Raw genomic sequence first — 56563 nt, forward strand, 5'->3', positions numbered from 1 at the left:
GGGCGCGGGCTGCGCGGTCGCGTTCACCTCTCTCTGGCGCATCGAACACCGCGATACGGAGCCCAAGTCCCGTACGGCGAACGGCGACCGCGTCCCGGTGGGCGGCATCCTGCGCGCCCGGGGCGTCCCCGCCGGCATCTTCGTCAGCCTCGCCGTCCTCTCCGCGACCGACATCCTCACCGCCTACCTCCCGGTGGTCGGCGAACACCGAGACATCGCGCCCACGGTGATCGGTGTCCTGCTCAGCGTCCGCGCGGCGGCCACCATCGCCTGCCGCCTGGTCCTCACACCGCTGCTCCGGCTGCTCGGCCGGACACTGCTGCTCGCCGTGACCTGTCTGCTGGCGGCCGTGCTGTGCGCGGGGATCGCGCTGCCGGTGCCGGTCTGGGCGCTGGGCGTGATGCTCGCCCTCCTGGGGTTCTGTCTCGGGGTCGGACAGCCGCTGTCCATGACGACGGTCGTGCAGGCCGCGCCCGACGGCGCCCGTTCCACGGCCCTCGCGCTGCGGCTGACCGGCAACCGTCTCGGCCAGGTCGCGGCGCCCGCGGCGGCGGGCCTGGTCGCCGGGGTGGCGGGCGTGGCCGCACCCTTCGTGATGCTGGGCGTGCTGTTGCTCCTGTCGTCGGGGGTGGCGCTGCGCTCGCCGGCGAAGCCCGCCCGGGGGCCGGGGGAGCCGGCCGCCGACCCCCGTCGCCCCGGGTCGGCCGTGGGCCGGAAGAGGGACAACTGACAGACCCCGGGGCGAGGCTCCCACCATTGCGTGCGGATGTGTGACAAAGAGTCAGATACCAAGTGATTTGTATGAAAATCATCTGATTCGGAGGAATCGCGCATGCACGCCACGCCCCGTCCACGCCGCGCCGGCGCCCGCACCGCCGCCCTCGCGGCCCTCGTCGTCGCGGGGAGCGCCCTGACGGCGCCGGCCGCGGTCGCCGCGCCCATGGCGCCCGGAGACAACGGCACCGTCAAGATCCACCGCAGCCTTCAGGGGCCGGACGGGACGAAGGTCGGCGACCCGCGCGACGATCCCAGGGTCTGCTCGTTCTACCTCGACGCCGCCAACTTCGACACCGTCCAGAACATCACCTGGACCATCGAGACCCAGCCGCTCGACCCGAACGGCGCCTCGCTCGAGGGCGAGATCGACCTCGCCGGCGGTGTCGGCCACACCGAGGACCTGATCCTCCCGGACGGCCAGTACAAGCTGGTGTGGGTGATCACCGGGGGCGGCGGCACCGGAAAGGAGAAGGTGTTCACCGTCGACTGCACCACCCCGCCGACCTCGCCGCCCCCGACCACGGCTCCGCCCACCACCCGTCCGCACCACGGCGGCCCGCACGGTGGCCCGCCGGCCGGCGGTGGCGGAATCGCCCGTGACGCCGCGCTCGGCCCGGTCGCCGGTGCCGCCGCCGTGGGTGTGGCCGCCGTCGGCGGGGTGGTCTGGTTCCGGCTCCGTCGCCGCCCGCATGGCGCCGCGTAGACGCAGGCGCAGGCCCAGGCCCTGGCACCGGACGCGCGCCTTCCGTCTGACCCGGACGGCCGTACTGACCGCCACGCTGGTCACGGGGTGCGTCCACTGGACCCAGGACGAACGACCCCCGGGGGCGGCCTCGGCCGCCCCGGGGGGCTCCGCCGAGGCGGCCGACGCGTCCCGGCGGCCGGGGACGCCCGGCCGGGAGACGGCACCGGGGTCCTCGGGGGCCCCCGTCTCCGGGGGTGCCGGGGCTCCGCGCCCCCAGGACGGGGACTCCCGCCCCGGGCGGACGCCTGCCGACGGCGACTCCCGGGGCAGCGGAGCCCCGGACCCGCGCAAGCCGGTCCGACCGGGCGCCTCGGGCCGGACCGACGGGCAAGGTGCGCCGGGCCGGGCGGGGGAGCCGGACGGCTCGGGTCAGCAGGGTCGGCGAGGTCCGTCGGGCCGGCCGGATCAGCCGGGGCGGACCGGCAGCCAGGGGCGGCCCGGTCGGGAAGGGCAGCCGGGGCGAGCCGGTCAGTCCGGTCAGCCCGGTCAGCCCGGCCGGTCACGGCAAACCGGCCAGTCGGCTCGGCCGGCCCCCGTCCGCCCCCGCGTCAAGCCCGCCACCCCCCGCCCGCTCCCGCGCTCCCGCGCCACCCGTCTCGCCATCCCCTACATCGGCGTGGACGCCCCCGTCATGGACCTCCGCCTCGATGCCCGGCGCCGCCTCCCCGCGCCCCCGGAGAACGACGCCCACCGCGTCGGCTGGTACGCGGAGGGCCCGACGCCGGGCGAGCCGGGGACCGCCGTGGCCGTCGGCCACCTCGACACGGACACCGGGCCGGCCGTGTTCGGCGGCCTTTCCGAACTCGGGCGGGGCAAGCTGATCGAGGTCCGCCGCGCCGACGGCCGGACCGCCGTCTACGTCGTCGACGCCCTCCGCAGGTACGAGAAGGCGCACTTCCCCAACCAGGAGGTGTACGGCGACCGGGGCCGCCCCGAGCTCCGGCTGATCACCTGCGGCGGCACCTTCGACCGCAGGGCCGGCTACGACGGCAACCTCGTCGTCTTCGCACACCTCAGCCGGCTCCTCGCCCCACGCGCCCCCTGAGCCGAACCGGGCCGTCCGGTTTCTCACTTGTCGGACCGCGACGTCCGATCCGGGCGTGTCCCTTCCCCCGGGCGTGCACAGTCCGTTAACTTCCGTGACTCACGAGACCAGTTGGCACCCGGGGACGCTTCCATGACACGCGCCATCTCCCTGCACGACATCAGCAAGGTCCACGCCAGAGGAGTCCGGGCCGTGGACCGGCTGTCGCTGCACATCGAACCAGGCGAGTTCCTGGTCCTCCTCGGGCCCTCCGGCTGCGGCAAGTCCACCGTGCTCAGAATGATCGCGGGCCTGGAGCACATCACCGAGGGGGAGCTGCTCCTCGACGGCAGCTACGCCAACGATCTGCCGCCGTCCGCGCGGGACATCGCGATGGTCTTCCAGAACTTCGCCCTCTACCCGAACATGACCGGCCGCGACAACATCGGCTTCCCCCTGCGCATCGAGACCCCGGGCGCCGACCCGCGCCCGCGCATCGACGCCACCGCGCGGATGCTCGGCATCGAGGACCTCCTCGACCGCTTCCCCGCCCAGCTCTCCGGCGGTGAACGCCAGCGCGTCGCCATGGGCCGGGCCATCGCCCGCCACCCCTCCGCCTTCCTGATGGACGAGCCCCTGTCCAACCTGGACGCCAAGCTCCGCAACCATCTGCGCGCCGAGATATCCAAGCTGACCCGGGAGCTGGGCGTCACCACGGTCTACGTCACCCACGACCAGGCCGAGGCCATGTCGCTCGGCGACCGGGTCGCCGTCCTGCGCGGCGGCATCCTCCAGCAGCTCGACAGCCCGCGGGTGGTCTACGCGCTGCCCCGCAACATCTTCGTCGCCGCCTTCATCGGAACCCCGCGCATCAACCTCCTGCGCGGTCTGGTCCGCGCCCCGCTCGACGGGGCCATGACGATCAGCCTCGGCAAGCAGGCCCTGCGCCTGCCCGAGCCCCTCTCGCTGGACCACCGGCTGCTGCGCGTGCAGCAGGGCCGCGAGGTGATCGTCGGTCTGCGCTCGGAGGCGGTGCGCATCGCCACGCCCGCCGAGGCCCGCGCAGAGGAGACGCACATCACCGGGCTCGTGGAGCACGTGGAGTTCCAGGGCCACGAGGTCCTGGTTCACTTCAACACCGGCTCCAGCCCCGCCGTCGTACCGGAGCTGGAGGCGCCCCGGCCGGTCCCGCGCCCGCCCCGGCGCCGCCGTGAGGGCCGCGTGCTGGACCGGCTGCGGGAACGCGCGGGCAGTCTGCGGGCGGGCCCGGTCGTCGTCCTGGACGAACCGGCACAGCGGGACCTCCCGCCCGCCGGTCCCGAGACCCGTGTCCCCGGCGACCTCGTGGTCCGCACCACCCCCGACTTCGACCTCCGCCACGGCATGCAGGTGCCCCTCCTCGTCGACACCGCCCACCTCTTCGTCTTCGACCAGCACGGCGACCGCATCTGCCCGGCCCCCGCGCGGCTGCCGGACCTGGAGGAGTGACCCGTCCCACTCCCCGTGCGCCTCCCGTGTCACCCCGGGCCGCCCTGGTGTCGGAAAACTAACGACGCTAGTTTGGGGCACGGACGACGAGCACCGCCCGGAGGGAACGCGATGAAGGCACACGACGGCATCTATCTGGACGGCGGCTGGCGCCCCGCCGCGAGCCAGGACGTGATCGAGGTCGTCGACCCGGCCGACGAGCAGGTGATCGCCCGGGTCCCGGCGGGCGACGCCGAGGACGTCGACGCCGCCGTACGGGCCGCCCGCGCCGCACTGCCCGGCTGGGCGGCCACCCCGCCCACCGAGCGCGCCGCCCGCCTCGGCGCCCTCCGGGACGTCCTGGCGGCCCGCAAGGACGAGATCGCCGAGACCGTCACCGCCGAACTCGGCTCCCCGCCGCCCCTCGCCCAAGCGGTCCACGCGGGCCTGCCGATCGCGGTGGCGGGCTCCTACGCCGACCTCGCCGCCACCCACTCCTTCGAGGAGAAGGTCGGCAACTCGACGGTCTTCCACGAGCCGATCGGCGTGGTCGCCGCGATCACGCCCTGGAACTACCCCCTGCACCAGATCGTCGCCAAGGTCGCCCCGGCCCTGGCCGCCGGCTGCACGGTGGTCCTCAAGCCCGCCGAGGACACCCCGCTCACCGCCCAGCTCTTCGCGGAGGCCGTCCACGAGGCGGGCGTCCCGGCCGGTGTCGTCAACGTCGTCACCGGCCTCGGCCCGGTCGCCGGCCAGGCCCTCGCCGAACATCCCGGCGTCGACCTGGTCTCCTTCACCGGCTCCACGGCCGTCGGCAAGCAGATCGCCGCGACCGCCGGGGCCGCCGTCAAGAAGGTGGCCCTCGAGCTCGGCGGCAAGTCAGCCAACGTCATCCTGCCGAGCGCCGACCTCGCCAGGGCGGTCACCGTCGGCGTCGCCAACGTGATGTCCAACTCCGGCCAGACCTGCAGCGCCTGGACCCGCATGCTGGTCCACCGCGACCAGTACGACGAGGCCGTCGAACTGGCGGCCGCCACCGCCGCCACGTACGCCGACCGCATCGGCCCGGTGGTGAGCGCCAAACAGCAGGCACGCGTGCGCGGTTACATCGAGAAGGGCATCGCCGAGGGCGCCCGGCTGGTCGCGGGCGGCCCCGAATCCCCTCGCGAGCGGGGCTACTTCATCGCGCCGACGGTCTTCGCCGACGTCACGCCCGAGATGACGATCGCCCAGGAGGAGATCTTCGGCCCGGTCCTGTCCATCCTGCGCTACGACGACGAGGAGGACGCCCTGCGCATCGCCAACGGCACGGTCTACGGCCTGGCCGGCGCTGTCTGGGCCGGCGAGGAGGCCGAGGCGGTGGCCTTCGCCCGGCGTTTGGACACCGGCCAGGTGCACATCAACGGCGGCCGTTTCAACCCGATGGCACCGTTCGGCGGTTACAAGCAGTCGGGCGTGGGCCGGGAACTCGGCGCGCACGGGCTCGCCGAGTACCTCCAGACCAAGTCCCTGCAGTTCTGAGGAGGCTGCCGTGGTTCGCGCCGCCGTACTGCCCGCCGTGGGCGCTCCCCTGGAGATCACCGACATCGACCTCCCGCAACCCGGCCCCGGCCAGGTGCGTGTCCGCCTCGCCGCCGCCGGGGTCTGCCACTCCGACCTGTCCCTGTCCGACGGGACGATGAGGGTGCCGGTCCCCGCGGTGCTCGGCCATGAGGGCGCGGGGACGGTCGTCTCCGTGGGGGAGGGCGTCACGGGGGTGGGGCCCGGTGACGGTGTCGTCCTCAACTGGGCTCCTTCCTGCGGCGGTTGTCACGCCTGCGGGCTGGGCGAGGTCTGGCTGTGCGCCAACGCCCTGAACGGCTCCGCCGACGTGTACGCCCGCACCGCCGACGGCACCGACCTCCACCCCGGTCTGAACGTCGCCGCGTTCGCCGAGGAGACGGTCGTCCAGGCCTCCTGCGTCCTGCCCCTGCCCGACGGCGTCCCGCTCACCGACGCGGCCCTCCTGGGCTGCGCGGTCCTCACCGGCTACGGCGCCGTCCACCACTCGGCGCGCGTCCGCCCCGGCGAGACGGTCGCCGTCTTCGGTGTCGGCGGAGTCGGGCTCGCGACCCTCCAGGCCGCCCGGATCGCCGGCGCCTCGACGATCGTCGCCGTGGACCTCTCCCCGGAGAAGGAGGAGCTGGCGCGAGCGGCGGGCGCCACGGAGTACGTGCTCGCCTCCGACCGGACGGCCCGCGAGATCCGCGCCCTCACGGGCAAGCAGGGCGTCGACGTGGCCGTGGAGTGCGTGGGCCGGGCGGTCTCCATCCGCACGGCCTGGGAGTCCACCCGGCGCGGCGGCCGCACCACGGTCGTCGGCATCGGCGGCAAGGACCAGCAGGTCACCTTCAACGCCCTGGAACTCTTCCACTGGGGCCGGACCCTCTCGGGCTGTGTGTACGGCAACTCCGACCCGGCTCGGGACCTGCCGGTGCTCGCCGAGCACGTCCGGGCGGGCCGCCTGGACCTCTCCGCCCTGGTGACGGAACGCATCGCCCTGGAGGGCATCCCGGCGGCCTTCGAGAACATGCTGGCGGGCAAGGGCGGAAGGGCCCTCGTCGTCTTCTAGTGCCGCGGCAGGCAACGTTTGCCCGTCAAGGAGCGGCGTCGTGGGGGTCCCTCCCGCTCGAGCGAAGCCGAGAGTGGGGGAGCGTGCTCTCGGCGTGCCGGGCGCAAGCCCTCGTACTGGACGTACTTGGGGTTGTGCCCGGTGCGGCGAGAGGGCGTGCCGGGCGTCGCGACGGGGCGAACGTTGCCTGCCGCGGCACTAGCCCCTCGAGGCGACGGGCACCCCCCTGGCGGACTCCGCCCGCATCGTCGCCCTCTCCGTGATCGCCCCGATCCCATCGAGGTCCCCTCGGGCCGGGTCCGTTCACGCTGAGACGTCCGCCTCCTCGGGCTGCCGCTCCGCCGTGGCCCGAGGAGGCCGGGACCGGGACACCGCCACACCCGCCAGACACAGTGCCCCGCCCGCCAGCGTCAACGGCCCCGGCACCTCGCCGAGCGCCAGCCACGACATCAGCACCACCAGCGCGGGTACGGCGTAGGTGGTCGCGCCCATACGGCCTGCGGTCGTCCTGGCCAGGGCGTACGCCCAGGTGGTGAAGGCGAGCGCGGTCGGAACGACGCCCAGGTAGACCATGTTGAGGGTGGCGGACAGCGGGGCGTCGGCGGCCTCGTGCGCCAACTGCCCGGCGAACGGCAGACACATCACCGCCCCGACCAGACACCCGGACGTCGTCACCTGCAGCGCGCTCGCGTGCCCGAGCGCCGGCTTCTGCGCCACCACCCCGCCCGCGTACGCCACGGCCGCCAGCAGACACAGCGCCACGCCCAGCAGCGAGGACCCGCCCCCGCCCGACATCGACAGCCCGACGGTCACCGCGCCCGCGAAGGACACCGCCATCCCCGCCAGCAGCCTCGGCGGCAGCCGGTCGCCGAGAAACCGTGCGCCCAGCAGGGCGATGAGCAGCGGCCCGATGTTCACGACCAGGGCCGCCGTCCCGGCGTCCACCTCCTGCTCGCCCCAGTTCAGCGCCACCATGTAGAACCCGAACCACAGCACCCCCGACGCCGCGATCCCGGGCCGGGCGGCCCTCGGCGGCCACCCCTCACGCCGTACGAGGCACAGGATCCCCAACGCCACCGCACCGGTCAGCAACCTCCCGAGCGCCAGCGCGCCCGGCGAGTACGCCTCCCCGGCGCTGCGGATCGAGACGAAGGCGGAGGCCCAGGCCGCGACCGTGACGACCGCGGCGCCGGCGGCGAGGACAGAGGTACGGGGGCTGTTCATCATGCTCCTGAGGCTAGGAAGGGAAGGAGGAGGGTGCTCGCGGAATTCGGACGGGGTCTCGCTATCGGAGCGCCGCCGCCTCGAGCCCCAGCAGCTCGCCCAGCGCCCGCTCGCCCGCCGCCGTCACCTTCACCGCCCGCTCCGAGCCGATGCGCACGCACCAGCCCGCGTCGAGGGCGTGCCGGCACAGCGCCGCGCCGGCGGCGCCGGCGAGGTGGGGACGGCGTTCGGTCCAGTCGAGGCAGGCCCGGGCCAGCGGGCGGCGGCCCGCCCGGGCGAGCGGGATGCCGACGCCCTGGAACCACCGCAGCCCGGTGTCCGTGAGCGCGAACCCGGTGTGCCGGCGCAACAGCCCGCGGGCGACGAGCGCGTCGGTGACGGCGATGCCGAGCCGTCCGGCGAGATGGTCGTAGCAGGTGCGGCCGCGGGCCATCGCCGAACCGGCGTTCGCGGCCCGCAGGGTGCGCGGGGACGTCACCGGCACGACCCGGGAGGCGAGGTCCTCCACGAGCTGGGCGACCCGGGCGTCGGCGAGACGTACGTACCGGTGCCGCCCCTGCCGTTCCTCGGCCAGCAGGCCGCCCGCGACCAGCTTGCCGAGGTGCTCGCTGAGCGTCGACGCGGCCACACCCGCGTGCCGGGCCAGCTCACCCGCGGTCCACGCCCGCCCGTCGAGCAGCGCCAGCAGACAGACGGCCCGCGTCTCGTCGGCGATGAGCCCCGCGAGAGCGGCCAGTCCCGGTGCCCTTACGTCCTTGCCGGTCATGGATCCAGCATGGGCCACGAACACTTCGGCACCCGCCGAAACGTCCTAGCGCAGCTGCTCGTACTGCTTGGCCAGCCCGTCGAGGAGTGCCGTCAGTCCCGTGTCGAAGGCCCGCTCGTCGATCTTCTCCTGCTGTTCGGCGAGACGGTGCGCCTGACCGAGATGGGGGTAGTCGGCGGGGTCGTAGGCGCTCGCGTCGTCGACGAAACCGCCGGCGAACGAGCCCAGCGCGGAGCCCATCACGAAGTACCGCATCAGCGCGCCGATGGAGGTGGCCTGCGCGGGCGGCCAGCCCGCCGCGACCATCGCGCCGTAGACGGCGTCGGCGAGCCGGAGGCCGGCCGGACGGCGGCCGGGGCCCTGGGCGAGGACGGGGACGATGTTCGGGTGGTCGCGCAGGGCGGCCCGGTAGGAGACCGCCCAGTCGTGCAGCGCGGTCCGCCACTCCCGGCCGTCCTCGAACATCGACAGATCGACCTGGGCGCTCACCGAGTCGGCGACGGCCTCGAGGATCTCGTCCTTCGTTCGGAAGTGGTTGTACAACGACGGCCCGCTGACGCCCAGTTCGGCGGCGAGCCGACGCGTGGAGACGGCCGCCAGGCCCTCCGCGTCCACCAGCGCCCGGGCGGTCTCGACGATCCGGTCGGTGCTCAGGAGGGGCTTGCGCGGTCGGGCCATGGCGCACATAGTAGGGCTGCGCCATGGAAACTAGCAGTGCTAATTTAAATGTCCGGCTTTCAAAGGCCTTGTCCGGTGGGGTGATCTCGTGGTGAACCTGGGGCTCAGCGAGGAGCAGGAGGCCGTCCGGCGGCTCGCCCACGACTTCGTGACGCGCGAGATCACCCCGCACGTCGTCGCCTGGGACCGCGCCGAGGAGGTCGACCGGGGCATCGTGAAGAAGCTCGGCGAGGTCGGCTTCCTCGGCCTGACGATCGACGAGGAGTACGGCGGCTCCGGCGGCGACCATCTGGCGTACTGCCTGGTCACGGAGGAGCTGGGGCGCGGCGACTCGTCCGTGCGCGGGATCGTGTCGGTGTCCCTCGGGCTGGTCGCCAAGACGATCGCGGCCTGGGGGAGCGAGGAGCAGAAACGGCACTGGCTGCCGGGGCTCACCTCCGGCGCGTACGTCGGCTGCTTCGGTCTCACCGAGCCCGGCACCGGCTCGGACGCCGGCCACCTCGCCACCCGGGCGGTCCGCGAGGGCGACGAGTACGTCGTCAACGGCACCAAGATGTTCATCACCAACGGCACCTGGGCCGATGTCGTCCTGCTCTTCGCCCGCTCCACGGACGCCCCGGGCCACAAGGGCGTCTCCGCGTTCCTCGTCCCCACCGACACCCCTGGCCTGACCCGCCGCGCCGTCCACGGCAAGCTCGGCCTGCGCGGCCAGACGACCGCCGAGCTGGTCCTGGAGGACGTCCGGGTGCCCGCTTCCGCGCTGCTGGGCGAGGAGGGCAAGGGCTTCTCGGTCGCCATGGCGGCGCTGGCCAAGGGCCGGATGTCGGTCGCGGCGGGCTGTGTCGGCATCGCCCGGGCCGCCCTGGACGCGGCGGTGCGCTACGCCGGTGAGCGCGAGCAGTTCGGGAAGACCATCGCCCACCACCAGCTGATCCAGGAACTGCTCAGCGACATCGCCGTCGACGTCGACGCGGCCCGGCTGCTGACCTGGCGGGTCGCCGACCTGATCGACCGCGGGCTGCCGTTCGCCGTGGAGTCGTCCAAGGCCAAGCTCTTCGCCTCCGAGGCCGCCGTCCGCGCCGCGAACAACGCCCTGCAGGTCTTCGGCGGCTACGGCTACATCGACGAGTACCCGGCGGGCAAGCTGCTGCGCGACGCCCGCGTGATGACCCTCTACGAGGGCACGAGCCAGATCCAGAAGCTGGTCATCGGGCGGTCGCTGACGGGGGTCTCGGCGTTCTGAGTACCCGTCTGAGTACATGAGCGGATGTGGCGCGGGCCACTCCCGCCGGATCCTGTCCCCATGAGTGACACACCGGTCAAGCAGCAGAACACGGCCGCGTTCTACGGGCAGGCCGTCGCCTCCTTCGGCGTCGCCATGGCGGCCACGGCGATCGGCATCTACCAGCTCGACACGGACGCCTGGGTGCGGGCGTTCCTGGCGATCGCGGTCCTGTACCTCGTGACTTCCGCCTTCACCCTGGCGAAGGTGATCCGCGACCGGCAGGAGTCCGGACGATCCTGAGCCGGTCGACCGGTCCCGCCCGGAGCACCTCCTCGCCGAGCACATCCCCTTCGAGCAGAGCCAAGGGGTTCCCCTGGGCCGAACAGCCGCGCTAAGCAACCGCTCACCTTCGGCGGTATGGTGGAGCGACTGTACCGAGAGGGGCTAGCGAGCGATGAGTACGGCTCAGGAGACGGCCGACGGGGAGATCGAGCCGTGGGACGAGGTCACCCCCGACGCGGCCAGGCGACTGCTCGTCGCCGCCGTGGAGGCCTTCGCCGAGCGTGGCTACCACGCGACGACGACCCGCGACATCGCGGGCCGCGCGGGCATGAGCCCGGCCGCCCTCTACATCCACTACAAGACCAAGGAAGAGCTGCTCCACCGCATCAGCCGGATCGGTCACGACCGCGCGCTGGACATCCTCCGTACGGCGGCGGCCGGCGAGGGCAGCGCGACCGAGCGGCTCGCGGAGGCCGTCAGCTCCTTCGTCCGCTGGCACGCGGGACGGCGCACCACCGCGCGGGTCGTGCAGTACGAACTGGAGGCCCTCGGCCCCGAGGCCCGCGCCGAGATCCTCGCGCTGCGCCGCCAGGTCGACGCCGAGGTGCGCGGGATCATCGAGGACGGCGTGGCGGCGGGCGAGTTCGCGGTCCTGGACGTCCATGGGACGACCCTGGCGGTGCTCTCCCTCTGCATCGACGTGGCCCGCTGGTTCAACATCGAGGGTCCGCGCACGCCCGAGGAGGTCGGCGCGCTCTACGCCGACCTCGTGCTGCGGATGGTGGGCGCGGCGAAGTAGCGCCCACCGGCGGGCCTACAGGTAGTAGCGGGAGACGGACTCCGCCACGCAGACGGGCTTGTCCCCGCCCTCGCGCTCCACGCTGAACGCGACGCTGACCTGGACGCCCCCGGTCACGTCCTCGACGCCGGTGATCGTCGCGGTGGCGCGCAGCCGGGAGCCGACCGGGACGGGCGAGGGGAAACGCACCTTGTTCGTCCCGTAGTTGACGCCCATCTTGACGCCCTCGACCTTGATCAGCTGCGGCCCGAACAGCGGCAGCAGCGACAGCGTCAGATAGCCGTGCGCGATGGTGGTCCCGAACGGCCCGGCGGCGGCCCTCTCCGGGTCGACATGGATCCACTGGTGGTCGCCCGTGGCCTCGGCGAACAGATCGATCCGCTTCTGGTCGACGTCCAGCCAGTCGGTGTACCCCAGCTGCTCGCCCACCGCCGACCTCAGTTCCCCGGCGGACGTGAAGATCCTCGGCTCTGCCATGTGTTCTCCGGCCCTCTCGCGCGACAGCATGCTAAGCGACTGCTTAGCATGGTAGGGCGTGAGGCCCCTGTCAACGGACCGGGGTGTGACGCGGTCGGTAGGCTTCGGGGGATGCCCCAGATCCCTGAGAAGATCCACGAGCTCACGGTCGGCCAGCTCGCCGCCCGCAGTGGCGCCGCCGTCTCCGCCCTGCACTTCTACGAGTCCAAGGGCCTGATCAGCAGCCGCCGCACGCCGGGCAACCAACGCCGCTACCACCGTGACACGCTCCGCAGGGTCGCCTTCGTCCGCGCCGCCCAGCGGGTCGGCATCCCCCTGGCGACGATCCGCGAGGCCCTCGCGGAACTCCCCGAGGAACGCACCCCCACCCGCGAGGACTGGGCCCGCCTCTCGGAGACCTGGCGAGCCGAACTGGAGGCACGCATCCAGCAACTCAACCGCCTCCGAGACCACCTCACCGACTGCATCGGCTGCGGCTGCCTCTCCCTCGAGTCCTGCGTCCTGTCCAACCCGGACGACGCCTTCGGCGAACGCCTGACCGGGTCCCGGCTACTGGCCGAGAAGGGGAGGGGCTGACGCCGAGCCCCGAGGGGATGCGGGGTGTCGGGCGAGGGCGGGCACGCCGTGGCTGGTCGCGCAGTTCCCCCCGCTCTTTCAGGCCGGCAGAGGCGCCCACGCAGCGAGCGGCGCCCGCCGGCGCGGGGCGGGCGAAAACCACCCCACCCCGCCCGGCGCGGGCGCCCTACTCGTACTCGGTCCCGCCCTTTCGGGTCAGGTAAGCCCCGCTCACCGCCTTGGCGATGGCACGCCCCCCGGTCACCGGGCTGTAGCGCTCGGCGGCCGGGCGGATCACCACGCCCTCCCGCAGATGCAGCTCCCGCCCCGACACGGTCTCCCGCCCGGTCGCGATCTCCAGCACCCGTTCGCTGTCATAGGGCCCCTCGTACAGCCGTGGCACCAACGGCAGCTCCCCGCCGAGGAGTTCGCCCGCGTCCAGCCATCGCACGGCACCCCCGATCTCCGCGGACACGTCGAACACCGCGTACCCGAGCGTCTCGCGCCGCCCGTCCGCGCCGTAGGTCAGGTCCTGCACCCCCGCGCCGTACACCTCCCCGAAGACGCCGACGCGCCGCGCGCCCAGCCGCTCCGCGAGACGTGCCGCCGCCTCCGCAACGCCATGCCCGCGCACGGCCCGCCAGTACAGGTTGCGCGGGTCCTCCACCAGCGCCAGCGACTTCGCGCCGAAGCCCTTCGAGGACACGTACACCCGTCCCTCGTCGGCGACATACGTCAGCAGGCAGGCCGAACCGTGCAGCTTCTCCGTCAGGACCACCGGCTCGCCGGGCTCGAAGATGTCCGGATAGCGCTGGATGTTCTCGATGTCGACCCACGGCAGCAGATCCGGTGCCGGTTCCACGTCCCCGCTCATGGTCGGCGGGATCGGCGGCACCCACTTCACGATCCCGAGCCGCTCCGCGAAGTCCGTGCCCTCCTCCGCCGCCCGCGCCAGGTCGACATCCGCCAGCGCCTTCGGCCGGCACACGATCCCCTGCGACAGCTCACCCCGCAGCCGCACCGCCTTCACCCGGTCCGACCTGCCGCCCGCCAGTCGACCGGTGAGCCCCAGCTCCTCCACCAGCTCGAGCGGGAGCACCGCCTGCTCGGGGATGTAGAGGGCGGCCTCACCGGTGCGGTAGGCACCCTTGGCGACGACGGCCCGGTACAGGCCGACCTGCGCCAGTTCCAGGGCGTCGGCGTTGGGGTGCTCGTGCACGGTCAGCACTTCGGCGGTGACGCGCAGCGTCGACATGCGGGGACTCCTTCGGTGCCTCAGCTCGGTTTCATCACCCTCAACTCTCTTGACGGGAAAGGGCTGGAGCGACCGGATTAACGGCTGCTACCCTCACCGGCCCCACTGGCCGGGACACCGGAACCGAACGGCGGCACCACAACGGTGAAACAGGGGGTGCGGCATCCCCGGCGCACCCCCGCCATGCTCTCGGAGGGACATCAGTGACAGGACGGTCAGGCCGACATCAGTAGCCGTCCGCGCCGGGCGTACGCCAGCGCCTCGGGAGTGAGCACGGGGCGCGGCACGAGTATTCCGCAGTCCGAGCAGACGGGACCCGCCGACGGTTCGTGGTCCAGGTCGTACCTCCACCGCAGCCGCTCGCCGCCGCAGACCGGGCAGGAGCAACCCGGTTCGCGCTCCAGCGCGCTGATCAGCCGGCGCAGCACCTCGGCCAGCGGTTCACGGGGGTGGACCCGCGGGTCGTCGCACCACGCCACGCCGAAACCGCCCCAGGTCAGCCGGTGCCAGTCGTCGACACTGCCCGGCCTGCGCAGCCCGTCGTGCTTCTCCTTCTTGCGCCGCTCGGCGAACTCGACCTCGTAGGCCAGCCACACCGTGCGCGCCTCCTCCAGCTCGTCCAACGCGGCCACGAGCCGCGCAGGATCGGGGGAGCGGTCCTCGGGTCCGAACCCGGCCCGGGAGCACAGATGGTCCCAGGTCGCCCTGTGCCCGTAGGGGGCGAACCGCTCAAGGCACTTGCGGAGCGAATAACGCCGCAGCGCCAGATCGCACCGCGGGTCTCGCGCCTGTCTCGCCAGACTCCGGAAACCGGCCATCGCCTTGCACCTCCGTCACATCTGCACCTGCACTTCGGTCACTTCGGCGTCGTCGTACGGACGTCGTCGAATAGACGTATCGACATGCGATTCGGCTCCATCCGATTTCCGATGACCCCCACCTGCCGAAAACTTGACGCATGTTCATCTTCAATCCCGGGGATACCGCCGGTAACCTTCCGCCGACCCCCCCGTCGCTAGGAGCTGCCGATGCCACGGCGAACCCCCCGCTTCACTCTCGACAGACTGAGAACTCCCGGCAGATTCCCCGGGTTCCTGAAGACCGCATCCGTATGCGCCCTCATTGCCGGTCTTTTGTCGCCGCTTGCCCAGACGACGGCCGCGGCGGCCGACGCCACGGCGGCCAACGACTACTGCGGCGGCCAGTGTTCCGACATCCTGCCGCCCGGCGAGAACGGCAACGCCACCCTCGCGCAGATCCTCCTCAACCAGGCCTTCGGCACCCAGCCCGACCACGCCGAGGACCAGCTCGGCCCCTACGCCAACCTGGCCAAGGGCTACTCGACCCTCACCAACGCCACGATCAACACCTTCTTCAACGACGCGTCGTTCGGTGTCGCTTCCGATCAAGTCGCCTCCACCGTGAATCCCGCGGGCCGCACCGACGTGACGATCGTCCGCGACAAGAAGACGGGCGTTCCGCACATCACCGGTACCACCAGATACGGCACCGAGTTCGGCGCCGGGTATGCCGCCGCCCAGGACCGGCTGTGGCTCATGGACGTCTTCCGCCATGTCGGCCGCGGCCAGCTCACCGCCTTCGCCGGCGGTGACGTGGCCAACCAGGGCCTCGAGCAGCAGTTCTGGCGCAACGCTCCGTACACCGAGGCAGACCTCCAGGCCCAGATCGACAACGCCGTCGCCACCAACGGCACGCGCGGCCAGCAGGCCCTCGCGGACGCGAACGCCTACCTCGCCGGCATCAACGCGTACATCGACGCCTCCGACAGCGGCCGCTACTTCCCCGGTGAATACGTCCTGACCGGCCACAAGGACTCAGTCACCAACGCGGGAACCATCGACCACTTCAAGATCACCGACCTGGTGGCGCTGGCCTCGGTCATCGGGGCGCTGTTCGGCTCCGGCGGCGGCGGCGAGGTCAACAACGCCGTCTCGCTGCTCGCCGCGCAGGAGAAGTACGGCGTGACGGAGGGCACCAAGGTCTGGGAGGCGTTCCGCGAGCGCAACGACCCCGAGGCCGTCCTCACCGTCCACAACGGCGAGAGCTTCCCCTACGGCACCAAGCCCGACACCCCGCAGGGCGAGGCCCTTCCGGACGACGGCTCGGTGAGCACGCAACCGCTGATCTACGACGCCACCGGCACCGGCGGCGACCAGAGCGCCTCCGCCACCGCCGAGGCGGCCACCGCGACCGCCCTCAGCTCGGCCCGGCGCGGCATGTCCAACGCCCTCGTCGTCAGCGGGAAGGCCACCGCCAGCGGCCACCCGATCGCCGTCTTCGGCCCGCAGACGGGGTACTTCGCCCCGCAACTCCTCATGCTCCAGGAGATCCAGGGCCCGGGCATCAGCGCCCGCGGCGCCTCCTTCGCGGGCCTGAGCATGTACGTCGAACTGGGCCGCGGCCAGGACTACTCGTGGAGCGCCACGACCTCCGGCCAGGACATCATCGACACCTACGCGGTCGAGCTCTGCCAGGACGACTACCACTACCTGTATCACGGCACCTGCACGGCCATGGACGTGGTCGAGCAGAAGAACTCCTGGAAGCCCACCACCGCCGACGACACCGCGGCCGGCTCCTACACGATGCGTGTCTACCGCACCAAGTACGGCCCGGTGGAGTACCGCGCGACCGTCGGCGGCAAGAAGGTCGCCTACACCACCCTGCGCTCGTCGTTCATGCACGAGGCCGACTCCATCATCGGCTTCCAGATGCTCAACGACCCGGACTACGTCAAGAGCCCGCAGACCTTCCAGAGCGCCGTGCAGCACATCAACTACACCTTCAACTGGTTCTACGCCGACTCCACGCACACCGCGTACTACAACAGCGGTGACAACCCGGTGCGCGCGACGGGCGTCGACGCGGAGTTCCCGGTCTGGGCGCAGGCGGCGTACGAGTGGAAGAACTGGGTGCCCGCCACCAACACGGCCACCTACACCCCGGCCTCGGCGCACCCCAACTCCGTCGACCAGGACTACTACGTCTCCTGGAACAACAAACAGGCCCTCAACTACACGACGGCCTCCTGGGGCGACGGCTCCGTGCACCGCGGCAACCTCCTGGAGGACCGGGTGAAGAAGCTCGTCGCGGCCGGCGGTGTCACGCGCGCCTCGCTGGTGAAGGCGATGGCGGACGCGGCGCTCGCGGACCTGCGCGCCGAGGACGTCCTGCCGGACCTGCTGAAGGTGATCAACAGCTCGACGGTCACCGACTCCACGGCCGCCGCCGCGGTGAGCAAGCTGCAGACCTGGCTGACGGCGGGCGGCAAGCGCACGGAGACCTCGGCGGGTTCGAAGGCGTACGCCAACGCCGACGCGATCCGCATCCTCGACGCCTGGTGGCCGCTGCTGGTGAAGGCCGAGTTCGAACCGGGGCTCGGTACCGACCTGTACACCGCCTTCACCGCCAACCTGCCCGTCGACGAGTCCCCGTCGGCCGCCCACGGCCCCACCGGGTCGCACGCCGGAAGCTCTTTCCAGTACGGCTGGTGGAGCTATGTCGACAAGGACGTCCGGGCCGTGCTCGGTGAGTCGGTGCAGGGCGGGCTGACGCAGAAGTACTGCGGCGGCGGCACCCTCAGCGGCTGCCGGGACGTCCTCATCAGCACCCTGAAGACGGCGGCCGGCAAGACCGCGGCCCAGGTCTACCCGGGTGACGACCTGTGCTCGGCGGGCGACCAGTGGTGCGCCGACTCGATCGTCCAGCGCACCCTCGGCGGCATCAAGCACTACAACATCGGCTGGCAGAACCGGCCCACCTTCCAGCAGGTGGTCGAGTTCACTTCACACCGGTAAGTCCTGCGGCGGCGGGTCGCCCTACGTGATACGGCCCGCCGCCAGCACCACCCGCGCCAGCTCGGGGTGCACGATGTCACTGTGCGCCCCGGCCGGCGCCCCGCCCCGTCTGACCACCGCGGCCACGTCGATGTTGACGCAGCCCGACGCCGGCAGCTTCCCCGCGGCCAGCGCCTCGGCGAGCTCGTACGCGCGCGTGCCCGGCACCGCCTGCACCCCGTCGTGCCCCATGGCGCCCCACCGGGCGCCCAGCATGCCCCCGATGCTCAGCGCCGTCTCCCCGACGAACCCCTGCGCGTCCCTCGCCATCCGGGAGGCCAGCGGGTACATCGTCCCCAGCGCCTGGTCGAACCGCGAGAAACAGCACACCAGGGGACCGTCGATGCGGTTCTGCTGGCCCTGGAGCACCCCGCCCGCGCGTGTGTCGTGCGGCAGTCCGGCCGCGAAGGCGTAGTGCGAGAAGGCCCCCTGAAGCAGGGTCACCGACTTCACCGTGCGCACCCCCTCGGGCAGCCCCCGCAGCGCGAACGACACCAGCCGCCCGCCGAAGCTGTGCCCCACCAGATGCACCCGCACGGCCGGCGCCACAGCCGCCAACCGGCCGATGAGCGGCCCGAGCCCCCGTTCGCCCACGGTCCCGGCGCGCCGCTTCATCGCGTAGTACGTCGCCTGCCGCAGCACTTCCTTCGCCCCGTCCCACGGATCGGGCAGCCCGAACCCCCGTTCCCCGCCGTCGGAGGCCAGGGCCGTCGCGAACTCCTCACAGGCCGCCGCCGTCGATCCCGTGAGCATCTCCGGCTCGTCCTGCGGCACCCCCTCCGCCAGCGTGTCCGCCGCGAACAGCGCCTGCGGCCCCGACGGGACGGCGTCCACCAGCTCCCGCACCAGCCGCCCGAACTCCTCCAGCTCGCTCCGTTCCGGTGGCCGCTGTTCCAGCATGCGCGCGATCTGCTCGACGACAGTGGCCCGGCCCGGGAACGTCTCCAGCAGCGCGTGCCGGGTGCCGTCGTCGAGCCCGGGGGCCGCGACCGCGGAGTGCGGGAAGTCGGGGATCGGCTCGTCGCAGAACCGCATCGACGGCCACACCACGCCCACGTACCCGATCCGGGCGGTCGCCGGGGCGAGACCGGGGATCGGCGCGAAGAAACTGCTGTAGAGCCGGGTGGCGCCGGAGCGGTCGTTGTTCCAGCCGTGCGAGAAGAGGATCAGATCGCGGATCCCGCTCTGCTCGACCCCGGCCAGCAGCCGGTCCCGTCGGCCGGCGTCCGCGTCGCCGTCCGCGTCGAAGGTCAGCTCCCAGTACGGCGTTACGCTCATCTGTGCCATGGCAGGCTCCTGTCCCCCGAAGTGGTGCGGTGTGCGGCGTATCGTCCTGCTAACCGGCGAACTTGGCCATACGTCACGGCATGTTCCCCGTGCTCCGGCGGGCGGTCGCTCGGGTGCGGGCCGTGCGGGGCCGGTCCGGCGGTTCCCGCGCCCCCTTCAGGGGGTGTGGTGACCCTCTTTCCTTGAACATACCGACCGGTTAGTCTGGCGCTCGAGCCGTGTCGCGTCGCGTCGAAGGAGACCGATGGTGGGAGCCGTGCAGGATGCCGGAGTGGTCGTCACCGGAGCGGGGGGCGGGATCGGGGCCGCGCTGGCCCGTCGCTTCGCCGCCGAGGGGGCCCGGGTCGTCGTCAACGATCTGGACCCCGGGCGGGTGCGTGCCGTCGCCGACGAGATCGGCGGCATCGCGGTGCCGGGTGACGCCTCCGCGATCGTCGAGCAGGCCCGGGAGGCGCTCGGCGGCACCGTCGACGTCTACTGCGCCAACGCCGGCGTCGCCTCGGGCGGTTCCGAAGCGGCCGACGAGGCCGTCTGGGCGCAGGCCTGGGACGTCAACGTCATGGCCCATGTCCGCGCGGCCCATGCGCTGCTCCCGGACTGGCTGGAGCGCGGCAGCGGCCGCTTCGTCTCCACCGTCTCCGCCGCCGGGCTGCTCACGATGATCGGCGCCGCCCCCTACAGCGTCACCAAGCACGGCGCCTACGCCTTCGCGGAGTGGCTGTCGCTCACCTACCGCCACCGCGGGATCAAGGTGCACGCGATCTGTCCGCAGGGCGTCCGCACCGACATGCTGGCCGCCACCGGCAGCGCGGGCGACCTGGTGCTCAAGCCGACCGCGATCGAGCCGGAGGACGTCGCGGACGCCCTGTTCAAGGGCATCGCGGAGGACCGTTTCCTGATCCTGCCGCATTCCGAGGTCGCCGGGTACTACCAGCTCCGTGCCTCCGACCCCGACCGCTGGCTGGCGAACATGAACCACCTTCAGCAGAAGTGGGAGGCCGCCGAATGACCGCACCCGCCTCCCGTTACGCGGCGAAGCCCTGGCTGGCCCTCCTCGACGACGCCCAGCGCGCGCCGATCGACCCCGCCGACTCCCTGGTGCACGCCCTGCGCCGGTCGGTCGCCCAGGCCCCGGACCGCACCGCCCTCGCCTACTTCGACGGACGGCTCGGCTACCGCGAGCTGGACGAGCTCAGCGACTCCGTCGCCGGTCACCTGGCCGCCCGTGGCCTGGAGCGCGGCGACCGGGTGGCGATCCTGCTGCAGAACTCCCCGCACTTCGTCATCGCCCTGCTCGGCGCCTGGAAGGCGGGCGCGACCGTCGTCCCCGTCAACCCCATGTACAAGTCGGGGGAGGTCGCCCACGTCCTGAGGGACGGCGAGGTGGCCGCGCTGATCTGCTCCGACCGGGCCTGGGCGTCGTATCTGCGCGAGACGGCCGCCGGCTCGCCGGTGCGGATCGTGCTCACGGGGTGCGAGCTGGACTTCCAGACGCGCACCGACGCGCGCGTGCTGACCTTCGAACGGCTCCCGCCGGCCGAGGACGCCGACGACCTGACGGCCGTGGCCCGCGCGGGCCACAAGGCCCCCGCGGACCGCGACCCCGCTCCGGCCGACACCGCCCTCATCAGCTACACCTCCGGCACCAGCGGCACCCCCAAGGGCGCCACCAACACGCACGGCAACATCATGTTCAACGCCGAGCGGCAGCGCACCGGCCTGCGCCTGCCAGAGGCGCCCGTGTACCACGCCCTCGCGCCCCTGTTCCACATCACCGGCATGGTCTGCCAGCTCGGTGCCTGTCTGAACAGCGCGGGCACACTGGTGCTGACGTACCGCTTCGAGACGGGCGTCGTGCTGGACGCCTTCGCCGAGCACCGGCCGCACTACACCGTCGGCCCCTCCACGGCCTTCATGGCGCTGGCCGCCCACCCTGCCGTGACCCGCGACCACTTCTCCTCCTTCGTGAACATCTCCTCCGGCGGCGCCCCCGTGCCGCCGGCCCTGGTGGAGAAGTTCCGGGCCGGCTTCGGACCGTACATCCGCAACGGCTACGGGCTGACCGAATGCACCGCCCCGTGCGCCTCCGTCCCGCCCCAGCACGAGGCACCGGTCGACCCGGCCTCCGGGACGCTCGCCGTCGGCGTGCCGGGCCCGGACACGGTCGTACGGATCGTCGACGACCAGGGCACGGAGGTGCCCTTCGGGGAACAGGGCGAGATCGTCGTACGGGGGCCGCAGGTCGTCCCCGGCTACTGGCGGCGGCCCGAGGCGACCGCCGAGACCTTCCCCGACGGCGAACTGCGCACCGGGGACATCGGGTTCATGGACGAACAGGGCTGGCTGTACGTCGTCGACCGCAAGAAGGACATGATCAACGCGTCCGGCTTCAAGGTGTGGCCGCGTGAGGTCGAGGACGTGCTGTACACCCATCCGGCGGTCCGCGAGGCGGCCGTCGTCGGGGTGCCGGACGGCTACCGCGGGGAGACCGTCAAGGCGTACATCAGCCTGCGTCCCGGCACGGACGCGGATGCCGATACGCTCGCCGCCTACTGCAAGGACAGACTGGCGGCCTACAAGTATCCGCGTCAGGTGGAGATCCTGCCCGACCTGCCCAAGACGGCGAGTGGGAAGATCCTCCGTCGGGAACTGCGTTCCCGCGCGCACGACGGCCAGTGACGCATCGAGGAAGAAGGCAGGTGGCGGCAGTGCCCAGGACGACGGACGGCACAGAGGCTCCTGTTCCGCAACGGCTCCTTGCCGCCGCCACCCGGCTCTTCGCCGAGCAGGGCTACGACCGCACCTCCGTGCAGGAGATCGTCGAGGCGGCCGGCGTCACCAAGGGGGCGCTGTACCACTACTTCGGCTCCAAGGACGACCTGCTGCACGAGGTGTACGCGCGCGTGCTGCGCGTCCAGCAGGAGCGCCTGGACGCCTTCGCGAACGCCGACGAGCCGATCGAGAAGCGGCTGCGGGGCGCGGCGGCCGACGTCGTGGTGACGACGATCGAGAACCTCGACGACGCGATGATCTTCTTCCGCTCGATGCACCACCTGAGCCCCGAGAAGAACAAGCAGGTCCGCGCCGAGCGCCGCCGCTACCACGAACGCTTCCGCGCGCTCGTCGAGGAGGGCCAGGAGGCCGGCGTGTTCTCCCGGGCCACCCAGGCCGACCTGGTCGTCGACTACCACTTCGGGTCCGTGCACCACCTGTCGACCTGGTACCGGCCGGACGGTCCGATGAGCCCCCAGGAGGTCGCGGACCATCTCGCGGACCTGCTGCTCAGGGCCCTGCGCCCTTAGGGCCTGTCCGGCGGACCATGCCGCGGACGCGGGGCTTGGCACGTCCATCTGCGGCGTTGTCGTCGGTTGCCGACGCTCCGCGTCGACGCCCTCCTGCGCACGGGCGAGGGGCGGCCGCACTGGGCAGCCGCCCCTCACCCGTCACCTCACAGGTACTTCTTCAGCTCCCGTCGCGCCAGCGACCGCTGGTGCACCTCGTCCGGCCCGTCCGCGATCATCAGCGTGCGCGCCCCGGCGTACAGCTCGGCCAGCGGGAAGTCCTGGCTGACGCCGCCCGCGCCGTGCAGCTGGATCGCCCGGTCGATGATGTCGACGACCGCGCGGGGCGTGGCGATCTTGATGGCCTGGATCTCGCTGTGGGCGCCCCGGTTGCCGACCGTGTCCATCATCCAGGCGGTCTTCAGGACCAGCAGCCGCAGCTGCTCCACCGTGACGCGCGCGTCGGCGATCCAGTTGTGCACCACGCCCTGCTGGGCGAGCGCCTTGCCGAAGGCGTCGCGCGAGACGGCCCGCCGGCACATCAGCTCGATCGCCCGCTCCGCCATGCCGATCAGCCGCATGCAGTGGTGGATGCGGCCGGGACCGAGCCGGGCCTGGGCGATGGCGAAGCCGCCGCCCTCCTCGCCGATCAGGTTCGTCACCGGCACCCGCGCCCGGTCGAAGATCACCTCGGCGTGGCCGCCGTGGTAGTGGTCCTCGTAGCCGAAGACCTTCATGGCGCGCTCGACCGTGACGCCCGGGGTGTCGCGCGGGACCAGCACCATGGACTGCTGGCGGCGGATGTCGGCGCCGTCCGGGTCGGTCTTGCCCATCACGATGAAGATCTTGCAGTCCGGGTTCATCGCCCCGGAGATGTACCACTTGCGGCCGGTGATGACGTACTCGTCGCCCTCCCGCCGGATGAGCGTGGTGATGTTGGTGGCGTCGGAGGAGGCCACCTCCGGCTCGGTCATCGCGAACGCCGAGCGGATCTCCCCGGCCAGCAGCGGCTCCAGCCACTGCTTCTTCTGCTGCTCGTCGCCGAACTGCGCGAGCACCTCCATGTTCCCGGTGTCCGGCGCGGCACAGTTCAGGGCAGTCGGCGCCAGCTGCGGGGAGCGGCCGGTGATCTCGGCGAGGGGCGCGTACTGCAGGTTGGTGAGCCCGGCGCCGTACTCGGTGTCCGGCAGGAAGAGGTTCCACAGGCCCTGTCGGCGCGCCTGCGCCTTCAGCTCCTCCACCACCGCCGGGGTGTCCCAGGGGGACGCCAGCGCGGCCCGCTGCTCCTCCGCCACCGCCTCGGCCGGGTACACGTACTCCTCCATGAAGGCGAGCAGCTTGGCACGCAGTTCCTCGGTGCGCGCGTCGAACGCGAAGTCCATGGCCGTCAGCCTTCCTGCAGAGTGGTCAGTCCGTGCTCGATGAAGACGGGGACGAGGTCGCCGATCCGGTCGAAGCCGCGCCCGACGGTCTGGCCCAGCGTGTAGCGGTAGTGGATGCCCTCCAGGATCACGGCGAGCTTGAACCAGGCGAACGCCGTGTACCAGGAGACGGCCGAGACATCGCGCCCCGAGCCCGCCGCGTACCGCTCGACCAGCTCGGCCGGTGAGGGATGGCCGGCGGCCGAGGCGGTCGTCGAGATCGGCGAGTCGGGCAGCCTCAGCGGCACGCTGTACATCACCAGCAGGCCGAGGTCGGTCAGCGGGTCGCCGAGGGTCGACATCTCCCAGTCGAGGATCGCCCGGATGGTGTCGTCGGCGCCGATCAGGACGTTGTCCAGCCGGTAGTCGCCGTGCACGACCGCGGGCGCGGGGGACTCGGGCAGCGCCCGCCCGAGCGCCGCGTGCAGCTCGTCGATCCCCGCCAGGTCGCGGCTGCGGGAGGCGTCCAGCTGCTTGCCCCAGCGGCGCAGCTGGCGGTCCAGGAAGCCCTCGGGGCGCCCGAAGTCGGCCAGACCCACCGCGCCCGGATCCACCGCGTGCAGCTCCACCAGCGTGTCCACCAGGGACAGCACCACACCCCGGGTGCGCTCCTCGCCGAGCGGGGCCAGCTCGGCGGCCGTGCGGTAGGGGGTGCCCTCGACGAACTCCATGACGTAGAAGGGCGCCCCGAGCGTCTCGGGGTCCTCGCACAGCAGCACCGGACGCGGCACCGGCACGTTCGTCGGGTGCAGCGCGCTGATCACCCGGTGCTCGCGCTTCATGTCGTGCGCGGTGGCCAGCACATGACCGAGCGGGGGCCGCCGTACGACCCACTTGCCGACGCCGTCCCCGATCTCGTACGTCAGGTTCGACCGTCCGCCCTCGATCAGTCGGCCGGTGAGGGGGCCGGCGACCAGACCGGGGCATTCGCGCTCCAGCAGGACGCGCAACCGGTCGAGGTCGAGTCCGGGCGGGTGGTCGGGGCTCATGGATACGCTCCTACAAACGCGTGAAGGGGACTCGCCCATGATGCCGACCGGTCGGTATGTAGTCCAGTGGCCGCACCCAACGTGATCGGGGCCACCCTGGATCGACGGCTCCTCGGGGTAGAAGCACCAGTAGCCGTGAAGCGCGCTTTTCGGACGACGAAGGGTGCCGTCCCGGTTGCGCGGCGTTCGACTACCCCGGAGGGTCGGTGGCATGAAGGGCATCAGCTACAGCCGGTACGGCGGTCCCGACGTCCTCGAGTTCGGCGAGGTCCGCGACCCCAAGGTCGGCCCCGACTCGGTGCTGGTCAAGGTCCGGGCGGCGGCCGTCAACCCGGTCGACTGGAAGTGCCGCGAGGGCTATCTGGACGGCATCCTGGACGCCGTCTTCCCGGTGGTCCCCGGGTGGGACGTCGCGGGGGTCGTCGTCCAGCCCGGGCCGTCGGTCGCGGAGTACGCCGTCGGCGACGAGGTAGTCGGCTACGTCCGCGAGGACTTCCTCTCGCGCGGCACCTTCGCCGAGTACGTCGCCGCCCCCGTGCGCACCCTCGCCCGCAAGCCCGGCAACCTCACCTGGGAGGAGGCGGCCGGACTGCCGCTGGCCGGTCTCACGGCCTACCAGGTGCTGACCAAGGCCCTGCGGGTCAGGCGCGGCGAGACCGTCCTCGTGCACGCGGCGGCGGGCGGTGTCGGCTCGATCGCCGTGCAGCTCGCCCGGCACATCGGTGCGCGGGTGATCGGTACGGCGAGCGAGGCCAACCACGACTTCGTACGCTCGCTCGGCGGCGAGCCGGTGACCTACGGCGACGGGCTCGCCGAGCGGGTGCGCGGGCTGGCCCCCGAGGGCGTGGACGCGGCCTTCGACACGGTCGGCGGCGAGACGCTGAAAGTCTCCGCCCAGCTGCTGGCACCGGAGGGCCGCCTGGTGTCGATCGCCGACGGCGACGTCGTCGGGTACGGCGGCCGCTACAGCTTCGTACGGCCCGACACCGAGGACCTCACCCGGCTGGCGGAACTCGCCGAACAGGGCGTGGTCTCCGTGCACGTCTCGGAGACATTCCCGCTCGAGCGCGCGGCGGACGCGTACCGGCTGAACCAGGAGGGAAGCACCCGGGGCAAGATCGTGGTCACGGTGGACTGGGACGACGACGGCGCCTGAACTGGGCTTCAGACCACCAGCGCCGCCGCGCACACCGCCGTCGCCAGCGCGCACAGGACCGCGAGGGTGGCGTACCGGGGGGCGAGCGCCGTGGGGTTCGGCGCGGCCGTCAGGGCCCGGATCCGGCGCTGCGCGAGCAGCTGGAAGGCCAGCCACAGCCCGCAGCACAGGGCGCAGGCGATGAGCCCGGCGGCCGAGACGCCCCCGTGCAGCGCGGTCTTCACGGCGAGCACGGCGGCGGCGGTGCTCGACAGGGTCGTACGCCGCCAGGCCAGCCGGGTCCGCTCCGGCTGCAGGCCGGGGTCCCGGTCCGGTGCGGCGCTCACCCGGCCCACCCGAGCAGCACGACGGCGACCATCGCCAGGGCCACCAGCGCGACCACCGCGCTCAGCAGGGCGGGGAAGCGGGAGACCGGCAGGTCCTCGCCCCGGCGCATCGCCCGCTCGCAGCGTATCCAGTGGTTCACCGCGCGCAGCGAGCACAGCACGCCCGCCGCGAGCAGCGCCAGCGCCAGCCCGACCCGCCAGCCCCAGCGCAGGTCCGGCAGGAACTGGTCCACCGCGAAACCCCCGCCGATGAGCGCGAGCGCGGTCCGCAGCCAGGCCAGGAACGTGCGCTCGTTGGCCAGCGAGAAGCGGTAATCGGGCGTGCTGCCCTCCTCCCGCACCTGCTCGGGCGCGAACCACAACCGGACGTTCCGTACGAACTCGCTCACGCGCAGGACCCTACCCGTCGGGGCGGCGGGCTCAGCCCGCCCGGTACTCCTTGAGCCGCTGGTAGGCCGCGAGCCCGTCCGGCACCCACTCCCACTCCGGCAGCCGCCGCTCGACCTCGTCCTCGGGCAGGAAGTCGTGCCAGGCCACCTCCTCGACCTGGGGGCGCACCGGCAGTTCGCAGCGGACCTCGTACACGGCCGACCACCAGCTCTGGCCGGCGCCGTCGTCGTAGAGGAACTTGAAGAGGAACTCCGGGCGGGGGAGCCCGCTCACCCCCAGTTCCTCCTCGGCCTCGCGCAGGGCCGCCTCGTCGTAGGCCTCGCCCGCGCCGACCACCCCGCCGACGAACATGTCGTACAGGGAGGGGAAGACCAGCTTGGCCGGCGTGCGGCGGTGCACGAAGATCCGGCCCTCGGCGTCCCTGGCCTGGATGAACACGCAGCGGTGACGCAGCCCCTCGGCGTACGCGCGCCCGCGGGGGAACTGCCCGATGACCTGGTCGTTCTCGTCGACGATGTCGAGGATCTCGTCAGCAGCGCTCATGGGCCCATCCAAGCAGGCCCGCCGAAGGGCCTGGAGGGTGCCGGTGCTACTGCGGCTGAAGGCTCGGCACCCGCTCCTGCGGCGCGACGCCCCGGGGCATCGCCGGGTGCATGCCGAGCAGGACGATGCCCGCGACGACCGCCGCGAGACCCGCCGCCTCCCAGGCCAGCGCGCCGGTGTCGGTGCGCAGCCGGTCGCCGAGGAAGCCCACCCCGCACACGATGCCGGCGAGCGGCTGGGCGGCGGTCAGCGCGGGCAGCGACATGCGCAGCGGTGCCGTCTCGAAGGCGCTCTGCACCAGTACCAGGCCGGTCACCCCCAGGGCGAGCACGGCGTACGGCTGCCAGCTGGTCAGCACTTCGCCGAGACCGCCCGCGGAGAAGCGCTGGCCGCTCACCCGGGTCAGGGCGTCCTGGACGCCGTAGAGCAGACCGGCCGCGAGGGAGAGCAGGACGGGGCCCGAGCTGAGCCGGGAACGCTTGGCGTACGCGGTGAGCAGCAGGGCCAGGCCGACCATCACGCCGATGATCAGCCAGTGGCGGAGCGGATCGGTGACCGCGCTGCCGCCGCGCGGCTCACCCGCCACGATGAACGCGCTCACACCGCCCGCGAGCAGCGCGAGTCCGGCCCAGCCCTGGCGGCCCAGCGGCTGCTTGGTCTGGTGGCGGGAGAGGGCGAGCGCGAAGAGCAGGTTCGTCGCGAGGAGCGGTTCCACGAGGGAGACCTCGCCCTGGCCCAGGGCGATCGCGCCCAGCACCATGCCGGCCACCATCAGACCGATACCGCCGAGCCAGCGCGGCACCTTGATCAGGTCGAGCAGCAGTCTGGGGGACAGGAAGTCGCCGAGCGGTGCCTTCTGGGCGGCGTTCTGCTGGAGCACAAACCCGAAGCCCAGACAGCAGGCGGCGCTCACGGCGAGAACAAGAACCAGAACCGACACGCTGCGTACCTCGATCATCCGGTCGGACCACGGACGGGGTGCGTAGTGGCCGACTGTAGCCTCCTGGCGGCCTCACTGCCCCTGGAGTGCCCGAAATCTGCTTCCGGGAGTACCCGGAACCGGGTCGTTGACTCGGTCGCGGCGCCCGGCGGACGGGACCGGAGGGCGCGGGGGACCGTACAGCCATGGTGTGGGCTCCGGCGGGCCCGCGCCATGGCGTACGCCACACCGACGCCGGTCGCAGCCCCTCACCGGCGCCCCCACCAGCGCCAGGGCATCCTCAAATCCCTTACAGGTCACGGAACTTGACACCTGTCACGTGCCCCTGGCCCTTGACGCGGGCGTTGGCTGGGGATTTGCTGTGCGTGATCGGCCGATCGCGGGCCGATGTCAGAGCCGTCACCGAGGAGGATGAGGAAGTCCCGCGGTGTCCCCACCCCCACCCCCACGCCCCCTCCGCCGACGTGCCGCCGCCCGGACCCCCGACCCGGCCCTCGACGACGCCGGACTGGCCGCCGCCCGGGCCGCGTTGTCGCAGGGCCGCTGGCAGGCCGCCCGCTCCCTGCTCGCCCACACGGGCGACGACTGGGACCGCCGCGCCCACCGCGTCACCGTCCTCGCCCGCGAACCGTACTCCGCCGCCTGGGCCCACGACTGGCTGCTCGCCCGACCGGGATGCCCCGACGCCCGCGTCCTGCTCGCCCTCGCCCAAGTCCGCCGCGTCCGGCGCGGCAAGGAGGACCCGGCCGTCGCCCGCGCGGCCTGCCGGACCGCCGCCGACCTCGCGCCCGCCGACCCCACCCCCTGGCTGGGCCTGCTCATGCTGGAGCGCGACGGCGCTGCGGAGCCCCAGCGCGGCGCCGAGACCGTACGGATCTTCGAGGAGATCAGGGCCCGCCACCGCGACCACCACCACGCGCACCACCTCATGGTCGCCCGGCTCGCCGAGCGCCGCGCCGGCAGCGGCCCCGACCCGCTGCACGAGGTCTACGACTTCGCCGCCTGGGCCGCCGAACAGGCACCCGCCGACTCCCCGCTCGCCATCCTCCCGGTCGTCGCGCACGCAGAGCGCTACCGCGTCCTGGCCGCGCGCGGCTTCGCGCCCGCGGACCCGGCCGCCTCGGGGCACTGGCGGGACGGCCGCGCCCGGGACGTGATGAAGGCCGCCTTCGACTGGTGGCTCGAGTGGGAGCACGACGGCCACCCCCGCCGGCTGATCGACCTGAACTTCCTCGCCCACGCCAAGGTCTGCGAGGGCCGGGGCGCCGAGGCGGCCGCCCTGTTCCAGCACATCGGCGACCATGTCACCGCCGAGCCGTGGGCGTACCCCGACCGCGACCCGTACCCGGCCTTCCGTGCGGCCCGCGCCGGCGCCCTCGGCCTGAGAGCCGGGTGAGAAGTGATGACGGAAGTCTGACGGCCGCCCGGAATCCTGGCCGTGCCGGCCCCGCAGGTGTTCGAATGGACTGGTGAATCCCGAACCGCCCGAGGCGGAACACGGCACCCCCGTGGGCCGCCGCGTCTTCCTCGGCACCCTCGCCCTCGGCGCCCTGGGGGTCGTCGCCGCGCCCCCGCTCCAGCGCGGCCTGGAGGCCTTCCTCGGCAGCGCCGCCGACAAGGACCCCACCGGCCTGACCGGACTGCTCCCCAACGGCGGCGGCTTCCGCTACTACTCCGTGGCCTCCTCCGTCCCGCACAAGAACGCCACGGACTACCGCCTCACCGTCGACGGCCTGGTCGACCGCCCCGCCACGTACACCCTGGCCCAGCTCCAGGCCATGCCGCAGACCCGCATGGTCAAGGACGTCCAGTGCGTCACCGGCTGGCGGGTCCCCGACACCCCCTTCGAGGGCGTACGCCTCTCCGCCCTCCTCGACGCGGCCGGAGTGCGGTCCGGGGCCGGCGCCGTCCGCTTCACCTGCTTCGACGGCACGTACACCGAGAGCCTCACCCTCGCCCAGGCCCGCCGCGCCGACGTCCTGGTCGCCCTGCGCATGCAGGACAAGGCCATCGGCCACGACCACGGCGGCCCGGTCCGCCTCTATGTGGCCCCCATGTACTTCTACAAGTCGGCCAAGTGGCTCTCCGGCATCACGGTCACCGAGGACGTGGAGCCCGGCTACTGGGAGGACCGGGGCTACGACGTCGACGCCTGGGTGGGCCGTTCGAACGGGCGGGACGATGAGCCTACGAGCTGAGGCGTCCCCGGTGACCGGAATCCCCCGCTTCACCCGCGCCGAACGGTGGATCCACCGCACCACCGCCCTCCTGATGGGCGTGTGCGTGGTGACGGCGTCCTTCCTCTACGTCCCCGAGTTCGCGCAGCTCGTCGGGCGCCGGGAGCTGGTGGTCCGGGTCCACGAGATCGCGGGCCTGGCCCTCCCCGTCCCCGTCCTCGCGGGCCTCGCCTCCCGCGCGTTCCGCGCCGATCTCGGTCACCTCAACCGCTTCGGCCCGCACGACCGCCGCTGGCTGCGCGCCGCCCTGCGCCGGGACCGACGCCGCGCGTCGCGTCCGGCGGCCAAGTTCAACGCCGGGCAGAAGATCTACGCGGCCTGGATCGCCGGTGCGACGCTGGTGATGCTCGGCACCGGCCTGATCATGTGGTTCACCCACCTCACCCCGATCATGTGGCGCACCAGCGCGACCTTCGTCCACGACTGGCTGGCCCTGACCATCGGCGTCGTCCTCGCCGGCCACATCGGCATGGCCCTCGGCGACCCGGAGGCCCGCCGCGGCATGCGCACCGGCTCGGTGAGCCGGGAGTGGGCGGAACGGGAGCACCCGCTCTGGCGGCGCTGACCCGGTCAGCGCCGCCGGGCGGGGGAGTGGACCGGGTCCGAACAGAGCCCACCGGGGCCGCCGGGCGGACGCCGCTTTCGGCACGCGCCCGCTAGCAGGGGGCTGCGGGCAGCCCGGCGAGGGCCCGCGCGGCCCGCTCGGCGATCTCCTCGGGCGTGCCGGAGACGTCGACGACGACCCCCGCCTCGTCCGGGCCGAGCGGCTGCAGCGTGGCGAACTGGGAGTCCAGCAGCGCGGCCGGCATGAAGTGACCCCGCCGGTGCGCCATCCGGTCCTCGATCAGCGCGCGGTCGCCCGCGAGGTGCACGAACACGAGCCCCGGGGCCGCGGCCCGAAGCCGGTCCCGGTACGACCGCTTCAGCGCCGAGCAGCTGACCACCCCGCCGTGCCCGGCCCGCCCGTGGGCCCAGGAACCGATGGCGTCCAGCCAGGGCCACCTGTCCGCGTCGTCGAGCGGGGTGCCGGCCGACATCTTCGCGATGTTGGCGGGCGGGTGGAAGTCGTCGCCCTCGGCGTACGGGACGCCCAGCCGGGCGGCGAGCAGCGCACCGATGGTGGTCTTGCCCGTGCCGGCGACACCCATGACCGCGACGACGTGGGGGGTCCGCATGTCAGCCTCGCTGTCTTCCTCGATTGCGCCCGATGCCGACGCCACTGAAGCCGATTAGGTAGGACGAATTCAAGAGGCTGCGTGAAATAAGTCTGACTTTTTTGCTCTGTGATCCACGCCGTACTCTGAGTGCATGACCACTCCGGGCCGGGGTCTGCACGGCCATGTACTGGACACCCTGGGCCCCGCCATCACCGGGGGTGCGTACCCGCCCGGCAGCGTGCTGCGGACCGACGAACTGGCGGGGCGCTTCGACGTCTCCCGCTCGGTGATGCGCGAGGCGGTCCGCGTCCTGGAATCGATGCACCTGGTCGAGTCGCGCCGCCGCGTGGGCGTGACGGTCCGCCCCAAGGCCGAGTGGAACGTCTACGACCCGCAGGTCATCCGCTGGCGCCTGGCAGGCGCCGACCGCCCGCACCAGTTGCGCTCGCTCACCGTCCTGCGCTCGGCGATCGAGCCGGTCGCGGCGGGCCTTGCGGCCCGCCACGCCACGGCCGATCAGTGCGCCGAACTGACCGCCTGCGCGCTCGGCATGGTGGCCCACTCACGCGGCCACGAGCTGGAGGGCTATCTCTTCCACGACATCGCCTTCCACCGGGTGATCCTCACCGCCTCCGGCAACGAGATGTTCGCCCGCCTCGGTGACGTCGTCGCCGAGGTCCTGACCGGTCGCACCGAGCACGAGGTCATGTTCGAGGACCCCGACCCGGCCGCCGTCACCCTGCACGTCCAGCTCGCCGAGGCGATCCGCGAGAGGGACGCGCCCCGTGCGGAACAGCTCACCCGTGACATCACGGTGGGCGCCCTCCAGGAGCTGGACATCCTGGCGCCTTGATCGGCGCCTCACTTCCGCGTCACTCCACGAACTCCCCGTCCACGTACACCCACGCCCCGTCCACCCGCTCGAACCGGCTGACCTCGTGCAGCGAACCGCCCCGGAAGGACGCCCGGAACTCCACGGTCCCGGTCGCGTGGAACGCGGACCCGTCCTTCGTGGCGAGGATCTCCAGCCCCGTCCACCGCATCCCCGGATCGAGTTCGAGCCGGGCCGGCCGCGTCCGCGGATGCCAGGTCCGTAGCAGATACCCGGCGTCGCCCCGCACGAAGGCGCTGTAGCGCGAGCGCATCAGGGCCTCGGCGGTGGGCGCGGCGGCGCCACCGGAGTGATAGCGGCCACAGCAGGCCTCGTACGCCTGCGGCGGTCCGCACGGACAGGAACGCGTGGTCATGGCGGCCATTCTGCTAGGGCGTGTTTCGAAAGTCCCGTCTGGCCCGCGGCGTCTGGCACGGCGCCTCGCCGCGTTGTCGGGATCGCCCGCGTACGCCCAGTACGCGGACGACCCTCCGCCTTGCGATGCACCGCACCAGACGCCGCGGGCCCCGCCCTCCGGGCGGACGACGCTACTTTCGAAACACGCCCTAGGCCGTCGCACGGGTCTCGGGCAGCGGCAGGGGCGGCAGCGCCGTTCCGTACACCCATGCGTCGAACAGGTCGTCGAGCGGCTCGGGCGTGAAACGGGCCGCGTGGGCCGTGAACATGGACGTCGTCACCGCGCCGCCCCGGTGCAGACCGAGCCAGCCGCGCAGCATCCGGAAGAACGCCTCGTCGCCCAGGGCGCACCGCACCGCGTGCACGGTGAGCCCGCCGCGCTCGTACAGCCGGTCGTCGAACATCGACTTGCGGCCGGGGTCGGCCAGCCGTAGATCCTGCGGCAGCGAGGACAGCGACCGGTGTGCCGCGGCGGCCAGTTGCTGTGCGCCACGACCGCCCGACCGCTCCGACCACAGCCACTCCGCGTACTTGGCGAACCCCTCGTTCAGCCAGATGTGCCGCCAGTCGGCGATGGACACGCTGTTGCCGAACCACTGGTGCGCCAGCTCGTGCGCCACCAGCCGCTCCGAACCGCGCGCCCCGTCCACGTGATTGGCGCCGAACAGCGACAACCCCTGGGCCTCGACCGGCACATCGAGCTCCTCCTCGGTGACCACGACCGCGTACTCGTCGAACGGGTACGGCCCGAAGAGCTGCTGGAACAGATCCATCATCCCCGGCTGCCGCGCGAAGTCCCGGGAGAACCCGGGCAGCAGGTGCGCGGGAATGTGCCCGTGCATCGGCACACCGCCGAGCCCCGGATCGCCCAGCAGCACCGTCTGGTACTTGCCGATCGACAGCCCGACCAGATAGCTCGACGTCGGCGCGGACTGCTCGTACACCCAGGTCGTCGTGGACGCCTTCGTCGTACGGGTGAGCAGCCGGCCGCCCGTCACCACCGCGTACGCCGACGGGGTCGTGATCGAGATCAGGTACGACGCCTTGTCGGCGGGACGGTCGTTGCACGGGTACCACGAGGGCGCCCCGACCGGCTGGCTCGCGACCAGCGCGCCGTCCGCGAGCTCCTCCCAGCCGAGACCGCCCCAGGGGCTCGACACCGGCTTGGGATTCCCCGACCACTGCACCTCCACGGTGAAGGCGGCCCCGGCGCGCAGCGGCTTGGCCGGGCGGATGCGCAGCTTGCCGCCCCGGTGCGCGTAGTGCGGCTGACGCCCGTCCACCCGGACCCGCCCGACCCTGAAGTCGGCCAGGTTCAGCTGGAATTCGGTCAGCGGCGAGCGTCCCGCTATCGCGTTGATCCGGGCCGTCCCGGACAGCCGGTTCGGGCCAGGACGGTAGTCCAGCGTGAGTTCGTAGCGATGCACCCGGTAGCGGGGATCGCCGTTGCCCGGGAAATACGGGTCCGGACCCACTGTCTGCTGCACTGCCACTTCCGCGTCCGCTCCCTGCGCCAAGATCAGTTGCCGTCGCTCATGTCCGGCCTGATCCATGAGACACCGACTGCCCCGCGCTCAGGGACGCCATGCCTCGATCGGGTTGCCGAGCCAGCGGGTGTCGTCCGGGACGGACTCCGCGGCCATGACGAGCGACGCGGGACCCAGGGTTGTACGGGCCCCGATCGTGCTGCCGGGCAGCACGATCCCGCCAGGGCCCAGCGTGGCGCCCTCACGGAGGACCACAGTATCCGTCCGCAAGATCCGGTCGTGGAAGAGGTGAGTCTGGAGCACGCACCCGCGGTTGACCGTGGTCCCGTCCTCCAGCACGACCAGATCCGCCTCGGGCAGCCAGTAGCTCTCCACCCACGCGCCCCGCCCGATCCGCGCCCCGAGCCCCCGCAGCCACGCCGTCATCACCGGCGTACCGGGCACCGCGCCCGCCAGCCACGGCACCGCCACCACCTCGACGAAGGTGTCCGCCAGCTCGTTGCGCCACACGTACGAGCTCCACAGCGGATGCTCGCCGGTGCGGTGCCGCCCCACCAACAGCCACTTCGCGACCACCGAGAGCGCACAGGCCGCCGCACCCGCGCCCAGCAGCACCAACCCGCCCAGCAGCGGCGCCCAGGCGCCGAGGGCACACAGCGCGGCCATCGTCAGCGCGGCCAGCGCCGCCGAGCAGAACACCGGCACGATCCGGCACAGCTCCACCAGACCGCGCGCCCACAGCAGCCGCGCGGGCGGATCGTACGTACGGCTCTGATCGCCGTCGGCGGTGCTGCGCGGCAGCTTCACCGGCGGCAGACCCAGATACGAGCTGCCCTTCTTCGCCTTCTTGGGCGTCGCCGACAGCACCCCCACCAGGCCGCCCTCCGGCACGCTCCGCCCCGGCGCGGTCATCCCCGAGTTGCCGAGGAACGCCCGCCGCCCGATCTCCGCGCGCCCGATCCGCACCCAGCCGCCACCCAGCTCGTACGGCGCGGTCAGCGTGTCGTCGGCGAGGAACGCGCCCTCGCCGACCGTGGTGAGGCTGGGCAGCGCGAGCACGGTCGAGACCTCGGCGCCCTTGCCGATCCGCATCCCGAGCAGCCGCAGCCACACCGGCGTGACCAGCCCTGCGTACAGCGGGAAGAGGGTCTCCCGGGAGCGGTCCATGAGCTGGGTGACGGTCCAGGCCTGCCAGCCGGTCCGGCTGTGCGTGGGATGTGTGCCCTCCCGCAGACCGAGGCTCAGCAGCCGTACGGCGACCAGCAGCAGCACGGCGTACGCCAGCCCGAAGGCGAGCGTGGCCGGCACCAGCGCGAGCGCGGCCCCCTTCAGGGCCTCGCCGAGCCCGTCGCCCGGAGCCAGGAACCGGCTCGCCACCAGCAGGGCCGCCCCGCCCGCCAGCACCGGCAGCGAGGTCAGACCGAACCCGGTCAGGCCGTACATCACTCCCCAGTACGCGCCCCGCGCCGGCCGCTCCTTGGGCCAGTTGCGCTTGGCCTTGCCCAGCTTCACCGCCGGGGCCCCCGCCCACCGCTGACCGGTGGGAATCTGACCGGTGACCGCCGAACCCGGCGCCACCTCCGCCCGCTTGCCCACCCGGGCGCCCGGGAACAGCATGCTGCGGGTGCCGACCACGGCGTGCGCGCCCACCTTGACCGGGCCGATCTCGAGCCGGTCGCCGTCCAGCCAGTGGCCGGACAGATCCACCTCGGACTCGACGGCCGCGCCCCGGCCCAGCTTGAGCATGCCGGTCACCGGCGGCAGCGAGTGCAGATCCACGTCCGGCCCCACCTTGGCGCCCAGCGCCCGCGCGTACCGCTCCAGCCAGGACCCGGTCAGCGAGGTCGCCCCACTGAACTCGGCCAGCCGCTCCGCGGTCCACAGCCGCAGATGGACGCCCCCACCGCGCGCGTACCGCCCGGGCCGCACACCGCGCAGCAGCAGCCGCGCGCCTCCCGCGGCGATCGCGAGCCGCCCGGGCGGGCTGAAGAACAGCAGGGCCCCGCCCGCGACGAGCCACCAGGGGGCGGTCGGCAACCAGGAGTACCGGGGCAGCAGGTTGCCGAGCAGGGCCAGGGGCACGGTCCAGCGCAGCCCCAGCAGGGTGAACAGCGGCACCAGGAGCAGCAGCTGGACCACCCCGGCACGCGCGGGCACCGCAGCGATGACCCGGGCGGCTCCGTCGTCCTGCGCGGACTCCTCCAGGTGCCGGGCCAGCTTGCGCAGGGTCGGCCGCTGGTAGAGGTCGAGGACGGCCGCGCTCGGGTAACGGGTGCGCAGCCGGGTGGTCAGCTGGGCGGCGGCGAGGCTGCTGCCGCCGATCGCGAAGAAGTCGTCGTGGGCGCTGGAGACGGGGATGCCGAGGACCTCCGTCCACTGCTCGGCGAGCCACGCCTCGGTGCCGTAGAGCCGCTCGGCCGGTCCGTCGGCCTGCAGGTCCTCCAGCGGCCACGGCAGGGCGTTGCGGTCGACCTTCCCCGACGTCCGGGTCGGCAGGTCGGCCACGGGCGCGAGCAGCGGCACCAGCGCCGCCGGCAGCTCGGCCCGCAACCTCTCCACGGCGGCCGTCTGGTCCCAGCCGTCCTGCGTGACGACGTACCCGACGAGCAACTGGTTGCCGCCGCGCGCGGTCCGCACGGCCGCGGCGGCCCCCGCCACCCCGGGCAGCGCCTGCAGCGCCGCGTCCACCTCGCCCAGCTCGATGCGCCGCCCGCCGAGCTTGATCTGCTCGTCGGCACGCCCGAGGAAGACCAGACCCTCGGCGTCGGCCCGGACCAGGTCACCGCTGCGGTACGCCCGCTCCCAGCCCAGCGAGTGGAACGGCGCGTACTTCTCCGCGTCCTTCTCGGCGTCGAGGTACCGCGCGAGCCCGACCCCGCCGATCACCAGCTGCCCGCTGCCGCCCATCGGCACCGGCTCCCCGGCCTCGTCCACGACGGCCAGCTCCCAGCCCCGCAGCGGCAGCCCGATCCGGACCGGCTCCGCGCCCGACATGAGCGAGGCGCAGGCGACCACGGTCGCCTCGGTCGGCCCGTAGGTGTTCCAGACCTCCCGCCCCTCGGTCACCAGCCGCTGCACCAGCTCGGGCGGGCAGGCCTCACCGCCGAAGATCAGCAGGCGTACGTCGCTGAGGGTCTCGGGCTCCCACAGCGCGGCCAGCGTCGGCACGGTGGAGACGACGGTGATCTCCTGCTCCACCAGCCAGGGCCCCAGATCGGCACCGCTCCGGACCTGCGACCGGGGCACGGGCACGAGACAGGCGCCGTACCGCCAGGCCAGCCACATCTCCTCGCAGGAGGCGTCGAAGGCCACCGACAGCCCGGCCATGACCCGGTCACCGGGCCCGACCGGCTCCTCGGTGAGGAACAGCGCGGCCTCGGCGTCCACGAAGGCGGCGGCGCCGCGATGACTGACGGCGACACCCTTGGGCTTCCCGGTGGAGCCGGACGTGAAGATGATCCACGCGTCGTGCTCGACACCGGGCCGGGCCGCCCGGACATCGGAGGTGCCGTGCACGGCGATCTCGTGCCCGGCGCCGATCACGGCCCGCACGTCCGCCTCCCCGAACACCAGCTCGGCACGCTCGTCGGGGTCCTCGGCGTCGACGGGGACATAGGCCGCGCCCGCGGCGAGGACGGCCAGGATCGCCACGTAGAGGTCGTTGGTGCCGGACGGCACCCGCACCCCGACCCGGTCCCCGAGCCCGACCCCGGCGGTGGAGAGCCGGCGACGCAGCCGCTCCACCTCCACGGCGAGCGCGCGGTAGGTCAGGGGGGTGGTGCCGTCGTCCAGGGCGAGCTCGTCCGGATACGACCGCACGGACGCGTCGAAGACGTCGACGAGCGTGCGCGGAGAGGTGGCCGGGCCGCCGGAGAAGCGTGCCGTACTGCCGAGCTGGGCGCGGATTTCTTCGTCGAGCAAGCCGAGAGCACTGCCCTCGTGTATGGCTGCCATCGGTCCTCGCGTCTCGATCCCGGAAGCCTCCGGGGCGCCGGCGGGCCCGCAGGTCTGCCTGGGGTTGTCCGGACCGGCTCCGTAACAAGCCGGAAATTTTAGTACGACGCTAGACTCGCCCCTTTGTGCCAGCCAGCGGGGAGGGCCGTTCGGGGCATGCCGGGGGAGCCGGAGAGCACCGGTGACCTGCGTGATCTTGACCGGCGGGAGAGATCGGCCACATCACGGCGCACACCGTGGACCGCGCCGGTGCGGACCCCCACCCGGGGTGCGGCCGACCGGCACTGTCCTGGCGCCGAACCTGCCGGCGGTCCGTGGTTGCTGCGCCTTGAGGCCCAAGGGTTAGGGTCGTGGCTGATCACTGCCACTGAGGAGGGGGCTCCGGGGATGAGCGGGATAGTGACGGCAGTCAGCAGCAACGGAGAGTACTCATTCACCAAGCCGAACCAGGACAGCATCACACTGCTCGCCGGACTCGGTGTGGAAGGCGACGTACATGCCGGCGTGACGGTCAAGCACCGCTCTCGCGTCGCGCAGGACCCCACCCAGCCGAACCTGCGTCAGGTCCACCTCATCCACGAAGAGCTCTTCGCCGAGGTCAGTGCAGAGGGATTCAAGGTGGTGCCCGGTGACCTCGGCGAGAACATCACCACCCGTGGCATCGATCTGCTCGGCCTGCCGGTCGGCACGCTGCTGCGTATCGGCGACGACGCAGTGCTGGAGGTGACCGGCCTGCGCAATCCGTGCCTGCAGATCGACAACTTCCAGGACGGGTTGCTGAAGCAGGTTGTTGGCCGCGATGAGGCCGGGAACATCGTACGCAAGGCCGGAATCATGAGCATCGTGAAGAAGGGCGGCGCGGTGCGCCCGGGCGACACGATCAAAGCGGATCTTCCCAGTGGGCCGCACCGGCCCCTGGAGCGGGTCTGACGGCTCTCCCTTGGGCGGGCCGTGACATGGCATCGGCCGCGCGGGTTCTTGTGGTGTGAACATCAAGCAGGCCCGCGCGGCCATGTCGCATCCTGCCCTCTGCGGACTCTCGCGCCAGCATCTCGGTGAGTTGATCGAAGAACTCGCGCCACGCTGGGAGGCGCGTTGCGAGTCCGTTCGGCGCGAACGGCGCCGGGGCGCTCGCCGACGGGACGCCGGGGCCGGACCGAAGTACGAACCGGTCTTCACCGACCGCGTCTTGGCGACCCTTGTCCACCTGCGAACCGGCCTGTCTCACGAGGCACTGGCTGTGATCTGCGAGGTGGGTTCCTCCACCATCGGCCGCGCGATCAACGAGATCCGTCCGCTGTCGGCCGAGCCCCCACGGTGAAGGCCGAGGTCGACGAGGGTTACCGGGGTCTGGCCAACGAGTTCCCCGACCAGATCAGTGCACCGCCGAGAAAGCCGAAGAACACCGACAACGCGCCGCTGACCGAACGATATGGGTGGCGCGAGATGCGCCGCCGCCAATCCTGGAGCCGAATCTGCGTCGAGCACGCCAACGCGGAACACCGGCAGTGGCGCCCACTCCAGCGGGTCGATCCAGACGCCGGGCCACCAGGACGAAGTCGTGGCCCTTCTCGGCGAAACGCCTGGCGAACTCTTCCCCGATACCTGAGCTGGCGCCGGTGACTACCGTAGCCGTTCCTCTGCGTATGACACCTCTCGCGTTCCTCAGCAATGGCCGCAGAATGACACAGCGACGGCGGCCTGACGGCCGGAGGGACAGTCAATGGCCAGTGAAAGCTCCGTGGGGAAGCCAACAGTGGGCAGCAATTGAGCACGCCCGGGGAACACCTGACGCAGTGACACCCCTGCAAGCCGGCATGAAGGTCATTCCGGCCGAGACGCCGTTGATGAGCAGTGGGCCGAGGCCCGCGGTGACGTAGCTGCTGTATCGCGGCTCGCAGCCCGGCAGGCGTGCGGGGCCGACGCCGAAGGCTTTTGGTTGGATCTCTGCGAGCCAGGGCTTGACCGACCACCTCATCGGCCTGGTCCCCGAGTCCGACGAGTCAGGGGACCGACGGATGCGTGGTCACCGGAACGGGGGCGGTGCCGATCGGAACGGGAAGCCCCGTCGACGAGGTGGCTTTGGGTGAGGGCTGGGATGTGCTCGTACCGGGCGAGGGGCTGCTCGCCGGAGTCAGGGGCCCCGGATCCCGGTCGCGACCGATGCCGGCCAGGCCGACACCAGCGGTCACCGTGATTGCCGCGACCACCAGCACACCCGCGGCCGACAGCGCTGTGCGGCGGCGGCGAATCCGGCGGCCTCCCGCGACGGCCGCGTCCGTGACGCTCCGCAGCGGCGGCTCCTGCGCATGACTGAGCATCGCCTCGAACGCGACGCGCAGAGCATCGCCCTCTTGCTCGTTCATCTCCTGCCTCACATCCCGCTCGCTTCGTTGGACAGACCCTCGACGATCCCGCGCAGCCGGGACAGCCCGCGGGCGCTTTGGCTCTTGACCGTGCCCGGGGTCACCCCCAGCGCCTCCGCGGTCTGCTCGACGCTCCAGTCCTCCCAGAACCGCAGCACCAGTACCGCCCGGTACCGGGGCGGCAGCTCCATCAGGGCCGACTGCATCACCAGGCCCAACTCCGACCTGGCGGACTCGGCGGACGGCGCCTCGGGCACCTCCTCCATCGGCTCCTCGCGCCAGCGTCCCTTGCGGTGCTGGTCGATGAAGGTGCGGGTGAGGATCGTGCGCGCGTACGCTTCCACGTTGCCGTCCCGGCGGACCCGGTGCCAGACCGCGTAGAGCTTCATCAACGTGGTCTGGGTGAGGTCCTGGGCGTGGTGCCAGTCGCGACACAGCAGGTACGCGCTGCGTCTGAGTTGTGCCTGCCGCGCCTCGGCGAACTCCCGGAACTCCCGCTCCCGGACTGTTTCCCTCACCCGACACGACCTTCCACTGAACCAGTTCTTCCCTGTCCCTCCTCAGAGGTACGGGGACCGGCCTCCCGGGGGTTGCACGGCCGGCCGGGGAAAACATTTCGCTGCTTCGTGCAACCCGGCGGGAGCGCAGTGCCGTACTCCTCTCACGCAGGGGCCTCGGCCCGGACGAGCGGCCTGCTCTGATGTCTCGTCTGCAGCAAGAGCCCGGCCAGGAACGCGTGAGCCCACAGCCGTCGCCGGCGCGGTAACCGCTGCCGCGCCAACATGCGAGTGTGCGCGCCGCAGGACGAGCACTTCGCGCAGCGGCCGGCCGGTGTCGGCGTCCCACTGGTGCCGGCCGGCAAGTCAGCCGTCCCGGCGCGCCAACGACGGGCGGCGCCGTGGTTCCTCCGTGCGGCAGGCAGCGCAACGACGCATGGAGGCAGTGGAGTTGGCCGGTGACGGCAACGGGCGGTGGCCGAACCTGCGAGAACAGCCCCGCCCGGGGTGGCGTCGAAGCCACCCCGGGCGGGGCCATGTGCGGAGTGGGCGCCTACTGGGTGGTGAGGTAGGCGCGTTCGATCGTCTGGACCAGGGTGTTGCCCTCACGGTCGGTCAGCTTGGCCCGCAGCGAGACGGAGCCAGCCTTCGCCGGGTGGTTCAGCGACAGGTGCGTGCCGCCGATGGGCTTGGTGGGCTGCCAGGTGGTGCCCTCGTCGTACGAGACCTCGAAGGTGAGCTTCTTCGGCTGCTGCCCGGCAGCCGCGCCCTCGATGCTGAACGGCACCTCGAACCGCTTGCCCGCCTTCGCCGTGCTGGACAAGGTCAGCTTGGGGGAGAACCGGATCACCGACAGCGGCAGCGCGCTCGACTCGTTTTCGGGGGTCTCACCGGAGCGGAAGGTCCACTCCGCCCTGACGCGGGTGCTGACCGACGAGATCGCCGGATCGCGGGAGCTGTCCAAGGTCAGCTTGTACGCGCTGTCCTGGGCGGGAACGGTGTATTCGGTGACGTTGTCGGCCGGGGAGGAGCTGTTGGGAATGTCCTTGCCGTCGACCTGGAGCGAGCTCTCGGCCGAGGTGGACTCGCTGACACCCCAGTGCCGTGCACCGTCGCTGAACAGCGGCACATAGGCGCTGATGACATTCCCGGACCGTACGACACCGGGGTATCCCTGGCTCGGTCCGGCGTCAGCGGGGCCGCTCAGGAGGGGGCCGAAGACGCCGACGTTGAACCGCTCGGCGTAGTTCTGGCCGGCCTGCCAGGTCTTGAACTCCCCCTTGAGCCCGGACTCGTAGCGCGTCTGGTCGCCCTCGCCGCTGGTCTGGAGCGTGCGGAAGCACCACTTGACGCCGTTGCCGAGGATGTACTCAGTGCTGCGCAGCGGCAGGTCCCCCTTCATTTCGATGTACCTGTCGAGGAAGCGCCCGTCGGGCATCTGGGGTTGCACATCGACCAGGACATGCTTGTCCGCGGCGGGTGCGCCCACCTGGAGGTCGACCTTGGCGAGCTGGTTCTGCTTCACCTCGGCGGCGAAGCCGCCCAGTCGGCTGCGGCGGTCCCAGGACAGGTGGTAGGTGACCGGCCTGCCCTTGTCGTCCTTGCTTGTCCAGTCGCCGGAGTACTGGACGAACGCTCCGTCGGACGGCAGGTCGGAGCCGAGGTGCCCGAACCGCATGCCCTGGAAGGTCGGGAGCAGGTACGCGCTCAGGCTTGCGGGCATCCCGCCAGAGCGTTCGAAGCGGATCGCGACCGTGGCCTCGGTGTTCTTCGCCGCCGGGTCGGGAACGGTGATGTCCACCGGCTGTGCCTGCCGGGCGTCCATGGTGACGGTGGTGTCCCTGTCGAGGCTCAGCTTCGGCTGCACCAGCACGGCCTGGGTGGAGGCCGTGTCGCCGGGGTGGATCACACCCTTGAGGCTGTAGTCGCCCTTGGGCAGCCGTACCGTGAGCTCTCCGTCCTGCTCGTCGGCGTAGGAGTCGTGGAAGTAGCTGTCGAAGCCCTGCACGGTGGTCGTGGCGTCGCCGGTGGGCTTGCCGTTCTCGTCGATGTGCTTGAGTGTCAGGGCGTACGACTCGACCTCGCGCTCCACCCCGACGGCGGTGCGTACCGCGACCTTGCCGTCGGCCGAGACGGCGGACACCGAGCCGCCGAACGTGCCGTCAGCGGTGCCGGAACGGGTGTCCGCGGTCACGTCGGCACTGGCCTGGCCGCCCGCCGGGACGGTGAGCCGCTGCGGCGAGACGGCGAACAGTCCCTCGGCGGCGGGCTTGCCGTCCACCGTGAGCGCGTCGACGGACAGCTCCAGGGTGACCGGCTCGGTACCGAGGTTCTTGTAGGTGAGCTGCTTGGTCACCGGTTTGTCGTCGTTGTGCGGCCATTCCTGCATGCCGAAGTTGAGCGGCCCCTGCTCGGTGATGACGCTCTGCTTGATCGCGCGGACCAGGTCGGTGCGGCCGGTGCCCTGCTGGAAGGAGCTGTAGGTACCCGGCTTCGCGGAGCCCGTGAGGACTGCCTTGAGGCGCTCGCCGCTCCAGTCGGGATGCTGCTGGGCGAGGAGGGCGGCGGCGCCCGAGACATGCGGGGTCGCCATGGAGGTGCCGCTGATGGTGAGGTAGCCGGGCAGGGGGGAGGGCTTCGAGCCTTCCAGGGCGCTTCCGGCGGCCGCGGCGGCTGTGATGTCGACGCCGGGCGCGGTCAGGTCGGGCTTGACCCCACCGTCGCCGACGCGCGGCCCACGGCTGGAGAAGTCGGCGAGCTGGTCGGCCTTGTCGACCGCGCCGACGGTGAGCGCGGACTCGGCGCTGCCGGGCGAATCGACGGTCCGCTCGCCCTCTTCCCCGGAGTTGCCGGCCGCGATGACGAAGAGCGTGTCGCTCTCGGCGGAGAGCCGGTTGACCGTTTCCTCCATCGGGTCGATGCCGGGAGTGTCGTTGCCGCCGAGGCTCATGCTGATGACGTCGGCGCCCTCGGCCACCGCCCATTCCATGCCAGAGATGATGCCGGAGTCCCAGCCGCTCCCGCTTTCGTCCAGGATCTTGCCGTTGAGGATCTTCGCGCCCGGGGCGACACCCTTGTATGTGCCGCCGGACTTGGCCCCCGTCCCGGCCACCGTGGACGCCACATGGGTACCGTGACCGTTCGCGTCACCGGTGCTGGAGGACTCGGAGAAGTCCTTCTCCGCGATCACCTGGCCCGCCAGGTCGGGGTGGGTCTTGTCCACCCCGGTGTCCAGTACGGCGACCTTGACGCCGGTACCGTCGAACCCGGCTTCCCAGGCCGTCGGCGCGCCGATCTGCGCCACGCTCTTGTCGAGAGTGGCCTGGCGCCTGCCGTCCAGCCACACCTTCTCCACCGCCGTCGAAGCGGTGAACTCCGCCGTTCCCCCCGCATCGCGATTGGCGGCGCCGGCGCCGGTCACGGCGTTCCAGAAATCGGCGCCACGCTTCCTCACGGAGCGCATCGCCGTGCCGTTGACGACCGGCAGCGCACGGCCGATCCGTGTGCCCGAGCGCGTGAACGCGCTCATCGAGGGCGCCTTCTTGCCCCGGAACGTGACGATCAGCGGCAAGTCGGAACGGGCCGTGTCGTCGTAGCCGTCGGCCACCAACTGGGTCACATCGAAAAGCCGCTGGTCCAGCTTGCCCCGCGCCAGCAGCAACTCCGCGTCACCAGGCACCACATGCGTGTGCCCGTCGACCACCCGGACCGAGAACGGCATCCGCTCCCGGCCCTTCGCCCGTTCCACCCCGGCGACCCCGCCGGTGCGGTCCACCAGGACCCGGTCACCGGTGACCAGCGTCACCGTCTTCACCACTTCGGCCGTACCGGCGGCGCCGCCCGCGACCTGCGCCACCGACCCGGAACGCCCGTCGGCTAATGCGCCGGGCAGCGCGGCCTGGGCCGCCCCGCCCGGCATACCGGCCAGCAGAAGGGCCGTGGAAGCCACCCCGGCCACCACGACCGTACGCCTTCGTCTCTTGCCTGCCTGCACCTGAACTCCTGACGATTCGTCATCGATACAAAAGCCGTCCGGTGGGGCACCGGATACCTCCGGTGTCCCACCGGTACGCCCAACGGCCCCCCCTTCCCCTCTACGAGGGGAGCCGACCGCAGGTTGTATGGACATCACCATCGCCTTGTGACGATGTGTCAGCTCTGGCCCTGGTGAGGTGGGCGCCACGTCTCCGGCCCATCCCGCAGCCAAACCCCCGACTCACCGACCGGCGCGAACACCTCGTGCGGGCGAGCAACGGACCGCGGAGCAGCCGCTGCCGGACAACTGATGGCCACTCCCCGGACTGCGGGGTTTGCTCCTGGCTCCGCCAGAAGGCTTCCTCGTACTCGGCCGGCGGCACGTAGTCGAGCGCGGAGTGCAGACGCTCTTCGTTGCACCACGTGACCCACTGGAAGATCGCCCGTTCGACCTGGTCGACGTCCTTCCACCGGCCCTGCATCTCGATCAACTCGGCCTTGAAGGTGCCGTTCAGGGCCTCGGCCATCGCGTTGTCGTACGAGTCGGCGACCGAGCCGACCGACGCTGAAGCCCCGATGCCGGACAGCCTCGGTATAGCGAATCGACATGTCTGCCACCCACAGCTGGTCCGGCCGTGAGGCAGTGAGATCTCGGTCGACCAGGTCCGGCGGGCGGGGCGCCGACGGCTCCGACACGGTGGTCCGCCGCCGTTGCCCGCGGACGACGCCTTCCAGGCCCAGCTCGGCCATCAGCCGCTCGACGGTGCAGCGGGCCGCGGCGACGCCTTTGCGGCGCAGGACCCGGGCGATTGAACCGCTCCGGGTTCGGTAGAGATCTCAGGTGTTGGTTGTGACCCGGGGCTTCCTGGTTGCGAGGTAGTAGTTGTTCTCGTATTCGACGGGCGGGACGTGGCCTGTCTCACCGTGGAGTCGCCGGTGGTTGTACCAGTCGACGTACTCGGCGGTGGCGAGTTCGACGTCGGACGGGGTCTTCCATGGCCGCTGGGGTTTGATCAGCTCGGTAGCCGACCCCGCCGCCGTCACCCAGTGGATCAACGAGGCGCAAAGAGGCAAGGGCGCGGCACGCAAGACACTCGACGCGCCCCCCACTGTCACCCGGAAGAAGGAATCCCCCTCGGCGCGCGACAGATCCGAGAAATCACTGAGAGCCTTGGAGGCATTGCACAGCGTATCCACACGGTCGACGCCGACATGAAGGGCCCAGCCTGCGAAGACCTGGGCATCACCATCAGTTACGAATACGCAGCGAGGACCGCGACCGTCAGGTCGAGGCCCTCGCTGCGTATCGTTATGGCGAGTGTCCGAGGGGGGACTTGAACCCCCACGCCCGATAAAGGGCACTAGCACCTCAAGCTAGCGCGTCTGCCATTCCGCCACCCGGACAAGGTGTCTGTCGCTGTGCGGGGTCTCCCTCGCGGCGACGACGTAAACATTACCAGGCTTTCCGGGGTGCCCGATCAGGGGTCGTCGGCCGGGCTGCGGCCCCCGTGAACGGCGTGTGACGGGCCGGGGCCGGTCTTGGGCGGGGGCGCCGGGGAGGGGAGGATGAAGGGGACCACCAGCAGTGACAGCGGGAGGAATCAGCGTGAGCGACACGGCCAGGGGCACCGGCGAGGACGAGGTCGTGGACCTCTGCCGCGAGCTGATCCAGATCGACACCAGCAACTACGGAGACCATTCGGGTCCGGGGGAGCGCAAGGCGGCCGAGTGGGTCGCCGAGAAGCTCGCCGAGGTGGGGCTCGAGCCCCGGATCTTCGAGTCGCACCCGGGGCGCGCCTCCACGGTGGCCCGCATCGAGGGCGAGGACCCGTCCCGGCCCGCGCTGCTCATCCACGGCCACACCGACGTCGTACCGGCCAACGCGGTCGACTGGACGCACCACCCGTTCTCCGGGGAGGTCGCGGACGGGTGCGTCTGGGGCCGCGGGGCCGTCGACATGAAGGACATGGACGCGATGACCCTGGCGGTCGTGCGGGACCGGCTGCGCTCCGGACGCAGGCCGCCGCGGGACATCGTCCTGGCGTTCCTGGCCGACGAGGAGGCGGGCGGCACATACGGCGCCCGCCATCTCGTCGACAACCACCCCGACCTCTTCGAGGGGGTCACCGAGGCGATCAGCGAGGTGGGCGGGTTCTCGTTCACCGTGAGCGAGGAGCGGCGGCTCTACCTCATCCAGACGGCCGAGAAGGGCATGCACTGGATGAAGCTGACCGTCGCCGGCACCGCCGGGCACGGCTCGATGATCCACCGGGACAACGCGATCACCGAGCTGTCCGAGGCCGTCGCCCGGCTCGGCCGCCACACCTTCCCGGTGCGGGTCACCAAGACCACCCGGGCCTTCCTCGACGAGCTCGGCGACGCGCTCGGCACCGAACTGGACCCCGAGGACATGCAGTCCACCCTCGTCAGGCTCGGCGGCATCGCCAAGCTGATCGGCGCCACCCTGAGCAACACCGCCAACCCCACCCAGCTCGGCGCCGGCTACAAGGTCAACGTCATCCCGGGCGAGGCCACCGCGCACGTCGACGGCCGCTTCCTGCCGGGGCACGAGGAGGAGTTCCTCGCCGACCTCGACCGGATCCTCGGCCCCAAGGTGCGCCGCGAGGACGTGCACTCCGACAAGGCTCTGGAGACCTCCTTCGACGGGAGGCTGGTGGAGGCCATGCAGTCGGCGCTGCTCGCCGAGGACCCGACCGCCAAGGCGATCCCCTACATGCTCTCCGGCGGCACCGACGCCAAGTCCTTCGACGACCTCGGCATCCGCGGCTTCGGCTTCGCGCCGCTGAAGCTGCCTCCGGAGCTGGACTTCGCCGGCATGTTCCACGGGGTCGACGAGCGGGTGCCGGTGGACGGGCTGAAGTTCGGTGTCCGCGTGCTCGACCGGTTCATCGACGCGTCCTGAGTCGACGCGTCCTGAGTCGACGCGTCCCGAAGTGACGCGTCCTGAATTGTCCCGGTGAAACGAGCTTGCATTATTCGGGCGCCTGTGCGGACATGACTGGGAAGAGTGAATGCGACGATAAGCGCGTAGCCTCATTAATTCCTCCTCGTTACTGGTGATGCGATCCGATGCTTGGGGTCGCTTTGCCAACAAGGAGGAATAATGATCAAGAAGGTCGTCGCTGTCGCGGCTGCCACTGGTGGGCTGGTTCTCGCGGGCGCGGGCCTGGCCGTCGCCGACGCCGGTGCCCAGGGTGCCGCGGTGCACTCCCCGGGTGTCGCGTCCGGCAACGTGATCCAGGTTCCGGTGCACATCCCGGTGAACGTCTGCGGCAACACGATCTCGGCGATCGGGCTGCTGAACCCCGCCTTCGGCAACGTCTGCGTCAACAAGTGACGTCACCCCGCTGAGGGGTCGTCCACACCGTCGGCCCCGGAGTGCGCGCCATGCGCTCCGGGGCCGACCGGTCTTTTCCGAAGGAATGGCCGAAAACACCGAAGACGTCGAACGGCCCGAATCTTCCCGAGAACTGGAATGATGCGGGAATTCGAGTCGAGTGCGAGATCGAAAGCAGGGATACAGCAATGCGACAGGTCACCCGCAAAAGCCTCATGACCGTGGCTGCGGCCACGGGGGTGATCGCCGCCGCCGGCGGCTACGCCCACGCCGACTCCGGCGCGAACGGCACCGCCACCGACTCACCCGGCATCGCGTCGGGCAACACCGTGCAGGCGCCGGTGAGCATCCCCGTCAACGTGTGCGGCAACACCGTCGACATCATCGGGGCCCTCAACCCCGCGTTCGGCAACTCCTGTGCCAACAAGGGCGGCGGCCACGGCGCACCCGGAGGCGGCCATCGCGCACCCGGCGGCCACCGCGGCGGCTACGGCGACGACGACCAGGGGTACGGCAGCGACAGGAGCCACCACGGCGGCGGCCACCACGGCGGATCGGGCGCGCACCCGGGCTCCGGAGGCGCGCACACCGGCTCGGAGGGCGCTTACGCGGGCGGATACACCGGCGGTTCGCCCGGTGTCGCCTCCGGCAACCACGTCCAGGCCCCGATCGACATCCCGGTGAACGTCTGCGGCAACGGCGTCGACGCCGTCGGGCTCCTCAACCCCTCGTTCGGCAACGACTGCGACAACGGCGGCGGCCACGACCACGCCACGCCGCCGAGCCGAGGCCACGAGACGCCGGGCAAGCCGGGCCACCAGGCCCCCGGCAAGCCGGCCCAGCCCGGCCGGTCCAACCCGTCCGCGCCGGAGGGCCTGCCGTCCACCCCGGGTCACGGGACCCCGGCCCGGGCGGTCGGCGCCCACCGTCCCGCCACCGGCACCACCGGTATCCCGGCCGGTGCCCAGCAACTCGCGCACACCGGAAGCGAGCTGCCGGTGGGCCTCGCCCTGCCGGCCGGCGCGGGCGTGATGCTCGCGGGCGCGCTGATCTACCGCAAGGCGCGCGCCTCCATGTGACGTCCCCGGGCACCGCACAAACGGAGCGGGCCCCGCCGTGGCGGGGCCCGCTCCGTTTGCCTCTCTCACCTCACCACGTGGCCCGCACCTGGCGGATGATCCGCCGGCGCAACCGCACCCTGCGGCTGCCGTCACGCATCAGGCTGAGGCGGTGCAACTCCCAGTGTCCGTACTCTGCATGGTCGGTCAGCAGACGTGTCGCCTCCTTGCGGGAAACCCCGCGCGGTACGTAGACGTCGACAAATTCGTATTCCGGCATCGCATCTATTGTGCGGGCTGGGGCCTCGTACGGATAGCGTCTGCACTATGTCTGATGCTGCGCAGCCCACCGCTGCCGAGGTACGCGCCGCCGCCGAGGCGGTCAAGACCGCGCTCGACCGCCACCTGGCCGCGGTCGAACGCAGGACGGGGGAGGACGACCCGGCCGTCTACGAGGCGTTCAACGAGCTGGCCGCGGCCGCCGAGGTCTACGACGAACTGCTCTACGACCGCTACGACGAGGTCACGCCCTTCGAGATCCCGGGCGCGGAGGACTCGCTGCCGCCGTACACGGGCCCCGAGGAGCCGAACGCGCTGAGCGTGCTGATCCGCCGCGACTACGCCGTCGCGGAGCCGCAGCGGCTGCTCGCACAGGCCCAGCGGATCGAGGCGGCGGACGACGAGGGCACCGAGCTGTCCGGCACGGTGCACGGGGCCCTCGGCATCCTGTTCGGCGAGTTCGAACCGGACGAGATCGCCTCCCGGCACAAGGAGTTCGGCCTCGAGGAGGGCGACTCCACACTGTGGGTGCTGGCCGCCGACGAACCGGCCGAGCCGGGCGAGTGGCTGGAGACGCCCTTCGACCAGGCCGATCCCCAGCGGGTGGTCTGCCGGTTCGACGTGAGCGCGGTGTTCGACGACCTCGAGGACGGCGACGACGAGGACGGCGACGACGAAGGCGACGATCTCGAGGCCGACCTCGACGACGTCGACGACGAGATCGACGACGAAGACCTGGACGGCGATCTCGAGCCGCTGGACGCCGATCGCCGCTAGCGAGGAGTAGGACGACACCGGGCGGCGGCGGCCGCGAGGGGGGGGCTTCGAGCCGGTTTCCCCTTCGCGACCGCCGCCGCCCCGCGTCCGCTCTGCGGCTAGGCCGTCGGCACCTGGGTGCGGAGCAGCACCGGCAACCGGGTCGTGCGGGGCTTCGGCGGAACCTCGGCGACGGCTCTCGGCAGCACCTGCTCGACGCCGTGCACCACGGACAGATGGCTCTCCGCCCGGCTGAACGCCGTGTACACCCACGGCCGGGTCAGGGCCTGCGCGGCGTCACCGGGCAGCACCACGACCACCGCGGGCCAGCGCCTGCCCACGGCCTGGTGAGCGGTCAGCGCCCACCCGTGCCGCACCGACTGCTCCACGCGCTCCCTCGGTACGACGACGGGGCCGCTCTCGCAGGTCAGGTGCAGTCCGTCCGGGTCCGCCCGCTCCACGCGGCCCAGCACCGTGCGCCCCGGCACGGGGGCGTAGGCCACCAGATCGCCGGGGTCGAAGCCGCCGAAGCGGCCGGGGCCGGGGTTGACGCGCTCCTTGAGCGCGGCGTTCAGCGCGCGCGTGCCGGCCGCGCCCCCGTGGCCCGGGGTGATCACCCTCGTCAGGCCGGGTGCGAAGCCGAAGGCCCGTGGCACCGAGTCGACGACGAGCTGCACGGTCCGGTGCACGGCCTCGGCCGCGTCCCGCACCGGCACGATCACGAGTTCCTTGCCGGGCGCCTCGACCTGGTTCAGCTCGCCGGCGCCGATCCCGGAGACCAGCTCGCCGAGCGGCCCGGGGTCCGGGGTGCGCGAGGCGATCTGCGGGCATACGCGGGCCGCGAGCAGGTCGGCGAAGACCCGGCCCGGGCCGGCCGACCAGAGCTCGGCGGGGTCTCCGGCGAGCACCAGCCGGGCGCCGTCCGGCAACGACTCCGCCACCATCGCGGCGCTCTCCACGTCGAGGTGCGGCGCGTCCAGCACGACCAGCAGATCGAGGGCCCAGGCCCCGTCCGCGTCCCGGCCCGGACCTTCGGTGCCGGCGAGCAGGCCGGGGACGGTGACGACGGCGTCCTCGGCCCCCTCCAGCAGCGCGGCGCATCTGCGCCGGCCGTCCGGGGTGTGGCAGGCGGCGACCGCGCGCAGCCCGAGGGAGCGGGCCGCCGCGACGAGCGCCGCCGGTTCGGCGCGGGCGGCCTCGCCGCCCGTGTGCAGCACCAGTCCGTGCCCGGCGACGGCGCGGATCAGCTCGGCCGCGCTGCCGGACGCCGCGGCCGCGGCCGACTCCCACTCCGCCTGCGCGGACGCCTCCTTGGCCAGGGAGTTCACGATCCGGGCCAGACCGTCGGCGAGGCTCTCCTCCGCGAGCGCGTACCGCTCCAGGCCGACCAGGACACGGACCGGACGCTCGCGTTCCTCCCCCTCCTCCCCCTCCTCCTCCCGCTCCTCGGAGCCGGACTGCGAGACCGGTGTCCCCGGCTCCTCCAGGGCGTCCTGGAAGGCCAGCGCCTCGCCCTCGGAGAGGGTGCTCTGGACGGCCGCGTCGGCGTCCGGCACAGCCCGTTGGGCGAGCGCGGCGGTGAGGGTCGGCAGGTCCAGGGCGGTGTGTCCGGCCAGGGCCGCCTGTTCGAGGAGCCAGACCGTCACCGCGCGGCCCCGCCGCTCGTCGTCGGGGGCGCACTCCGGTCCCAGCAGTGCCCGCGCGAAACCGTCGGCCTGCTCGGGCCGTACGCCGAAGACCCGCAGCAACTGCCAGGGATCCTCGCGCAGCACGTCCTCGGCACCCTCGCCGAGGGCCTCGGCGACCTGCGGCGCGAGCGCCTCGGGGGCGCCGCCCTCGGTCAGCACCCTCCGCACGGCGTCCACGGTGTCCGGCGCCGGCGCCGGGGGAGCGGCGGCCTCGGCGGTCGCCGGCTGCGGACGCCGTACCGGCTCGGGGGCGGCGCGGCGCGGGGTGGGCTCCGGATCGGCGAAGACGGTGGTGGCGGGCTTGGCCCCGCCCTCCACGGCCCGTACGGCCGCGAGCAGGTCGGCGGCCTTGCCACTGAGCTTGGTCCCGCTGGCGATCGGCCCCGCCTTCTCGGCCTTGCGCCGCTCGATCCGCTCCCGCTCCAGTTTCTGCGCGGCGAGTTCGGCCTCCGCCTCGGACAGCCGCGCGGCGGCCTCGCCGTCGGGGGTGTCCGAGGCCGGCGCCTCGTCCGGCCCGTCGGGGGTGTCCGAGGCCGGCGCCTCGTCCGTCCCGTCGTTCTCCGCCGCACCGGTGTCGTCCGGTGTGGCCGGCCCGGTGTCCTCGGTGCCTTCCGCGGGATCCGGTTCCGTGCTCACAGCGTGCTCCAGTCGTGATCGGGATAGCGGTGCACGGGCGCCGACACGTCGTCGAGGGCCCGGCAGATCTCGTCAGGAAGACTAAGGGCCTCCACTGACAGTGCCGCCGTGAGCTGCTGGGCGTTGCGCGCGCCGACCACCGGCGCGGCGACGCCGGGCCGGTCGCGGACCCATGCGAGGGCGACCTGGAGCGGGGTCACGGCGAGCCCGTCCGCCGCGGTCGTCACGGCGTCCACGATCCGGCCGGCGGTGTCGTCGAGGTACGGCTCCACGAAGGGCGCGAAGTGGTCCGAGGCACCGCGCGAGTCGGGCGGCAGGGCGTCGCCCCGGTACTTCCCGGTGAGCACGCCCCGGCCGAGCGGTGAGGAGGGCAGCAGGCCGATGCCCAGGTCCAGCGCGGCCGGCAGCACCTCGCGCTCCACGCCGCGCTGCAGCAGCGAGTACTCCATCTGCGTACTGGCCAGCCGGGTGCGGGTACCCGGCGCGGCGAGCTGCCAGGTGCCCGCCTTGGCGAGCTGCCAGCCGCAGAAGTTGGAGACGCCGGCATAGCGGGCCCGGCCGCTGGCGACAGCGATGTCGAGCGCCTGGAGGGTCTCCTCCAGCGGGGTGTCGGGGTCGAAGGCGTGCACGTGCCACACGTCGACGTAGTCCGTGCCGAGGCGGCCGAGGGAGGCGTCGAGGGCGGCGAGGAGATGGCCCCGGGAGCCGTCGAAGCGGCGGTCCGGGTCGGGCACGCTGCCCGCCTTGGTGGAGATGATCAGGTCGCGGCGCGGCACCAGGCCTTCCATGAGGCGTCCCAGCAGGTACTCGGCCTCCCCGTCGCCGTACACGTCCGCCGTGTCGACGAGGGTGCCGCCCGCCTCCCAGAACGTCTTCAAGAGGTCCGCGGCGTCGTGCTCGTCGGTGTCACGCCCCCAGGTCAGGGTGCCGAGCCCGATGCGGGACACACGCAGGCCGGTGCGGCCGAGATGCCTCTGCTCCATGAACGCCGAGATTACTGGCCAGAACTGGGCCGTGGGTTGCCTGTGGACAACGGAAATCTCCGCGCGTCACGTCAGCGCCCCGGCCACCCGAACTCCCGTCGCCGCGCAGGCCGCACGGCCGGTACCGCACGACGCGACTCTCGCCACACCGCGCCCCGCGCCGCGGGGGCCCCGCGCTATGGTCGGGGCGACAGCGTCGTTACTGATCAGTAAGGGGATCGGCCATGCAGCTCGGGATCAACCTCGGCTACTGGGGTGCCGGAATGGACGGGGACAACCTGGCCGTGGCCCAGGAGGCCGACCGGCTCGGGTACGCCGTCTGCTGGGCCGCCGAGGCCTACGGTTCGGACGCCGCCACCGTGCTCACCTGGGTCGCCGCGCAGACGGAGCGGATCGACGTCGGCTCGGCCATCTTCCAGATCCCGGCGCGCCAGCCCGCGATGACCGCGATGACCGCCGCCACCCTCGACTCCCTTTCCGGCGGCCGCTTCCGCCTCGGCCTCGGCGTCTCCGGGCCGCAGGTCTCCGAGGGCTGGTACGGCGTCAAGTTCGACAAGCCGCTGGCCCGCACCCGCGAGTACGTGGAGATCGTACGGAAGGCGATGACGCGGGAGCGGCTGTCGTACGACGGCGAGCACTGGACGCTGCCGCTGCCCGGCGGGCCGGGCAAGCCGATCAAGCTGACCGTGCACCCGGAGCGCGAGCACATCCCGCTGTACATCGCCGCCATCGGGCCGAAGAACCTCGAGCAGACCGGTGAGATCGCCGACGGCGCCCTGCTGATCTTCCCCTCCGCCGACCACCTGGAGGACACCGCCATCCAGTACCTGCGCGCCGGGCGCGAGAAGGCCGGCATGACGCTGGAGGGCTTCGACGTGTGCCCCACGCTGCCGCTCGCCGTCGGCGACGACAAGGATGTGGCCACGCTCGCCGACACCTTCCGCCCCTACACCGCGCTGTACGTCGGCGGCATGGGCAGCCGTAAGCAGAACTTCTACAACCAGCTCGCCCAGCGCATGGGGTACGAGAAGGAAGCCGCCGAGATCCAGGACAAGTACCTCTCCGGCGACAAGCAGGGCGCCGCGGCCGCCATTCCGCAGGACCTGATCGACAAGACGACGCTGCTCGGTTCCGTCGACCGCATCGCCGACCGGATGAAGGCCTACGCCGCGGCCGGGGTCACCACCCTGACCCTCGCTCCCGCCGGTTTCACGCTGGACGAGCGGATCGCCTCGCTCCGGGCCGGCACCGAGGCGCTGGAGCGCGCCGGACTCGCCTAGGGGCTTTCGCAGCACCCCTGGCTAGGGGCCAACAGGAATGTCAGCGGCCGTGGTGGGGGCTCGGGGGTCTTCCCCGCCACGGCCGTCACCGGGAACAACGCGCCGGGACGCGCACGGTTACGCCCCGGTCGTCACCCCGGGGTTCCTCCTTTCGGCCCAGTCCGCGGACACAGCTGTTGCGGTGCCCACTTCGCCGCATTTGACTCGTTTGCATGCTTTCGGCCAAGAGTCTGTTCCAGGAGATCCTCGACAACGACGACTCCTTCGCGCTCTTCTGTTCCATCGCCGCCGGCGGGGAGTCGCAGGGCGGCTGGGAGAACGCCCGCATCGCCGCGCTCGTCCCGCCGGACGAACGCGACCTCGCCCCCAAGATCGCCCGGCACGGCGCCGACGAGGACAAGCACGGCCGCATCTTCAACGCCCTGATGAAGAGGCGCGGCCTCGAACCCGTCCCCGTCCCGCCGGAGACCGACTACACGATGCTCCTGGAGCGGAAAGGCATCGGACTGGCCCACGACAGGCTCAGGGCCGACCGGCCGCTGACCGTCCGGGACATCGTCACCTACCTCGCCCACAGCCGGGTCACCGAGCAGCGCGCCTCCGAGCAGATGGAGCTGCTGCGCAGGCACTTCGCCGACCACCCCGACCTCGGCCGCGCGGTCAGGATGATCTCCCACGACGAGGACAGCCACCTCGCCTACTGCCACGAGGAACTGCTGCGCTTCGCGTACGCCGGTCACGGCCGCGCCATCCAGCGGACACTGCGCGAGTGCGCACTCGCCGAGATCCGCGTCCACCGCGACGTCAGCCTCGCCGTCATGGCCCACATGGGCCGCATCCTCGGCTGGTCCACGGCCAAGTCGGCGGTCCTGGCGGCCGGCATCCACGCCCGGTACGCCTGGGAGCGGTTCGCGGGCTGGCGACGGATGGTCTCCCTGCGGATGCCCGAGCACCGCGACGCCCTGGGGGGCCCGGCGACCGCCGCCCCCGAGTTCGCCTGAGTCAGAGCCAGCCCCGCCGCTTGAACGTCCGGTACAGCAGCACCTCGAGCCCGGCCATCAGCAGTACCACCGCCGGATACGACCACATCCAGCGCAGCTCCGGCATGTGGTCGAAGTTCATGCCGTAGATCCCCGCGATCATCGTGGGGATCGCGGCCATCGCCGCCCACGCCGAGATCTTCCTCATGTCGTCGTTCTGCCGGACGCTCATCTGCGCCAGATGCGCGGAGAGGATGTCGGAGACCAGCCGGTCCAGACCCTCCACGGACTCGTTTACGCGCATGAGGTGGTCGCTGACGTCCCGGAAGAAGGGCCGCGCCTTGTCGTTCACAAAGGGCAGTCCCGAGCCGAACGCGCTGGTGCCCGCCAGCCGGGTCATCGGCGGCCCCAGGGGGCCGGTGGCCCGCCGGAACTCCAGGATCTGCCGCTTGAAGGTGTAGATGCGCGACGCCGTGTGCCGCGAGCCCCCGCCGTCCGGCGAGAACACC

Annotated in this window: 52 protein-coding genes, 1 tRNA gene and 3 pseudogenes (2 of these 56 cut by a window edge); 27 read left to right on the forward strand and 29 right to left on the reverse strand. The window is 72.0% G+C overall.

The window, feature by feature from the left end; all coding sequences use genetic code 11:
• The 6 genes from ACIBVL_RS26810 to ACIBVL_RS26835 all read left to right on the forward strand — a co-directional run.
• Positions 1-730 carry the 3' portion of an MFS transporter gene (locus ACIBVL_RS26810; RefSeq protein WP_399100619.1) on the forward strand. 515 nt of this gene lie to the left of the window's left edge, so the window shows 730 of its 1245 coding nt (coding positions 516-1245); its start codon lies off the left edge, out of view; its stop codon occupies positions 728-730.
• A gap of 102 nt (positions 731-832) precedes the next feature.
• A complete protein-coding gene (locus ACIBVL_RS26815) occupies positions 833-1480 on the forward strand; it encodes a hypothetical protein (RefSeq protein WP_399100621.1) in 648 nt (215 codons plus the stop codon).
• A 658-nt stretch (positions 1481-2138) separates the two neighbouring features.
• On the forward strand, positions 2139-2567 hold the full coding sequence (locus ACIBVL_RS26820; RefSeq protein WP_399100623.1) for a class F sortase: 429 nt from the start codon (positions 2139-2141) through the stop codon (positions 2565-2567).
• Positions 2568-2699: 132 nt separating this feature from the next.
• Entirely contained in the window at positions 2700-4034 is a 1335-nt protein-coding gene (locus ACIBVL_RS26825) for an ABC transporter ATP-binding protein (protein WP_399100625.1), read from the forward strand.
• Positions 4035-4145: 111 nt separating this feature from the next.
• Entirely contained in the window at positions 4146-5534 is a 1389-nt protein-coding gene (locus ACIBVL_RS26830) for an aldehyde dehydrogenase family protein (protein ID WP_399100627.1), read from the forward strand.
• 10 nt (positions 5535-5544) lie between these two features.
• Entirely contained in the window at positions 5545-6624 is a 1080-nt protein-coding gene (locus tag ACIBVL_RS26835; RefSeq protein ID WP_399100629.1) for a Zn-dependent alcohol dehydrogenase, read from the forward strand.
• A 303-nt stretch (positions 6625-6927) separates the two neighbouring features.
• On the opposite strand, the gene ACIBVL_RS26840 is transcribed toward ACIBVL_RS26835, so the two are convergent.
• From ACIBVL_RS26840 to ACIBVL_RS26850, 3 genes are all read right to left on the reverse strand, one after another.
• Positions 6928-7848 carry a DMT family transporter gene (locus tag ACIBVL_RS26840; protein WP_399101232.1) on the reverse strand — a complete coding sequence of 307 codons (921 nt, stop codon included), beginning with the start codon at positions 7846-7848 and terminating at the stop codon, positions 6928-6930.
• 61 nt (positions 7849-7909) lie between these two features.
• Positions 7910-8614 carry an ArsR/SmtB family transcription factor gene (locus ACIBVL_RS26845; RefSeq protein WP_399100632.1) on the reverse strand — a complete coding sequence of 235 codons (705 nt, stop codon included), beginning with the start codon at positions 8612-8614 and terminating at the stop codon, positions 7910-7912.
• Between the two features lie 45 nt (positions 8615-8659).
• Positions 8660-9292 (reverse strand): TetR/AcrR family transcriptional regulator, encoded by a 633-nt coding sequence (locus ACIBVL_RS26850; RefSeq protein WP_399100634.1) that lies wholly within the window; start codon positions 9290-9292, stop codon positions 8660-8662.
• 91 nt (positions 9293-9383) lie between these two features.
• Between ACIBVL_RS26850 and ACIBVL_RS26855 the strand changes: the two genes are divergently transcribed.
• From ACIBVL_RS26855 to ACIBVL_RS26865, 3 genes and pseudogenes are all read left to right on the forward strand, one after another.
• Positions 9384-10535, forward strand: coding sequence for an acyl-CoA dehydrogenase family protein (locus ACIBVL_RS26855; protein WP_399101234.1), 1152 nt, complete (start codon positions 9384-9386; stop codon positions 10533-10535).
• 60 nt (positions 10536-10595) lie between these two features.
• Positions 10596-10875: pseudogene (locus ACIBVL_RS26860) on the forward strand (YiaA/YiaB family inner membrane protein); the annotation flags it as partial.
• A 96-nt stretch (positions 10876-10971) separates the two neighbouring features.
• Positions 10972-11598, forward strand: a complete 627-nt coding sequence (locus tag ACIBVL_RS26865; RefSeq protein ID WP_399100636.1) for a TetR/AcrR family transcriptional regulator — start codon at positions 10972-10974, stop codon at positions 11596-11598.
• Positions 11599-11613: 15 nt separating this feature from the next.
• On the opposite strand, the gene ACIBVL_RS26870 is transcribed toward ACIBVL_RS26865, so the two are convergent.
• Positions 11614-12075, reverse strand: coding sequence for a MaoC family dehydratase (locus tag ACIBVL_RS26870; protein ID WP_399100638.1), 462 nt, complete (start codon positions 12073-12075; stop codon positions 11614-11616).
• Between the two features lie 111 nt (positions 12076-12186).
• On the opposite strand from ACIBVL_RS26870, the gene soxR reads away from it, so the two are divergent.
• Positions 12187-12651 (forward strand): redox-sensitive transcriptional activator SoxR, encoded by a 465-nt coding sequence (gene soxR, locus ACIBVL_RS26875; RefSeq protein WP_399100640.1) that lies wholly within the window; start codon positions 12187-12189, stop codon positions 12649-12651.
• Between the two features lie 166 nt (positions 12652-12817).
• Here soxR and ACIBVL_RS26880 read toward each other — a convergent pair whose 3' ends face one another.
• Together ACIBVL_RS26880 and ACIBVL_RS26885 are read right to left on the reverse strand one after the other, a co-directional pair.
• On the reverse strand, positions 12818-13885 hold the full coding sequence (locus ACIBVL_RS26880) for an RNA ligase (ATP) (RefSeq protein WP_399100642.1): 1068 nt from the start codon (positions 13883-13885) through the stop codon (positions 12818-12820).
• A 215-nt stretch (positions 13886-14100) separates the two neighbouring features.
• Positions 14101-14703 (reverse strand): hypothetical protein, encoded by a 603-nt coding sequence (locus tag ACIBVL_RS26885; protein ID WP_399100644.1) that lies wholly within the window; start codon positions 14701-14703, stop codon positions 14101-14103.
• A gap of 210 nt (positions 14704-14913) precedes the next feature.
• Here ACIBVL_RS26885 and ACIBVL_RS26890 point away from each other — a divergent pair, with 210 nt between their 5' ends.
• Positions 14914-17703, forward strand: coding sequence for a penicillin acylase family protein (locus tag ACIBVL_RS26890; protein WP_399100646.1), 2790 nt, complete (start codon positions 14914-14916; stop codon positions 17701-17703).
• Positions 17704-17724: 21 nt separating this feature from the next.
• Here ACIBVL_RS26890 and ACIBVL_RS26895 read toward each other — a convergent pair whose 3' ends face one another.
• Positions 17725-19029, reverse strand: a complete 1305-nt coding sequence (locus ACIBVL_RS26895) for a serine-threonine protein kinase (protein WP_399100648.1) — start codon at positions 19027-19029, stop codon at positions 17725-17727.
• 244 nt (positions 19030-19273) lie between these two features.
• Between ACIBVL_RS26895 and ACIBVL_RS26900 the strand changes: the two genes are divergently transcribed.
• Genes ACIBVL_RS26900 through ACIBVL_RS26910 form a run of 3 tightly spaced genes read left to right on the forward strand, consistent with a single transcriptional unit; the run spans position 19274 to position 22331 of the window.
• Positions 19274-20038 (forward strand): SDR family oxidoreductase, encoded by a 765-nt coding sequence (locus ACIBVL_RS26900; RefSeq protein WP_399100650.1) that lies wholly within the window; start codon positions 19274-19276, stop codon positions 20036-20038.
• Complete coding sequence (locus ACIBVL_RS26905) at positions 20035-21708, forward strand: class I adenylate-forming enzyme family protein (protein ID WP_399100653.1); 1674 nt, start codon at positions 20035-20037, stop codon at positions 21706-21708. Before ACIBVL_RS26900 ends, ACIBVL_RS26905 begins: the two co-directional genes overlap by 4 nt.
• Before the next feature lie 29 nt (positions 21709-21737).
• Complete coding sequence (locus ACIBVL_RS26910) at positions 21738-22331, forward strand: TetR/AcrR family transcriptional regulator (RefSeq protein WP_399100655.1); 594 nt, start codon at positions 21738-21740, stop codon at positions 22329-22331.
• A 146-nt stretch (positions 22332-22477) separates the two neighbouring features.
• Here the strand turns inward: ACIBVL_RS26910 and ACIBVL_RS26915 are convergent, their stop codons facing one another.
• Both ACIBVL_RS26915 and ACIBVL_RS26920 read right to left on the reverse strand, forming a co-directional pair.
• A complete protein-coding gene (locus tag ACIBVL_RS26915) occupies positions 22478-23692 on the reverse strand; it encodes an acyl-CoA dehydrogenase family protein (protein ID WP_399100657.1) in 1215 nt (404 codons plus the stop codon).
• A gap of 5 nt (positions 23693-23697) precedes the next feature.
• The gene (locus ACIBVL_RS26920; protein ID WP_399100659.1) at positions 23698-24720 is read right to left on the reverse strand and encodes a phosphotransferase family protein; all 1023 of its coding nucleotides are present in this window, start codon (positions 24718-24720) and stop codon (positions 23698-23700) included.
• Positions 24721-24931: 211 nt separating this feature from the next.
• Between ACIBVL_RS26920 and ACIBVL_RS26925 the strand changes: the two genes are divergently transcribed.
• Positions 24932-25876: an NADP-dependent oxidoreductase gene (locus tag ACIBVL_RS26925; RefSeq protein WP_399100661.1), complete on the forward strand. Its 945-nt coding sequence runs from the start codon at positions 24932-24934 to the stop codon at positions 25874-25876.
• 8 nt (positions 25877-25884) lie between these two features.
• Here the strand turns inward: ACIBVL_RS26925 and ACIBVL_RS26930 are convergent, their stop codons facing one another.
• Genes ACIBVL_RS26930 through ACIBVL_RS26945 form a run of 4 tightly spaced genes read right to left on the reverse strand, consistent with a single transcriptional unit; the run spans position 25885 to position 28075 of the window.
• A complete protein-coding gene (locus ACIBVL_RS26930) occupies positions 25885-26202 on the reverse strand; it encodes a DUF202 domain-containing protein (RefSeq protein ID WP_399100663.1) in 318 nt (105 codons plus the stop codon).
• Positions 26199-26591 carry a YidH family protein gene (locus ACIBVL_RS26935; protein WP_399100665.1) on the reverse strand — a complete coding sequence of 131 codons (393 nt, stop codon included), beginning with the start codon at positions 26589-26591 and terminating at the stop codon, positions 26199-26201. The genes ACIBVL_RS26930 and ACIBVL_RS26935 overlap by 4 nt, the downstream gene beginning before the upstream one ends.
• 31 nt (positions 26592-26622) lie before the next feature.
• Positions 26623-27135 (reverse strand): NUDIX domain-containing protein, encoded by a 513-nt coding sequence (locus ACIBVL_RS26940; RefSeq protein WP_399100667.1) that lies wholly within the window; start codon positions 27133-27135, stop codon positions 26623-26625.
• Between the two features lie 46 nt (positions 27136-27181).
• On the reverse strand, positions 27182-28075 hold the full coding sequence (locus tag ACIBVL_RS26945) for a DMT family transporter (protein WP_399100669.1): 894 nt from the start codon (positions 28073-28075) through the stop codon (positions 27182-27184).
• A gap of 427 nt (positions 28076-28502) precedes the next feature.
• Between ACIBVL_RS26945 and ACIBVL_RS26950 the strand changes: the two genes are divergently transcribed.
• The 3 genes from ACIBVL_RS26950 (at position 28503) to ACIBVL_RS26960 (ending at position 30877) form a co-directional block, all read left to right on the forward strand.
• Entirely contained in the window at positions 28503-29471 is a 969-nt protein-coding gene (locus ACIBVL_RS26950; protein WP_399100671.1) for a hypothetical protein, read from the forward strand.
• Between the two features lie 73 nt (positions 29472-29544).
• Positions 29545-30273, forward strand: a complete 729-nt coding sequence (locus tag ACIBVL_RS26955; RefSeq protein ID WP_399100673.1) for a molybdopterin-dependent oxidoreductase — start codon at positions 29545-29547, stop codon at positions 30271-30273.
• Complete coding sequence (locus tag ACIBVL_RS26960; RefSeq protein WP_399100675.1) at positions 30257-30877, forward strand: cytochrome b/b6 domain-containing protein; 621 nt, start codon at positions 30257-30259, stop codon at positions 30875-30877. The genes ACIBVL_RS26955 and ACIBVL_RS26960 overlap by 17 nt, the downstream gene beginning before the upstream one ends.
• Before the next feature lie 91 nt (positions 30878-30968).
• Here the strand turns inward: ACIBVL_RS26960 and ACIBVL_RS26965 are convergent, their stop codons facing one another.
• Positions 30969-31487, reverse strand: coding sequence for a gluconokinase (locus ACIBVL_RS26965; protein WP_399100677.1), 519 nt, complete (start codon positions 31485-31487; stop codon positions 30969-30971).
• A gap of 133 nt (positions 31488-31620) precedes the next feature.
• On the opposite strand from ACIBVL_RS26965, the gene ACIBVL_RS26970 reads away from it, so the two are divergent.
• Positions 31621-32322 (forward strand): FadR/GntR family transcriptional regulator, encoded by a 702-nt coding sequence (locus tag ACIBVL_RS26970; protein WP_399100679.1) that lies wholly within the window; start codon positions 31621-31623, stop codon positions 32320-32322.
• Between the two features lie 19 nt (positions 32323-32341).
• Here the strand turns inward: ACIBVL_RS26970 and ACIBVL_RS26975 are convergent, their stop codons facing one another.
• The 3 genes from ACIBVL_RS26975 to ACIBVL_RS26985 form a co-directional block, all read right to left on the reverse strand.
• Positions 32342-32725, reverse strand: coding sequence for a YchJ family protein (locus tag ACIBVL_RS26975; RefSeq protein ID WP_399100681.1), 384 nt, complete (start codon positions 32723-32725; stop codon positions 32342-32344).
• A 181-nt stretch (positions 32726-32906) separates the two neighbouring features.
• Entirely contained in the window at positions 32907-34250 is a 1344-nt protein-coding gene (locus ACIBVL_RS26980; RefSeq protein WP_399100683.1) for a M1 family metallopeptidase, read from the reverse strand.
• Between the two features lie 81 nt (positions 34251-34331).
• Positions 34332-38198 (reverse strand): Pls/PosA family non-ribosomal peptide synthetase, encoded by a 3867-nt coding sequence (locus ACIBVL_RS26985; RefSeq protein WP_399100685.1) that lies wholly within the window; start codon positions 38196-38198, stop codon positions 34332-34334.
• A gap of 387 nt (positions 38199-38585) precedes the next feature.
• Here ACIBVL_RS26985 and ACIBVL_RS26990 point away from each other — a divergent pair, with 387 nt between their 5' ends.
• Positions 38586-39128, forward strand: a complete 543-nt coding sequence (locus ACIBVL_RS26990) for an MOSC domain-containing protein (protein ID WP_399100687.1) — start codon at positions 38586-38588, stop codon at positions 39126-39128.
• A gap of 55 nt (positions 39129-39183) precedes the next feature.
• Positions 39184-39519, forward strand: a complete 336-nt coding sequence (locus ACIBVL_RS26995; RefSeq protein ID WP_399100689.1) for a transposase family protein — start codon at positions 39184-39186, stop codon at positions 39517-39519.
• Positions 39520-39573: 54 nt separating this feature from the next.
• Here ACIBVL_RS26995 and ACIBVL_RS27000 read toward each other — a convergent pair whose 3' ends face one another.
• The 8 genes and pseudogenes from ACIBVL_RS27000 to ACIBVL_RS27035 all read right to left on the reverse strand — a co-directional run bounded on the left by ACIBVL_RS27000 (position 39574) and on the right by ACIBVL_RS27035 (position 46440).
• Positions 39574-39870, reverse strand: coding sequence for an SDR family NAD(P)-dependent oxidoreductase (locus ACIBVL_RS27000; protein WP_399100691.1), 297 nt, complete (start codon positions 39868-39870; stop codon positions 39574-39576).
• Between the two features lie 331 nt (positions 39871-40201).
• Positions 40202-40564 (reverse strand): hypothetical protein, encoded by a 363-nt coding sequence (locus tag ACIBVL_RS27005; protein ID WP_399100693.1) that lies wholly within the window; start codon positions 40562-40564, stop codon positions 40202-40204.
• Positions 40565-40572: 8 nt separating this feature from the next.
• On the reverse strand, positions 40573-41082 hold the full coding sequence (locus ACIBVL_RS27010) for a SigE family RNA polymerase sigma factor (RefSeq protein WP_399100696.1): 510 nt from the start codon (positions 41080-41082) through the stop codon (positions 40573-40575).
• A 532-nt stretch (positions 41083-41614) separates the two neighbouring features.
• Positions 41615-44980 carry a S8 family serine peptidase gene (locus tag ACIBVL_RS27015; RefSeq protein ID WP_399101236.1) on the reverse strand — a complete coding sequence of 1122 codons (3366 nt, stop codon included), beginning with the start codon at positions 44978-44980 and terminating at the stop codon, positions 41615-41617.
• 175 nt (positions 44981-45155) lie between these two features.
• Positions 45156-45563 carry an integrase core domain-containing protein gene (locus tag ACIBVL_RS27020; RefSeq protein ID WP_399100698.1) on the reverse strand — a complete coding sequence of 136 codons (408 nt, stop codon included), beginning with the start codon at positions 45561-45563 and terminating at the stop codon, positions 45156-45158.
• 193 nt (positions 45564-45756) lie between these two features.
• Positions 45757-45846, reverse strand: a pseudogene (locus tag ACIBVL_RS27025) (IS3 family transposase); the annotation flags it as partial.
• Between the two features lie 27 nt (positions 45847-45873).
• Positions 45874-46059, reverse strand: a pseudogene (locus ACIBVL_RS27030) (IS3 family transposase); the annotation flags it as partial.
• Positions 46060-46355: 296 nt separating this feature from the next.
• A tRNA-Leu gene (locus tag ACIBVL_RS27035) sits at positions 46356-46440 on the reverse strand.
• Between the two features lie 196 nt (positions 46441-46636).
• Here ACIBVL_RS27035 and ACIBVL_RS27040 point away from each other — a divergent pair.
• The 3 genes from ACIBVL_RS27040 (at position 46637) to ACIBVL_RS27050 (ending at position 49473) form a co-directional block, all read left to right on the forward strand.
• A complete protein-coding gene (locus ACIBVL_RS27040) occupies positions 46637-47959 on the forward strand; it encodes a M20/M25/M40 family metallo-hydrolase (protein WP_399101238.1) in 1323 nt (440 codons plus the stop codon).
• Positions 47960-48160: 201 nt separating this feature from the next.
• Positions 48161-48394 carry a chaplin ChpH gene (gene chpH / locus ACIBVL_RS27045; protein WP_399100701.1) on the forward strand — a complete coding sequence of 78 codons (234 nt, stop codon included), beginning with the start codon at positions 48161-48163 and terminating at the stop codon, positions 48392-48394.
• Between the two features lie 188 nt (positions 48395-48582).
• A complete protein-coding gene (locus tag ACIBVL_RS27050) occupies positions 48583-49473 on the forward strand; it encodes a chaplin (protein ID WP_399100703.1) in 891 nt (296 codons plus the stop codon).
• 70 nt (positions 49474-49543) lie between these two features.
• Here the strand turns inward: ACIBVL_RS27050 and ACIBVL_RS27055 are convergent, their stop codons facing one another.
• Entirely contained in the window at positions 49544-49732 is a 189-nt protein-coding gene (locus ACIBVL_RS27055) for a DUF5703 family protein (RefSeq protein WP_040896034.1), read from the reverse strand.
• A gap of 47 nt (positions 49733-49779) precedes the next feature.
• Between ACIBVL_RS27055 and ACIBVL_RS27060 the strand changes: the two genes are divergently transcribed.
• Positions 49780-50508, forward strand: coding sequence for a hypothetical protein (locus ACIBVL_RS27060; RefSeq protein WP_399100706.1), 729 nt, complete (start codon positions 49780-49782; stop codon positions 50506-50508).
• 98 nt (positions 50509-50606) lie between these two features.
• On the opposite strand, the gene ACIBVL_RS27065 is transcribed toward ACIBVL_RS27060, so the two are convergent.
• Together ACIBVL_RS27065 and ACIBVL_RS27070 are read right to left on the reverse strand one after the other, a co-directional pair.
• On the reverse strand, positions 50607-52811 hold the full coding sequence (locus tag ACIBVL_RS27065; RefSeq protein ID WP_399100708.1) for a helix-hairpin-helix domain-containing protein: 2205 nt from the start codon (positions 52809-52811) through the stop codon (positions 50607-50609).
• Complete coding sequence (locus tag ACIBVL_RS27070; protein ID WP_399100710.1) at positions 52808-53794, reverse strand: aldo/keto reductase; 987 nt, start codon at positions 53792-53794, stop codon at positions 52808-52810. Before ACIBVL_RS27070 ends, ACIBVL_RS27065 begins: the two co-directional genes overlap by 4 nt.
• A gap of 224 nt (positions 53795-54018) precedes the next feature.
• On the opposite strand from ACIBVL_RS27070, the gene ACIBVL_RS27075 reads away from it, so the two are divergent.
• Both ACIBVL_RS27075 and ACIBVL_RS27080 read left to right on the forward strand, forming a co-directional pair.
• The gene (locus ACIBVL_RS27075) at positions 54019-55074 is read left to right on the forward strand and encodes an LLM class F420-dependent oxidoreductase (protein WP_399100712.1); all 1056 of its coding nucleotides are present in this window, start codon (positions 54019-54021) and stop codon (positions 55072-55074) included.
• A gap of 212 nt (positions 55075-55286) precedes the next feature.
• Complete coding sequence (locus ACIBVL_RS27080; RefSeq protein ID WP_399100715.1) at positions 55287-56075, forward strand: ferritin-like domain-containing protein; 789 nt, start codon at positions 55287-55289, stop codon at positions 56073-56075.
• A gap of 1 nt (position 56076) precedes the next feature.
• On the opposite strand, the gene corA is transcribed toward ACIBVL_RS27080, so the two are convergent.
• Positions 56077-56563: the end of a magnesium/cobalt transporter CorA gene (corA, locus tag ACIBVL_RS27085; protein WP_399100717.1), read on the reverse strand. The gene runs 509 nt beyond the window's last position; 487 of the gene's 996 nt are visible here — the last part of the coding sequence; its start codon lies beyond the right edge, outside the window; the stop codon is at positions 56077-56079.

Source organism: Streptomyces sp. NPDC049687, assembly GCF_044465285.1.
Lineage (GTDB): Bacteria > Actinomycetota > Actinomycetes > Streptomycetales > Streptomycetaceae > Streptomyces.

Coding starts and splice junctions, on each gene's coding strand:
- ACIBVL_RS26815 (WP_399100621.1), top strand. CDS start 833: ATGCACGCCACGCCCCGTCCACGCCGCGCCGGCGCCCGCACCGCCGCC.
- ACIBVL_RS26825 (WP_399100625.1), top strand. CDS start 2,700: ATGACACGCGCCATCTCCCTGCACGACATCAGCAAGGTCCACGCCAGA.
- ACIBVL_RS26830 (WP_399100627.1), top strand. CDS start 4,146: ATGAAGGCACACGACGGCATCTATCTGGACGGCGGCTGGCGCCCCGCC.
- ACIBVL_RS26840 (WP_399101232.1), bottom strand. CDS start 7,848: ATGAACAGCCCCCGTACCTCTGTCCTCGCCGCCGGCGCCGCGGTCGTC.
- ACIBVL_RS26845 (WP_399100632.1), bottom strand. CDS start 8,614: ATGACCGGCAAGGACGTAAGGGCACCGGGACTGGCCGCTCTCGCGGGG.
- ACIBVL_RS26850 (WP_399100634.1), bottom strand. CDS start 9,292: ATGGCCCGACCGCGCAAGCCCCTCCTGAGCACCGACCGGATCGTCGAG.
- ACIBVL_RS26865 (WP_399100636.1), top strand. CDS start 10,972: ATGAGTACGGCTCAGGAGACGGCCGACGGGGAGATCGAGCCGTGGGAC.
- ACIBVL_RS26870 (WP_399100638.1), bottom strand. CDS start 12,075: ATGGCAGAGCCGAGGATCTTCACGTCCGCCGGGGAACTGAGGTCGGCG.
- soxR (WP_399100640.1), top strand. CDS start 12,187: ATGCCCCAGATCCCTGAGAAGATCCACGAGCTCACGGTCGGCCAGCTC.
- ACIBVL_RS26880 (WP_399100642.1), bottom strand. CDS start 13,885: ATGTCGACGCTGCGCGTCACCGCCGAAGTGCTGACCGTGCACGAGCAC.
- ACIBVL_RS26885 (WP_399100644.1), bottom strand. CDS start 14,703: ATGGCCGGTTTCCGGAGTCTGGCGAGACAGGCGCGAGACCCGCGGTGC.
- ACIBVL_RS26890 (WP_399100646.1), top strand. CDS start 14,914: ATGCCACGGCGAACCCCCCGCTTCACTCTCGACAGACTGAGAACTCCC.
- ACIBVL_RS26895 (WP_399100648.1), bottom strand. CDS start 19,029: ATGGCACAGATGAGCGTAACGCCGTACTGGGAGCTGACCTTCGACGCG.
- ACIBVL_RS26900 (WP_399100650.1), top strand. CDS start 19,274: ATGGTGGGAGCCGTGCAGGATGCCGGAGTGGTCGTCACCGGAGCGGGG.
- ACIBVL_RS26905 (WP_399100653.1), top strand. CDS start 20,035: ATGACCGCACCCGCCTCCCGTTACGCGGCGAAGCCCTGGCTGGCCCTC.
- ACIBVL_RS26915 (WP_399100657.1), bottom strand. CDS start 23,692: ATGGACTTCGCGTTCGACGCGCGCACCGAGGAACTGCGTGCCAAGCTG.
- ACIBVL_RS26920 (WP_399100659.1), bottom strand. CDS start 24,720: ATGAGCCCCGACCACCCGCCCGGACTCGACCTCGACCGGTTGCGCGTC.
- ACIBVL_RS26925 (WP_399100661.1), top strand. CDS start 24,932: ATGAAGGGCATCAGCTACAGCCGGTACGGCGGTCCCGACGTCCTCGAG.
- ACIBVL_RS26940 (WP_399100667.1), bottom strand. CDS start 27,135: ATGAGCGCTGCTGACGAGATCCTCGACATCGTCGACGAGAACGACCAG.
- ACIBVL_RS26960 (WP_399100675.1), top strand. CDS start 30,257: ATGAGCCTACGAGCTGAGGCGTCCCCGGTGACCGGAATCCCCCGCTTC.
- ACIBVL_RS26965 (WP_399100677.1), bottom strand. CDS start 31,487: ATGCGGACCCCCCACGTCGTCGCGGTCATGGGTGTCGCCGGCACGGGC.
- ACIBVL_RS26970 (WP_399100679.1), top strand. CDS start 31,621: ATGACCACTCCGGGCCGGGGTCTGCACGGCCATGTACTGGACACCCTG.
- ACIBVL_RS26975 (WP_399100681.1), bottom strand. CDS start 32,725: ATGGCCGCCATGACCACGCGTTCCTGTCCGTGCGGACCGCCGCAGGCG.
- ACIBVL_RS26985 (WP_399100685.1), bottom strand. CDS start 38,198: ATGGCAGCCATACACGAGGGCAGTGCTCTCGGCTTGCTCGACGAAGAA.
- ACIBVL_RS26990 (WP_399100687.1), top strand. CDS start 38,586: ATGAGCGGGATAGTGACGGCAGTCAGCAGCAACGGAGAGTACTCATTC.
- ACIBVL_RS27005 (WP_399100693.1), bottom strand. CDS start 40,564: ATGAACGAGCAAGAGGGCGATGCTCTGCGCGTCGCGTTCGAGGCGATG.
- ACIBVL_RS27015 (WP_399101236.1), bottom strand. CDS start 44,980: ATGCCGGGCGGGGCGGCCCAGGCCGCGCTGCCCGGCGCATTAGCCGAC.
- ACIBVL_RS27020 (WP_399100698.1), bottom strand. CDS start 45,563: ATGGCCGAGGCCCTGAACGGCACCTTCAAGGCCGAGTTGATCGAGATG.
- chpH (WP_399100701.1), top strand. CDS start 48,161: ATGATCAAGAAGGTCGTCGCTGTCGCGGCTGCCACTGGTGGGCTGGTT.
- ACIBVL_RS27050 (WP_399100703.1), top strand. CDS start 48,583: ATGCGACAGGTCACCCGCAAAAGCCTCATGACCGTGGCTGCGGCCACG.
- ACIBVL_RS27055 (WP_040896034.1), bottom strand. CDS start 49,732: ATGCCGGAATACGAATTTGTCGACGTCTACGTACCGCGCGGGGTTTCC.
- ACIBVL_RS27060 (WP_399100706.1), top strand. CDS start 49,780: ATGTCTGATGCTGCGCAGCCCACCGCTGCCGAGGTACGCGCCGCCGCC.
- ACIBVL_RS27070 (WP_399100710.1), bottom strand. CDS start 53,794: ATGGAGCAGAGGCATCTCGGCCGCACCGGCCTGCGTGTGTCCCGCATC.
- ACIBVL_RS27075 (WP_399100712.1), top strand. CDS start 54,019: ATGCAGCTCGGGATCAACCTCGGCTACTGGGGTGCCGGAATGGACGGG.
- ACIBVL_RS27080 (WP_399100715.1), top strand. CDS start 55,287: ATGCTTTCGGCCAAGAGTCTGTTCCAGGAGATCCTCGACAACGACGAC.